This is a genomic window from Stenotrophomonas sp. AS012628 (assembly GCF_010608305.1).
GTDB classification, from domain to species: Bacteria; Pseudomonadota; Gammaproteobacteria; order Xanthomonadales; family Xanthomonadaceae; genus Stenotrophomonas; species Stenotrophomonas geniculata.
The window spans coordinates 1-45,847 of record NZ_VMBJ01000040.1 but is presented as its reverse complement, the minus strand read 5'-3'; the positions used below and the strand labels follow the sequence as shown (position 1 = coordinate 45,847).

Annotated in this window: 47 protein-coding genes and 2 tRNA genes; 22 read left to right on the top strand and 27 right to left on the bottom strand. The window is 67.2% G+C overall.

Features of this window, described 5'->3' with window-relative positions:
- Window positions 1–158 precede the first annotated feature (158 nt).
- Window positions 159–2,051 carry a molecular chaperone HtpG gene (gene htpG / locus G5A07_RS16410; RefSeq protein ID WP_191863622.1) on the top strand — a complete coding sequence of 631 codons (1,893 nt, stop codon included), beginning with the start codon at window positions 159–161 and terminating at the stop codon, window positions 2,049–2,051.
- A 168-nt stretch (window positions 2,052–2,219) separates the two neighbouring features.
- Here the strand turns inward: htpG and G5A07_RS16405 are convergent, their stop codons facing one another.
- Window positions 2,220–2,519, bottom strand: a complete 300-nt coding sequence (locus tag G5A07_RS16405) for a hypothetical protein (RefSeq protein WP_191863621.1) — start codon at window positions 2,517–2,519, stop codon at window positions 2,220–2,222.
- 129 nt (window positions 2,520–2,648) lie between these two features.
- On the opposite strand from G5A07_RS16405, the gene ftsY reads away from it, so the two are divergent.
- The 3 genes from ftsY to G5A07_RS16390 all read left to right on the top strand — a co-directional run bounded on the left by ftsY (window position 2,649) and on the right by G5A07_RS16390 (window position 5,445).
- Window positions 2,649–3,965, top strand: coding sequence for a signal recognition particle-docking protein FtsY (gene ftsY / locus G5A07_RS16400; protein WP_191863620.1), 1,317 nt, complete (start codon window positions 2,649–2,651; stop codon window positions 3,963–3,965).
- An 80-nt stretch (window positions 3,966–4,045) separates the two neighbouring features.
- Window positions 4,046–5,170: an A/G-specific adenine glycosylase gene (gene mutY / locus G5A07_RS16395; protein WP_191863619.1), complete on the top strand. Its 1,125-nt coding sequence runs from the start codon at window positions 4,046–4,048 to the stop codon at window positions 5,168–5,170.
- Window positions 5,171–5,175: 5 nt separating this feature from the next.
- Window positions 5,176–5,445 carry an oxidative damage protection protein gene (locus G5A07_RS16390; RefSeq protein ID WP_019661206.1) on the top strand — a complete coding sequence of 90 codons (270 nt, stop codon included), beginning with the start codon at window positions 5,176–5,178 and terminating at the stop codon, window positions 5,443–5,445.
- 67 nt (window positions 5,446–5,512) lie between these two features.
- On the opposite strand, the gene G5A07_RS16385 is transcribed toward G5A07_RS16390, so the two are convergent.
- The 10 genes from G5A07_RS16385 to G5A07_RS16340 form a co-directional block, all read right to left on the bottom strand.
- Window positions 5,513–5,962 (bottom strand): DUF6491 family protein, encoded by a 450-nt coding sequence (locus tag G5A07_RS16385; RefSeq protein WP_019338334.1) that lies wholly within the window; start codon window positions 5,960–5,962, stop codon window positions 5,513–5,515.
- Between the two features lie 221 nt (window positions 5,963–6,183).
- Window positions 6,184–6,897, bottom strand: coding sequence for a lipoprotein-releasing ABC transporter ATP-binding protein LolD (gene lolD, locus G5A07_RS16380; protein ID WP_005409083.1), 714 nt, complete (start codon window positions 6,895–6,897; stop codon window positions 6,184–6,186).
- The gene (locus tag G5A07_RS16375; RefSeq protein ID WP_053442825.1) at window positions 6,890–8,131 is read right to left on the bottom strand and encodes a lipoprotein-releasing ABC transporter permease subunit; all 1,242 of its coding nucleotides are present in this window, start codon (window positions 8,129–8,131) and stop codon (window positions 6,890–6,892) included. The genes lolD and G5A07_RS16375 overlap by 8 nt, the downstream gene beginning before the upstream one ends.
- A gap of 23 nt (window positions 8,132–8,154) precedes the next feature.
- Window positions 8,155–8,604 (bottom strand): hypothetical protein, encoded by a 450-nt coding sequence (locus G5A07_RS16370; RefSeq protein ID WP_029379940.1) that lies wholly within the window; start codon window positions 8,602–8,604, stop codon window positions 8,155–8,157.
- The gene (locus G5A07_RS16365; RefSeq protein WP_005409080.1) at window positions 8,555–8,803 is read right to left on the bottom strand and encodes a succinate dehydrogenase assembly factor 2; all 249 of its coding nucleotides are present in this window, start codon (window positions 8,801–8,803) and stop codon (window positions 8,555–8,557) included. Before G5A07_RS16365 ends, G5A07_RS16370 begins: the two co-directional genes overlap by 50 nt.
- A 73-nt stretch (window positions 8,804–8,876) precedes the next feature.
- Window positions 8,877–9,662, bottom strand: a complete 786-nt coding sequence (locus G5A07_RS16360) for a succinate dehydrogenase iron-sulfur subunit (protein ID WP_005409079.1) — start codon at window positions 9,660–9,662, stop codon at window positions 8,877–8,879.
- 66 nt (window positions 9,663–9,728) lie between these two features.
- Complete coding sequence (sdhA, locus tag G5A07_RS16355) at window positions 9,729–11,519, bottom strand: succinate dehydrogenase flavoprotein subunit (protein ID WP_171954149.1); 1,791 nt, start codon at window positions 11,517–11,519, stop codon at window positions 9,729–9,731.
- Window positions 11,520–11,550: 31 nt separating this feature from the next.
- Window positions 11,551–11,937 (bottom strand): succinate dehydrogenase, hydrophobic membrane anchor protein, encoded by a 387-nt coding sequence (sdhD, locus tag G5A07_RS16350; protein WP_005409077.1) that lies wholly within the window; start codon window positions 11,935–11,937, stop codon window positions 11,551–11,553.
- Window positions 11,934–12,326 (bottom strand): succinate dehydrogenase, cytochrome b556 subunit, encoded by a 393-nt coding sequence (gene sdhC, locus G5A07_RS16345; protein ID WP_005409076.1) that lies wholly within the window; start codon window positions 12,324–12,326, stop codon window positions 11,934–11,936. Before sdhC ends, sdhD begins: the two co-directional genes overlap by 4 nt.
- A gap of 56 nt (window positions 12,327–12,382) precedes the next feature.
- On the bottom strand, window positions 12,383–12,553 hold the full coding sequence (locus G5A07_RS16340; RefSeq protein WP_005409075.1) for a DUF1674 domain-containing protein: 171 nt from the start codon (window positions 12,551–12,553) through the stop codon (window positions 12,383–12,385).
- 39 nt (window positions 12,554–12,592) lie between these two features.
- Between G5A07_RS16340 and G5A07_RS16335 the strand changes: the two genes are divergently transcribed.
- Complete coding sequence (locus G5A07_RS16335; RefSeq protein WP_191863618.1) at window positions 12,593–13,468, top strand: folate-binding protein YgfZ; 876 nt, start codon at window positions 12,593–12,595, stop codon at window positions 13,466–13,468.
- A gap of 103 nt (window positions 13,469–13,571) precedes the next feature.
- On the opposite strand, the gene ugpC is transcribed toward G5A07_RS16335, so the two are convergent.
- Complete coding sequence (gene ugpC / locus G5A07_RS16330) at window positions 13,572–14,654, bottom strand: sn-glycerol-3-phosphate ABC transporter ATP-binding protein UgpC (RefSeq protein ID WP_010484335.1); 1,083 nt, start codon at window positions 14,652–14,654, stop codon at window positions 13,572–13,574.
- Window positions 14,655–15,006: 352 nt separating this feature from the next.
- Between ugpC and zwf the strand changes: the two genes are divergently transcribed.
- From zwf to eda, 5 genes are all read left to right on the top strand, one after another.
- Window positions 15,007–16,443, top strand: coding sequence for a glucose-6-phosphate dehydrogenase (gene zwf / locus G5A07_RS16325; RefSeq protein WP_010484333.1), 1,437 nt, complete (start codon window positions 15,007–15,009; stop codon window positions 16,441–16,443).
- Entirely contained in the window at window positions 16,440–17,447 is a 1,008-nt protein-coding gene (gene glk / locus G5A07_RS16320) for a glucokinase (protein ID WP_010484331.1), read from the top strand. The genes zwf and glk overlap by 4 nt, the downstream gene beginning before the upstream one ends.
- Window positions 17,444–18,166: a 6-phosphogluconolactonase gene (pgl, locus tag G5A07_RS16315; protein WP_191863617.1), complete on the top strand. Its 723-nt coding sequence runs from the start codon at window positions 17,444–17,446 to the stop codon at window positions 18,164–18,166. The genes glk and pgl overlap by 4 nt, the downstream gene beginning before the upstream one ends.
- 58 nt (window positions 18,167–18,224) lie before the next feature.
- Window positions 18,225–20,141: a phosphogluconate dehydratase gene (gene edd, locus G5A07_RS16310; RefSeq protein WP_010484327.1), complete on the top strand. Its 1,917-nt coding sequence runs from the start codon at window positions 18,225–18,227 to the stop codon at window positions 20,139–20,141.
- Between the two features lie 205 nt (window positions 20,142–20,346).
- Complete coding sequence (eda, locus tag G5A07_RS16305) at window positions 20,347–21,006, top strand: bifunctional 4-hydroxy-2-oxoglutarate aldolase/2-dehydro-3-deoxy-phosphogluconate aldolase (RefSeq protein ID WP_049429315.1); 660 nt, start codon at window positions 20,347–20,349, stop codon at window positions 21,004–21,006.
- 331 nt (window positions 21,007–21,337) lie between these two features.
- Here eda and G5A07_RS16300 read toward each other — a convergent pair whose 3' ends face one another.
- The 3 genes from G5A07_RS16300 to ispG all read right to left on the bottom strand — a co-directional run bounded on the left by G5A07_RS16300 (window position 21,338) and on the right by ispG (window position 24,182).
- Window positions 21,338–21,985, bottom strand: a complete 648-nt coding sequence (locus G5A07_RS16300; RefSeq protein WP_004153112.1) for a response regulator — start codon at window positions 21,983–21,985, stop codon at window positions 21,338–21,340.
- 201 nt (window positions 21,986–22,186) lie between these two features.
- Window positions 22,187–22,936 (bottom strand): phosphatase PAP2 family protein, encoded by a 750-nt coding sequence (locus G5A07_RS16295; protein WP_010484323.1) that lies wholly within the window; start codon window positions 22,934–22,936, stop codon window positions 22,187–22,189.
- The gene (ispG, locus tag G5A07_RS16290) at window positions 22,917–24,182 is read right to left on the bottom strand and encodes a flavodoxin-dependent (E)-4-hydroxy-3-methylbut-2-enyl-diphosphate synthase (protein ID WP_191863616.1); all 1,266 of its coding nucleotides are present in this window, start codon (window positions 24,180–24,182) and stop codon (window positions 22,917–22,919) included. Before ispG ends, G5A07_RS16295 begins: the two co-directional genes overlap by 20 nt.
- A 114-nt stretch (window positions 24,183–24,296) precedes the next feature.
- On the opposite strand from ispG, the gene G5A07_RS16285 reads away from it, so the two are divergent.
- Both G5A07_RS16285 and G5A07_RS16280 read left to right on the top strand, forming a co-directional pair.
- Entirely contained in the window at window positions 24,297–25,523 is a 1,227-nt protein-coding gene (locus tag G5A07_RS16285; protein ID WP_191863615.1) for an ATP-binding protein, read from the top strand.
- Entirely contained in the window at window positions 25,520–26,089 is a 570-nt protein-coding gene (locus G5A07_RS16280) for a response regulator transcription factor (RefSeq protein WP_012510702.1), read from the top strand. Before G5A07_RS16285 ends, G5A07_RS16280 begins: the two co-directional genes overlap by 4 nt.
- Window positions 26,090–26,110: 21 nt before the next feature.
- Here G5A07_RS16280 and G5A07_RS16275 read toward each other — a convergent pair whose 3' ends face one another.
- The 9 genes from G5A07_RS16275 to pcnB all read right to left on the bottom strand — a co-directional run bounded on the left by G5A07_RS16275 (window position 26,111) and on the right by pcnB (window position 35,702).
- Window positions 26,111–29,008 carry a type 2 lanthipeptide synthetase LanM family protein gene (locus tag G5A07_RS16275; RefSeq protein ID WP_191863614.1) on the bottom strand — a complete coding sequence of 966 codons (2,898 nt, stop codon included), beginning with the start codon at window positions 29,006–29,008 and terminating at the stop codon, window positions 26,111–26,113.
- 80 nt (window positions 29,009–29,088) lie between these two features.
- The gene (locus G5A07_RS16270; RefSeq protein WP_049483047.1) at window positions 29,089–29,295 is read right to left on the bottom strand and encodes a DUF6229 family protein; all 207 of its coding nucleotides are present in this window, start codon (window positions 29,293–29,295) and stop codon (window positions 29,089–29,091) included.
- A 315-nt stretch (window positions 29,296–29,610) separates the two neighbouring features.
- The gene (pgi, locus tag G5A07_RS16265) at window positions 29,611–31,125 is read right to left on the bottom strand and encodes a glucose-6-phosphate isomerase (RefSeq protein WP_049453344.1); all 1,515 of its coding nucleotides are present in this window, start codon (window positions 31,123–31,125) and stop codon (window positions 29,611–29,613) included.
- Entirely contained in the window at window positions 31,122–31,502 is a 381-nt protein-coding gene (panD, locus tag G5A07_RS16260) for an aspartate 1-decarboxylase (protein ID WP_005409061.1), read from the bottom strand. The genes pgi and panD overlap by 4 nt, the downstream gene beginning before the upstream one ends.
- Before the next feature lie 87 nt (window positions 31,503–31,589).
- Complete coding sequence (locus G5A07_RS16255; protein ID WP_191863613.1) at window positions 31,590–32,087, bottom strand: hypothetical protein; 498 nt, start codon at window positions 32,085–32,087, stop codon at window positions 31,590–31,592.
- Between the two features lie 66 nt (window positions 32,088–32,153).
- A complete protein-coding gene (panC, locus tag G5A07_RS16250; protein ID WP_043402539.1) occupies window positions 32,154–32,993 on the bottom strand; it encodes a pantoate--beta-alanine ligase in 840 nt (279 codons plus the stop codon).
- Window positions 32,990–33,805, bottom strand: a complete 816-nt coding sequence (gene panB, locus G5A07_RS16245) for a 3-methyl-2-oxobutanoate hydroxymethyltransferase (protein WP_019338322.1) — start codon at window positions 33,803–33,805, stop codon at window positions 32,990–32,992. The genes panC and panB overlap by 4 nt, the downstream gene beginning before the upstream one ends.
- A gap of 34 nt (window positions 33,806–33,839) precedes the next feature.
- Entirely contained in the window at window positions 33,840–34,325 is a 486-nt protein-coding gene (folK, locus tag G5A07_RS16240; protein ID WP_019338321.1) for a 2-amino-4-hydroxy-6-hydroxymethyldihydropteridine diphosphokinase, read from the bottom strand.
- Between the two features lie 3 nt (window positions 34,326–34,328).
- Window positions 34,329–35,702: a polynucleotide adenylyltransferase PcnB gene (pcnB, locus tag G5A07_RS16235; RefSeq protein WP_029550838.1), complete on the bottom strand. Its 1,374-nt coding sequence runs from the start codon at window positions 35,700–35,702 to the stop codon at window positions 34,329–34,331.
- 52 nt (window positions 35,703–35,754) lie between these two features.
- On the opposite strand from pcnB, the gene G5A07_RS16230 reads away from it, so the two are divergent.
- Window positions 35,755–35,829: transfer RNA gene (locus G5A07_RS16230), tRNA-Glu, on the top strand.
- A gap of 449 nt (window positions 35,830–36,278) precedes the next feature.
- Here G5A07_RS16230 and G5A07_RS16225 read toward each other — a convergent pair.
- Window positions 36,279–37,703, bottom strand: a complete 1,425-nt coding sequence (locus G5A07_RS16225; protein WP_019338319.1) for a sugar porter family MFS transporter — start codon at window positions 37,701–37,703, stop codon at window positions 36,279–36,281.
- A 192-nt stretch (window positions 37,704–37,895) separates the two neighbouring features.
- Here G5A07_RS16225 and fdxA point away from each other — a divergent pair, with 192 nt between their 5' ends.
- The gene (fdxA, locus tag G5A07_RS16220) at window positions 37,896–38,219 is read left to right on the top strand and encodes a ferredoxin FdxA (protein WP_004153066.1); all 324 of its coding nucleotides are present in this window, start codon (window positions 37,896–37,898) and stop codon (window positions 38,217–38,219) included.
- Window positions 38,220–38,415: 196 nt separating this feature from the next.
- On the opposite strand, the gene G5A07_RS16215 is transcribed toward fdxA, so the two are convergent.
- The gene (locus tag G5A07_RS16215; RefSeq protein WP_010484296.1) at window positions 38,416–38,931 is read right to left on the bottom strand and encodes a hypothetical protein; all 516 of its coding nucleotides are present in this window, start codon (window positions 38,929–38,931) and stop codon (window positions 38,416–38,418) included.
- A 32-nt stretch (window positions 38,932–38,963) separates the two neighbouring features.
- Window positions 38,964–39,857 carry a 4-hydroxy-tetrahydrodipicolinate synthase gene (dapA, locus tag G5A07_RS16210; RefSeq protein ID WP_043403360.1) on the bottom strand — a complete coding sequence of 298 codons (894 nt, stop codon included), beginning with the start codon at window positions 39,855–39,857 and terminating at the stop codon, window positions 38,964–38,966.
- 164 nt (window positions 39,858–40,021) lie between these two features.
- Between dapA and G5A07_RS16205 the strand changes: the two genes are divergently transcribed.
- From G5A07_RS16205 to G5A07_RS16170, 8 genes are all read left to right on the top strand, one after another.
- A complete protein-coding gene (locus tag G5A07_RS16205; protein ID WP_005409051.1) occupies window positions 40,022–40,582 on the top strand; it encodes a glycine cleavage system protein R in 561 nt (186 codons plus the stop codon).
- 92 nt (window positions 40,583–40,674) lie between these two features.
- Complete coding sequence (locus G5A07_RS16200) at window positions 40,675–41,154, top strand: peroxiredoxin (protein ID WP_191863612.1); 480 nt, start codon at window positions 40,675–40,677, stop codon at window positions 41,152–41,154.
- 84 nt (window positions 41,155–41,238) lie between these two features.
- The gene (locus G5A07_RS16195; protein ID WP_014036782.1) at window positions 41,239–42,639 is read left to right on the top strand and encodes a PhoH family protein; all 1,401 of its coding nucleotides are present in this window, start codon (window positions 41,239–41,241) and stop codon (window positions 42,637–42,639) included.
- Window positions 42,636–43,142 carry a hypothetical protein gene (locus G5A07_RS16190; RefSeq protein WP_019338317.1) on the top strand — a complete coding sequence of 169 codons (507 nt, stop codon included), beginning with the start codon at window positions 42,636–42,638 and terminating at the stop codon, window positions 43,140–43,142. The genes G5A07_RS16195 and G5A07_RS16190 overlap by 4 nt, the downstream gene beginning before the upstream one ends.
- Before the next feature lie 12 nt (window positions 43,143–43,154).
- On the top strand, window positions 43,155–43,823 hold the full coding sequence (locus G5A07_RS16185) for a YoaK family protein (RefSeq protein WP_010484284.1): 669 nt from the start codon (window positions 43,155–43,157) through the stop codon (window positions 43,821–43,823).
- 127 nt (window positions 43,824–43,950) lie between these two features.
- Window positions 43,951–44,760 carry a bifunctional hydroxymethylpyrimidine kinase/phosphomethylpyrimidine kinase gene (thiD, locus tag G5A07_RS16180; RefSeq protein ID WP_010484282.1) on the top strand — a complete coding sequence of 270 codons (810 nt, stop codon included), beginning with the start codon at window positions 43,951–43,953 and terminating at the stop codon, window positions 44,758–44,760.
- Complete coding sequence (locus tag G5A07_RS16175; RefSeq protein WP_171954140.1) at window positions 44,757–45,683, top strand: alpha/beta fold hydrolase; 927 nt, start codon at window positions 44,757–44,759, stop codon at window positions 45,681–45,683. The genes thiD and G5A07_RS16175 overlap by 4 nt, the downstream gene beginning before the upstream one ends.
- Window positions 45,674–45,750 (top strand) — tRNA-Arg (locus tag G5A07_RS16170). The genes G5A07_RS16175 and G5A07_RS16170 overlap by 10 nt, the downstream gene beginning before the upstream one ends.
- Window positions 45,751–45,847 lie beyond the last annotated feature (97 nt).

Here is a 45,847-nt window from a genome sequence, read left to right as displayed (position 1 = left end):
TCCCACGGATAGCCCGCTGTTGCTGTTGCTGTTGCTTCGGCCTCTGCAGGTGCAGGGCTGCAAGCCCTGCCGACCAACCCCTTGATTTCGGGACAATCAGCCATACCCCTTGGCGAGGCCGCACGCGCTGGCGCGGCATTGCACATGGAGCCCTATCGATGACCGACACCATCCAGACCGAAACCCTTGGCTTCCAGACCGAAGTCAAGCAGCTGCTGCAGCTGATGATCCACTCGCTGTACTCCAACAAGGAAATCTTCCTCCGCGAGCTGGTCTCCAACGCCGCCGACGCCGCCGACAAGCTGCGCTTCGAGGCCCTGACCCAGCCGGCCCTGCTGGAAGGCGACAGCGAACTGCGCGTGCGCGTCAGCTTCGATCCGACCGCCCACACCATCACCATCGAAGACAACGGCATCGGCATGAGCCGCGCCGAAGCCATCGCCCACCTGGGCACCATCGCCAAGTCGGGCACCGGCGACTTCCTGCGCCAGCTGTCCGGCGACCAGAAGAAGGATTCGCAGCTGATCGGCCAGTTCGGCGTCGGCTTCTACAGCGCCTTCATCGTCGCCGACGAAGTCGAAGTGACCTCGCGCCGCGCCGGCCTGGCCGCAGCCGAAGGCGTGCGCTGGACCTCGCGTGGCGAAGGCGATTTCGAGGTCGCCACCATCGACAAGGCCGAGCGCGGCACCCGCATCGTCCTGCACCTGAAGGATGGCGAGCACGACTTCGCCGATGGCTGGCGCCTGCGCAGCATCCTCAAGAAGTACTCGGACCACATCGGCCTGCCGATCCAGATGCTGAAGGAAGGTGGCGAAGAAGGCGCTGCGGTCGAATGGGAGACCGTCAACCGCGCCAGCGCGCTGTGGACCCGCCCGCGCACCGAAATCAGCGACGCCGAATACACCGAGTTCTACAAGCATGTGGCGCACGACCATAGCGACCCGCTGGCGTGGAGCCACAACAAGGTCGAAGGCAAGCTGGAGTACACCTCGCTGCTGTACGTGCCCGGCCGCGCGCCGTTCGACCTGTACCACCGCGACGCGCCCAAGGGCCTGAAGCTGTACGTGCAGCGCGTGTTCGTGATGGACCAGGCCGAGCAGTTCCTGCCGCTGTACCTGCGCTTCATCAAGGGCGTGGTCGATTCCAACGACCTGTCGCTGAACGTCTCGCGCGAAATCCTGCAGTCCGGCCCGGTCATCGATTCGATGAAGGCGGCGCTGACCAAGCGCTCGCTGGACATGCTGGAGAAGCTGGCCGCCGACAAGCCGGAGCAGTACGCCACGTTCTGGAAGGAATTCGGCCAGGTGCTGAAGGAAGGCCCGGCCGAGGACTACAACAACCGCGAGAAGGTGGCCGGCCTGCTGCGCTTCGCCTCCACCCGCGGCGAGGCCGATGCGCAGACCGTGTCGCTGGCCGACTACATCGGCCGCATGACCGAAGGCCAGGACAAGATCTATTACCTGACCGGCGAGAGCTACAGCCAGGTGCGCAACAGCCCACACCTTGAAGTGTTCCGCAAGAAGGGCGTGGAAGTACTGCTGCTGACCGACCGCATCGACGAGTGGCTGATGGGCTACCTGACCGATTTCGACGGCAAGGGCTTCGTCGACATCGCCCGTGGCGACCTCGACCTGGGCGCGCTGGAAACCGAAGCGGACAAGCAGGAGCAGGAAGCGGCAGCGAAGGACAAGCAGGGCCTGGTCGAGCGCCTGAAGACGGTGCTGGGCGATGACGTGGCCGAAGTGCGCGTGTCGCACCGCCTGACCGATTCGCCGGCGGTGCTGGCCATCGGCGAACAGGACCTGGGCCTGCAGATGCGCCAGATCCTGGAAGCCAGTGGGCAGAAGGTGCCGGACAGCAAGCCGGTACTGGAGATCAACCCGGGTCATCCGCTGATCGCCAAGCTGGATGCCGAAGCCGACGGCGCACGTTTCGACGACCTGGGCCGGGTGCTGTTCGACCAGGCCGCACTGGCCGCCGGCGACAGCCTGAAGGACCCGGGCGCCTATGTGGCGCGCCTGAACAAGCTGCTGCTGGAGCTGTCGGCCTGATCGAGGCGGTGGTCGCCGGGCATGGCCCGGCGGTGCCTTGGTAGAGGCCCACCTTGGTTGGCGCCCCAATAGCGTGCCAACCAAGGTTGGCACCTACCAGGGCGGGTCAAGCATGCCAACCAGGGGTGGCAGCCACCAGGGGCGGCGGTTCGCGCCTGCCGAGGGGGTTCAGGCTTCGCGATCCAGCAGCGAGCCCAGCATCTGGTCCTGGCGGCGGATCACCGTGGCATTGGCGGCGAAGGCCACCACCTCGGCTTTCGCTGCCAGAAGATCACCCAGCGGCGCGGCGGAATCGGTGCCGGTGGGAATCACCGAGGCCTGCACCCCACCCTGCTCGGCGGCACTGCGCTGCAACTGGAGGCGCCGGGCATCGGGGGTCGCCAGGTTGGCCACGTTGTGCGCGGCCACCTGCACGCCCTGCTGGGCCGCACGCATCCCGCCGAGGGCGATTCCCATCACGTTGTTCATGGCGGTCTCCGGGCCGCACTGCGCAGCCCTCCGGACCGGTTAACGGCCGGCAGGCCGCGACCTTGAGTCCACATCGGCCCGACAGGCCCGAGTGGTAGCATATCCCTCTGATTTCAGCGCCTTTTGCCAATGCTCAGTTTTTTCCGCCGCAAGAAGCCCCAGGATGCCCCCGCAGCGGAGGCACCCAAGACCCAGCACTACTCGGCTGAAGAGCTGGCGGCGGCGTTCCCGTCGGCCGCACCGGTCGAGGACAAAGAGCCTGCACCGGTAGCCGTACCGGCCGCGCCTGCGCCGGTCGAGCCGCCGCCGGTAGCCGTCGTTCCGGTCGCTGTCGAGCCTACCCCTGTGGTTCCGGCTCCGGTCGTTCCCGCTCCGAGCGCTCCGCAACCGGCTGCCCGGATCGACGTCGCCCCGGTGGCGGCCCCGGCCATCGAACCGGCACCCGCACCACTGCCTGAGCCCACCCCGGCACCGGTCACCGACGACCTGCCTGCCGCCGCCTCGGTTGACGCCGTTCCGGCGCCTGCCGGCAAGCCCGGCTGGCGCGAGCGCCTGCGCAACAGCGTCATCGCGCGCAGCTTCGGTGGCCTGTTCTCGCGCAATCCCAAGCTCGACGACGACCTGCTCGACGAGCTGGAAACTGCATTGATCACCGCAGATGTCGGCGTAGGTGCCACCACCGATCTGGTCGAGGGCCTGCGCAAGCGCATGAAGTCGCGCGAGTTCGCCGACGCCAATGCACTGCTGGCCGCGCTGCGCGCCGAGCTGATCGCGATCCTGCAGCCGGTGGCCAAGCCGCTGGTGATCGACCGCACTGCCAAGCCCTTCGTGGTGCTGACCGTCGGCGTCAACGGCGTCGGCAAGACCACCACCATCGGCAAGCTGGCCAAGCGCTTCAAGGACGAAGGCCACAGCCTGATGCTGGCCGCCGGTGACACCTTCCGCGCCGCCGCCGTGGCCCAGTTGCAGGCCTGGGGCGAGCGCAATGGCGTGGCCGTGGTCGCCCAGGGGCAGAACGCCGATGCCGCTTCGGTGGCGTTCGACGCACTGCAGGCCGGCAAGGCCCGCGGCACCTCGGTGCTGATCGCCGATACCGCCGGCCGCCTGCATACCCAGTCCGGCCTGATGAACGAGCTGGGCAAGATCCGCCGCGTGCTCGGCAAGATCGACCCCACCGCACCGCACGAAGTGCTGATGGTGATCGACGGCACCACCGGCCAGAACGCGCTGTCGCAGCTGCGCCAGTTCAATGCCGCAGTGAACGTGACCGGCCTGGTGGTGACCAAGCTGGACGGCACCGCCAAGGGCGGCGTGGTGTTCGCGCTGGCCCGCGAGTTCGGCATTCCGATCCGCTTTGCCGGCATCGGCGAGCGCCCGGAAGACCTGCGCGTGTTCGACCCGGAAGCCTTCGTCGACGCCCTGCTGCCCGAAGCGCTGGGCGCCTGATACACCGCGCAGCCACCGCAATCTGGTGCAGCCACCCATGGGGTGGCTCTACCAGGTGGCTGCCCTCCTCGGGAACACCAATGCCCCGCCAGCCGCACGCCAGCGCCGAGACTGCAGAACGGGACGACTTCGTCGCCCGCCTGCTGCACTGGTTCGACGACCACGGCCGCCACGACTTGCCCTGGCAACATCCGCGCAGCCCCTACCGGGTCTGGTTGTCGGAAATCATGCTGCAGCAGACCCAGGTGGCCACGGTCATCCCGTACTTCCAGCGGTTCCTGCAGCACTTCCCGACCCTGCCCGACCTCGCCGCCGCCAGCAACGACGCGGTGATGGCGCAGTGGGCCGGGCTCGGCTACTACGCCCGTGCACGCAACCTGCATGCCGCTGCAAAGCGCTGCGTGGAACTGCACGACGGCGACCTGCCGCGCGATTTCGATGCACTGCACGCCCTGCCCGGCATCGGCCGCAGCACTGCCGGCGCGATCCTCAGCCAGGCCTGGAACGACCCGTTCGCGATCCTCGATGGCAACGTCAAGCGCGTGCTCAGCCGCTACCACGGCGTCGAGGGCTTCCCCGGCCTGCCAGCCATCGAGAAGCAGATGTGGGCCATCGCCGAGGCGCACGTGGCGCAGGTGCCGGCCGGGCGCATGGCCGACTACACCCAGGCACAGATGGATCTGGGCGCGACCGTATGCAGCCGCGCCAAACCGGCCTGCGTGATCTGTCCGCTGCAGGACGCGTGCGTGGCGCGCCGCGAAGGCCGCACTGCTGAACTACCCACGCCCAAGCCCAGCAAGACCCTGCCCGAGCGCGAAGCAGTGGCCCTGCTGCTGCGCGACGCCCAGCAGCGCGTGCTGCTGCAGAAGCGGCCGGACACCGGCATCTGGGCGCAGCTGTGGACGCTGCCGCAGGCCGACGCCGGCAGTGTGCTGCAGGACTGGTTCGATGCGCATGTTGAAGGTTCGCTGGAAGACGCCGAGGAGCTGCCCGTGCTGCAGCACACCTTCAGCCATTACAAGCTGCACCTGCAGGTACTGTCGCGGCAGGTGCACGGCCTGCGCGTGGAAGAACCCACGCTGCGCTGGGTGGCTGCCGACGAACTGCCCGCGCTGGGCCTTCCGGCGCCGATCCGCAAGCTGCTCGATGGCGCCACGATCAAGACGCCGAAACGAACCTCCAAGAAATCCCGCAACCACGAGTGAGTGCCATGCCCCGAACCGTCTTCTGCCAGTACGAACAACGCGATGCCGAGGGTCTGGACTTCGTGCCCTACCCCGGTGAGCTGGGCCAGCGCATCTTCAACAACATCGGCAAGCAGGCCTGGGCCGCGTGGCTGGCGCACCAGACCATGCTGATCAACGAGAACCGGCTGTCACCGCGCACGCCGGAGCATCGCGCGTTCCTTGAAGGCGAACTGGTCAAGTTCCTGTTCGAGAAGGACGCGGAGAAGCCCGCAGGCTTCGTTCCGGAAGCCTGACCTGCCGGTAGCGCCGGGCCATGCCCGGCGTCCAGGCATCCGCCGGGCATGGCCCGGCGCTACCCGTTTATTTCCCGGATTCCTCGCGCTCCTGCACCTGCGCCTGGCGCAGCTCCTGTTCGGAAGCACGCAGCGCCTTCACGTCCAGCTTGCGGATGCTGTTGATGAAGCACGGCATGCGCGGGCCGCCGGTGGGGTCGCGCACCAGCACCTTGTCAAAGCGCGCCGAGACACGGTTCATCTGGCTGGTCAGGCCGATGGCGGTGGCATACGGCAGGTCCTGGCAGGGGCCTCTCAGCTCCAGCAGGTAGGCCTCGCTGGGACGCGTCCACACCGCCAGCGCGCTGTCACCCAGCTCGGTCCAGCCATTGAGGGTGCCGAAGAACTGCATGTCGTTCTGCGGCGCACCGGCGTGGGCACGGTAAAGGTCAAGCTTCTCGGCGCTGCTGAGCCGGCCGGTGGTGGCACAGGCGGCCAGGGCCAGGCAGAGGCCGGCCAGCAGAAGCGGGGTCTTCATGGCGATCTCCTCGGGGAACTGTCGCCATCATGCGCCTGGCCTGGCAATGCCGGCGCGACGGCCGACGGCCCCATTCAGGCGCCGGTCGGCGGTCGACCAAGGTCGACCTCTGCCAAAGCGGGTCCAGAACGTCGGATTCCGGTAGTCGCCAACCTTGGTTGGCGCTTGCCCTGCAGGAGCAGCCGACCAAGGCCGGCTTCTACCAGAGTCCGTCCGACCGCTCAGACGTCGGCGTGGGCCAGTGCGTGCAGGCGCCCTTCGCGCAGTTCCAGCACCCGGTCCAGGCGACGCGCCAGGCTGCGGTCATGGGTTACCAGCACCAGGCTGGTGTGACGTGCACGATTCAGCTCCAGCATCAGCTCGAACACCGTTGCAGCGGTGCGGTCATCCAGGTTGCCGGTCGGCTCGTCACCGAGCACGCAGGCCGGATGATTGACCAGTGCCCGCGCCACCGCAGCACGCTGGCGCTCACCACCGGACAGCTCGCCCGGCTTGTGGTCCAGGCGATGGCCGAGGCCGACCGCTTCCAGCAGCGTGGTGGCCCGGCTGCTCGCTTCTGCGACCGCAGTGCCAGCCAGCAGTACCGGCATCATCACGTTTTCCAGCGCGGTGAACTCCGGCAGCAGGTGATGGAACTGGTAGACGAAGCCCAGCGCCTGGTTGCGCAGCAGGCCGCGCGCGGTGTCCGACAGCGCCGACATGCGCTGGCCGGTCACATAGACCTCGCCGGCGGTGGGAATGTCCAGGCCACCCAGCAGGTGCAGCAGCGTGCTCTTGCCGGCGCCGGAGGCACCGATGATCGCCACCGTCTCGCCGGCGGTCACGGTCAGGTCCAGGCCATCGAACACCGGGGTCTGCATGCGCCCTTCGGCGTAGGTCTTGCCCAGTGCTTCGGCGCGGATCACTTCATCGCCGCGGTTGAAGACCTTATTCATAACGCAGGGCCTCCGCCGGCTGGGTGCGTGCTGCCCGCCAAGCGGGGTACAGGGTGGCCAGGAAGCTCATCAGCAGCGCGACCACGGTGATCGCCACTACGTCGCCGGTCTGCATGTCGGTCGGCAGGCCGGTGATGTAGTACACATCCTCCGGCAGCAGCTTGACGTTGAAGACGCTCTCGATGGCGCCGAGGATGCGCTCCAGGTTGAGGGTCAGGGTAATGCCGCCGATCAGGCCGGCCAGCGTGCCGAAGATACCGATCAGCGAACCCTGCACCATGAACACCTGCATCACCCCGCCAGGAGTCAGGCCAAGGGTGCGCAGGATGGCGATGTCGGCCTGCTTGTCGGTCACCAGCATGACCTGCGAGGACACCAGGTTGAAGGCACCCATGGCGATGATCAGCGACAGCAGGATGCCCATCACCACCTTCTCCATGCGCAGCGAGTGGTAGAGGTTGGCGTTCTGCTGGGTCCAGTCACTCACGCGGTAAGCACCGCCGAGGCTCTGCGCCAGGTCCACGCCCACTTCCAGCGAGCGGTCCATGTCGTGCAGTTTCAGGCGCACGCCGGTGGCACCATCGCTGCGCAGCACGCGCTCCAGGTCCTGCATGTTGGCAAAGCCGACGCCACGATCGACCTCGTTGTAGCCGGCCTCGAAGATGCCGCTGACGGTGAAGCGCTTCATCCGTGGCACCGCGCCGGCAGGCGTGCCCTGCACTTCTGCAAAGGTCACCAGCACCTGGTCGCCGACGTCCACGCCCAGCCAGAGCGCCAGCTCCTTGCCCAGCAGCACGTTGAAGCTGCCCGGCGTGAGGCTGTCATAGCTGCCCTTGGTGATCTTCTTGTCGATCACCGACACCTTCGGCTCCAGCGCCGGATCGATGCCCTGGATGATCGCACCCTGCACGCGCGGACCGCTGATCATCGACTGGATCTCGATGTACGGCGCGGCACCGGCCACGCGCGGATCCTTGTTGGCCACGTCGACCACCCGCATCCAGTCCGGCATCGGCTCGCCGTCACGGCTGATGGTGGTGTGCGCGGTCATCTGCAACAGGCGGCTGCGGATTTCCTTCTGGAAACCGCTCATCACCGCCAGGGTGGTGATCAGCACCGTGACGCCGAGCGCGATGCCCAGGATCGATGCCATCGAGATGAAGGAGATGAAGCCGTTGCGGCGCTTGGCGCGCAGGTAGCGCAGGCCGATGGCCACGGGGATGGGTTTGAACATGCAGGCACGCCGGTCAATTCAGCTTATGGTGCCATCGACCGGGGCCGACGGGAAACGCTGCGTGCGGCGACGGCCAGTCGCAGTTCACGTCGCTGCCCGGAATCGAGCACATCCGGCCAGAACAGCAGGCGCCGTCGGCGCCGATCCTCACGCCACAGCAACAGCAGCCAGGGGCCGCGCACGACCAGTTGTGGCGCATCGACGTCCTGCCCGGCCACCTGCAGCGGCTCGGACGGTACCGGCAGAAGCACCTGCACGCGTGGCCTGCGCTGGCGCCAGGCCAGTTCGGCCAACCCGATGCCCCAGGCCAGCAACACCGCGGGCATCAACAGCCGCGGCGGCAGATCCGATGCGCGCAGCAGCCAGGGTGCGGCCAGCAGCACCGCCAGCTGGGCGGCGGCCTGCAGCCGTGAGGGCCGCCACTCAAGGCTTGAGGGCGAGGATCTTCTGCATGAGGGGGATTGCGTGCGCATGCGGGCAGGCCTCATAACCCATGAACCAGCGCCACAACTTATCGTCCTCGCAGTCGAGCAGGAACAGGAAAACCTCGCGCTCTTCGGTCGGCGCAGTGCTCCATTCGTGGTCGAGGTAGCGCCCGAACAGCTGGTCCAGCTCGCGCATGCCGCGGCGGCAGCGCCAGCGCAGCTTCTTCAGCAGAACGTCTTCTTCCATCGTGCTTCTCCAGACACAGCAAAGCCACGCATGGCGTGGCTCTACTGGGGTCATGCAACTACCCTGCGCCGTATCAGGCGCGGCGTTCCATCATCAGCTTCTTGATCTCGGCGATCGCCAACGCCGGGTTCAGGCCCTTCGGGCAGGTCCGGGCGCAGTTCATGATGGTGTGGCAGCGGTACAGCTTGAACGGATCTTCCAGGTCGTCCAGGCGCGCACCGGTGTCCTCATCGCGCGAATCGATGATCCAGCGGTAGGCCTGCAGCAGGATCGCCGGGCCCAGGTAACGCTCGCCGTTCCACCAGTAGCTCGGGCAGCTGGTCGAGCAGCAGGCGCACAGGATGCACTCGTACAGGCCGTCCAGCTTCTTGCGGTCTTCCGGCGACTGCAGGCGCTCGCGGTCCGGCGGTGCCGGGGTCTGGGTGCGGATCCACGGCTTGATCGAGGCGTACTGCGCGTAGAAGTGGGTCAGGTCCGGAACCAGATCCTTGACCACGTTCATGTGCGGCAGCGGGTAGATCGGCACTTCCTTCTTGCCGCAGTCCGAGATGGCTCGGGTGCAGGCCAGGGTATTGGTGCCGTCGATGTTCATCGCGCACGAACCACAGATACCTTCGCGGCAGGAGCGGCGGAAGGTCAGGGTCGGATCGATCTCGTTCTTGATCTTGATCAGTGCGTCCAGGACCATCGGGCCACAGGCGTCCAGATCGACTTCATAGGTATCGGTGCGCGGGTTGCTGTCGTCGTCCGGACTCCAGCGGTAGATCTTGAAGGTGCGCACGTTCTTGCCGCCGTTCTTGACGGGGAAGTGCTTGCCCTTCGTGATCTTGGAATTCTTGGGGAGTGAAAACTCGGCCATGGCTGCTCTCGTTGGCTCAGGCGGCCCGCGCCCTTGGGCGCGGATTGCATGGTAGGCGGGGTCGGATCAGTACACGCGCGGCTTCGGCGGCACCACGGACACGTCGTCGGTCAACGTGTACATGTGCACCGGACGGTAGTCGAAGCTGCACTTGCCCTTCTCGTCGACGCTGACCAGGGTGTGCTTCTGCCAGTTGACGTCGTCGCGGTCCGGGAAGTCCTCGTGCGCATGCGCGCCGCGGCTTTCCTTGCGCTGTTCGGCCGAGTTGATCGTCGCCACCGCGTTGAGCAGCAGGTTGTTCAGCTCGTAGGTCTCGATCAGGTCCGAGTTCCACACCAGCGAACGGTCGGAGACCTTCACGTCCTGGAACGAATCGAAGATCTTGTCCATCTTCTCGCAGCCTTCCTTCAGCGTCTGGCTGGTGCGGAAGACGGCGGCGTCGGCCTGCATGGTGCGCTGCATGCGATCGCGGATGACCGAGGTCGGGGTATCGCCGTTGGCGTGGCGCAGCTTGTCCAGCAGGCCCAGCGCCTTGTCGCAGGCATCAGACGCCAGCGGCTTGTGCGACGCGCCCGGCTTGATGGTCTCGGCGCAGCGGTTGGCCACCGCACGGCCGAACACCACCAGGTCCAGCAGCGAGTTCGAGCCCAGTCGGTTGGCGCCGTGCACGGAGACGCAGGCCGCTTCACCGATCGCGTACAGGCCCGGCACTACGGCATTGTCGTTGTCGCCGACCTTCTGCACCACTTCGCCGTGGTAGTTGGTCGGGATGCCGCCCATGTTGTAGTGCACGGTCGGGATGACCGGGATCGGCTGCTTGTGCACGTCGACGCCGGCGAAGATGCGGGCGCTTTCGGCGATGCCCGGCAGCTTGTCGTCGATCACGCCCGGGCCGAGGTGGGTCAGGTCGAGCAGGATGTGATCCTTGTGCTCGCCGACGCCGCGGCCTTCGCGGATCTCGATGGTCATCGAACGGCTGACCACGTCGCGCGAGGCCAGATCCTTGTAGTGCGGTGCGTAGCGCTCCATGAAGCGCTCGCCGCTGCTGTTGCGCAGGATGCCACCTTCACCGCGGACACCCTCGGTGATCAGGCAACCGGCGCCGTAGATGCCGGTCGGGTGGAACTGCACGAACTCCATGTCCTGCATGGCGATGCCGGCGCGCATGGCCAGGCCGCCACCGTCGCCGGTGCAGGTGTGCGCCGAGGTGGCGCTGAAGTAGGCACGGCCGTAGCCGCCGGTGGCCAGCACCACGCCCTGGGCGCGGAACAGGTGCAGCGTGCCGTCGGACATGTCCAGGGCCAGCACGCCGCGGCAGGCGCCTTCGTCGTCGAAGATCAGGTCGAGCGCGAAGTACTCGATCATGAAGCGCGCGTCGTGCTTCAGCGACTGCTGGTACAGGGTGTGCAGCATCGCGTGGCCGGTACGGTCGGCCGCCGCGCAGGTACGCTGCGCCGCCGGGCCTTCGCCGTACTTGGTGGTCATGCCACCGAACGGGCGCTGGTAGATCTTGCCTTCGGCGGTGCGCGAGAACGGCACGCCGTAGTGTTCGAGTTCGATGATGGCCGGGATGGCCTCACGGCACATGTATTCGATCGCGTCCTGGTCGCCCAGCCAGTCCGACCCCTTGATGGTGTCGAAGAAGTGGTAGCGCCAGTCGTCCTCGCCCATGTTGCCGAGTGCGGCCGAGATACCGCCCTGGGCGGCAACGGTGTGCGAACGGGTCGGGAAGACCTTGGTCAGGCACACGGTCTGCAGGCCCTTGGCGGCCAGGCCGAACGTGGCGCGCAGGCCGGCGCCGCCGGCGCCGACCACGACCATGTCGTACTTGTGTTCGGTGATCTTGTAAGCGGACATCTAATCTGGATTCCTGTGTTGGTGCCTGGGCTCAGGCAACGCCGAGGGCGATGCGGCCCACCGCAAACACACTGACGATCATGCCGAGCACGGCGACGAACTTCACCGCGGTCTGCAGCACCAGGGCCAGCAGCGATTCGTGGATGTAGTCTTCCAGCACGACCTGCATGCCGAGCTGCGCGTGCCAGAACATGGCGATCAGCAGGCCGATCAGCGGCACTGCGTTCCACGGCTTGGCCACGGCGGCGGCGGCGGTCGCGTAGTCCGAGCCCAGCAGGCCCAGCACGAAGACCAGGAACCAGATGCCCAGCACCACGAGCGCGGCGGCGGTCAGGCGCTGGTGCACGAAGTGCTCGGTGCCGGTCTTGGCCGAGCCAAGGCCGCGCACGTTCTTCAGCGGGGTACGGAACTTGCTCACGCGGCACCTCCGAACATCACATAGGCCCACACCAGCAGGGTGATCACCAGGCTGCCGGTGACCGACAGCCAGCTGCTGCGGATGAAGGCGGGGATGCTGAAGCCGATAGCGAAGTCCTGCACCACGTGGCGGATGCCATTGCACAGGTGATAGGCGAACGACCATGTCCACGCGAACAGGAACACGCGGCCATACCAGGCCCCGGCATGGCCGGTGAAGCAGTTCCAGGACTCGGGCCCCATCATCAGGGCCAGCAGGCCGGCGGCGATGATGAGGGCACCAACAGACAGAAAGACGCCAGTGGCTCGATGCAGGATCGAGGTGGCCATCTGAATCTGCCAGCGATACACCTGAAGGTGCGGGGAAAGTGGGCGTTGTCTGGTCGCCATTCGCTGGGCTCGTTGTCTCGGCTGGGCGGCACACGGCCGCGTTGGCTCAATGCTGATCAGAAATCGATGCAGCGTCCGTTTTTCTCCCAATCGCCATACCGCACCGGATCAAGTCCGCCGCGGCCGCCGAATTCCTCTGCTTTTTCCTGTTCCACGGGCACGGGTGCCGCGGGGACCAGCGGGGCTTCAGATTCGTCGTCGGGAGTGGGGGTTGTTTGGCCTATCATGTTCGGTCTCGCAACGCACAAATTTTAGACCTCGTTCACGTGCCTGACAACCTGCCCCCTGCTTTCGTCGGATATCCGCGCCTGCCCGGCCACCAGTTGCTGAGCCTGCAGGGCACGGATGCGGCCGTTTTCGCCCACGCCCAGTTCAGCGGCGACGTCACTGCCCTGCCCCTGCTGCACTGGCAGTGGAGCGCCTGGCTGAGCGCAAAAGGCCGCACCCTGGCGGTGTTCCAGCTGCTTCGGCTGGCCGACGACCACGTGATGCTGGTGCTGGCCGACGGCGATGCCGATGCGATTGCGTCGCAACTGCAGCGCTTCGTGTTCCGTCGCAAGGTGAAGGTGCAGGTGCGCAGCGATCTGGCGGTGGCCGGCGCCTTCACCGCGCCCGAAGCCGCCAGCGGCGCCGCGATTGCGCACGCCGCTGCGGACGGCTGGGAACTTGACCTGGGCAGCGATGCGCTGCCGCGCAGCCTGCGCATTGGCGCAGCTGATGCCTTTGCCGCCGGCAGCGAAACCGATGAGGCCGCTTTCGCCCTGGCCTGGCGCCAGGCCGACCTGCGCTACGGGTTGCCGCGACTGGAAGAAAGCCAGCGCGAAGTGTGGACCCCCCAGCAGCTGGGCCTGGACCGCCTGAACGGCTACAGCGTGAAGAAGGGCTGCTATCCCGGCCAGGAAATCGTCGCGCGCACCCACTTCCTCGGCAAGGCCAAGCGCGCGGTGCAGCTGCTGCATGCCGCAGCACCGGCGCAGGCCGGCGATGGCGTGCAGCAGGACGGCGCAGCGCTGGGCACGATTGCCAGCGTGGCCGGTGAGCTGGCGCTGGCGGTGCTGCCGCTGGAGGCCAGCGACGCCGAGCTGCAGGTGGGTGGTGCGGTGGCGCAGCGTGTGCCGCTACTGGATGGATTGGCGCGCTGAGGTTCACGCCGGGCACGGCCCGGCGCTACCGCCGCCATGGCGGGTGCGGACCGTTGGTCCGCACTGCAACGAAGCAGCCGAGCGTGGGTTCGGCTCTACAGAGTCAGAGCCGCTCGCCGGTTTCCGGGTTGAAGAAATGCAACCCCTGCGGGTGGATCGCCACGCGGATCTGCTCGCCCACCGCCGGCAGCGCCTGCGGCGCCACGCGCATGGTCAGCGCATGCTGGCCACTGCTGAGGTTGACGAAGATCTCGTTGCCGACCGGCTCAATGCCTTCGATGCGCGCAGTGAACGCATGCGCATCATCGGCGGCCGCCGGCTGCAGGTGCTCCGGCCGCACACCCACCGCGATCGGCTTCTGCAACCACGCTGGATCGATCGTGGCCTGGCCCAGCGGTGCACGCCATTCGCCGTCGACCACGGTCACGCCACCGGCGTCGCCCTGCAGCGTGCCACGCAGCACGTTCATCGCCGGGCTGCCGAGGAAGCCGGCCACGAACAGGTTGGCCGGGCGGTCGTACAGCGCCATCGGCGTATCGATCTGCTGGATGATGCCGTCCTTCAGCACCACGATGCGCTGGCCCAAGGTCATCGCTTCAACCTGGTCGTGCGTCACGTAGATCATGGTGGTGCCCAGCTTGCGGTGCAGCTGCGCGATTTCGGTGCGCACGCTATGGCGCAGCTTGGCATCCAGATTGGACAGCGGTTCGTCGAGCAGGAACACCGCCGGCTCGCGCACCAGTGCACGGCCCAGCGCAACACGCTGGCGCTGGCCACCGGACATCGCCTTGGGCAGCTTGTCCATCATCTCGGTCAGGCCCAGCGTCTGCGCCGCCTCGGCGATGCGCTTGTCGATGGTCGCCTTGTCATGCCCGCGCAGCTTCAGGCCGAAGGCCAGGTTCTCGGCCACGGTCATGTGCGGGTACAGCGCGTAGCTCTGGAAGACCATGGCGATGTCGCGGTCCTTCGGCGCCACGTCGTTGACCACGCGATCACCGATGGTCAGCGTGCCGCCGCTGATTTCTTCAAGGCCAGCCACCATCCGCAGCAGGGTCGACTTGCCACAGCCGGACGGACCGACCAGCACCATCAGCTCGCCATCGGCGACCTCGAAGCTGGCGTCCTTCACCGCGACCTGGCCGTTGTCATAGACCTTGCGCACACCCTGCAACTGCACTTTTGCCATATCACCTATCCGGTCCGCCCGAAGCCGGGCTGTCTTTTGGGACTGCCTCGGCCCTCCCGATGGCAGTGATGATTGCGCGCTTGCCGCATGACGGCGAGCACTGCAATCGAATACAGTTGCCCATTCTGCCATGTAAACGTTTTCACGTGGCACTATCCGATGATCGGTGCGCACCGATCTGCGTCGGCGGTTGAACGAAGCTTCCGCCGCGGCAGTGGTTTCGAATGGAACGGTCTTCCGCCACCCCGGAGATCGCCCCTGACGAACCTCGGACAGGCAGTTGCGCGGATGTCCCCCGAACCCAGCCATGAAGCGATTGACAACGATGTCACCCGGATCTGAAACTCGAGCGATGCACGACACCCTCTTCCTGTTCGGTGCCACAGGTGATCTGGCCCAGCGCTACCTGTTCCCTTCGCTGCTTCGCCTGCTTGGCGACGGCCTGCTGCCGGAGGACTTCCGCATCCGTGCGCTGGCCCTGTCCGGGCATGACACCGAAGCCTTCCATGACATCCTGCGGCCGCGCCTGCAGCAGGCCATGCCGATGGCCACGCAGGACGACATCAGCGCCCTGCTGCGCCGCATCGACTACCGTTCGGTGGACCTGCGCGACGTCGACTCGGTTGCCGCCGCGGTCTCCGACCTGGTGCACCGCAAGTGCGTCAGCTACCTGGCCATCCCGCCGGGCCTGTACATCTCCACCTGCGAAGGCCTGGCCAAGGGCGGCGCACTTGCCGCACCGGCACGCCTGATGCTGGAGAAGCCGATCGGCAGCGACAGCGAGAGCGCCGAGGAAATCATTAGCACCATCGGCCAGTGGATCGACGAGGACCGCGTGTTCCGCCTCGACCACTACCTGGGCAAGGCGGCAGTGCAGAACCTGATCGCGCTGCGCTTCGGCAATACGCTGCTGGAGGCAGTGTGGAACCGCAACTACATCGAATCGGTGCACATCCTGGTGGCCGAGAGCGAAGGCGTGGATGGCCGCGACGCCTACTACGCCCGCTCCGGCGCGCTGCGCGACATGGTGCAGAGCCACATCCTGCAGCTGCTGTGCATGGTGGCGATGGAACCGCCGGCGTCGCTGGAAGCCGACCGCATCCGCGACGAGAAGGTCAAGGTGCTGCGCGCCCTGCGTCCGCTTGATGCCAAGCACGCCGCGCGTGACAGCATCCGCGGCCGCTACACCGCCGGCACCATCAACGGCCAGCCGGCACAGGCCTACCAGCCGCCGGAAGGCAGCGACGTGGAGACCTTCGCCGGTGTCACCGCGCACATCGACAACTGGCGCTGGAGCGGCGTGCCGTTCCACCTGGTCACCGGCAAGCGCCTGCCCGAGCGCACCACCCGCGTGGTGGTCACGCTGAAGCCGGTCACCCACTGGCTGTTCGAGCGCCCGCAGCGCGCGCAGGCCGCACCAAACCGCCTGGTGTTCCAGCTGCAGCCGCAGGAAAACATCGAACTGGGCCTGATGAGCAGCCTGGCCGGCCCGGAATGGGGCGCGCTGGAACTGCACCCGCTGGAGCTGGAGCTGTCGGTGCCGACCGGCCTGCACCGCCGCATCGCGTACGAGCGCCTGTTCCTGGATGCGTTCAACGGCAACCACACGCTGTTCGTGCGCGATGACGAAGTGCGCGCCGCCTGGGCGTGGATCGACAGCGTGGCCGATGCCTGGAAGGACGCCAAGCTGCCGCTGGAGCCCTACCCCGCCGGCCAATGGGGCCCGAGCAATGCGGGCGAGTTCCTGCCGCAGGGCGTGGACGCGCCGGACAGCGGAGCCTCGGCATGAGTGCCAGCTCGCAGCCGGTGCTGGTCGCCGACATCGGCGGCACCAACGCCCGCTTCGCCCTGGCCGACACCTCGCAGGACGCACCGCTGCAGAAGGACAGCATCCGCGAGTACGCGGTGGCGGAGTTCCCATCGCTGGGTGATGCCGCGCGCCACCATCTGGAACAGATCGGCGCCACCGCCAGCCGCGGCGTGTTCGCAGTGGCCGGTCGCGTTGATGGTGACGAAGCGCGCATCACCAACCATCCGTGGGTGATCTCGCGCAGCCGCACCGCAGCGATGCTCGGGTTCGACGAACTGCACCTGATCAACGATTTCGCCGCACAGGCGATGGCGATTTCACTGCTGCAGCCCGATGACGTGGTCCAGGTCGGTGGTGCCGCCTGGGTGCCGGGCAAGCCGGGCCAGCCGCGCAACTACGCGGTGATCGGCCCGGGTACCGGCCTGGGTGTCGGTGGCCTGATCCTGCGCCACGGACGCTGCTATCCGCTGGAAACCGAAGGCGGCCATGTCAGCTTCCCGCCGGGAACTCCGGAGGAGATCCGCATCCTGGAAATCCTGTCCGAGCAGTTCGGCCGCGTCTCCAACGAGCGACTGATCTGCGGCCCGGGCCTGGTCAACATCCATCGCGCGGTGTGCGAGATGGCCGGTATCGATCCCGGCCAGCTGCAGCCGGTGGACGTGACCGCCCGTGCCCTGCATGGCGATCCGCAGGCAATGCGCACCGTGGACGTGTTCTGCGCGGTGTTCGGCGCCATTGCCGGCGACCTGGTACTGACCCAGGGTGCCTGGGATGGCGTGTTCCTGACCGGCGGTCTGACTCCGAAGATGCTCGATTCGCTGCAGCACTCTGGTTTCCGCCAGCGCTTCGAACACAAGGGGCGGTTCTCTTCGATCATGGCGCGCGTTCCCTCGTTGGCCGTGATGCATCCCCACGCCGGATTGCTGGGCGCCGCCGCCTATGCAGCCGACGCCGAACGTGACGCACCTGGAGTTGCCGCATGAGTCCCACCTTCCACGACGACCGCATCGAGTTCATCAGCCACGGCGATGCCGACGGCTGGATCGAGGCAGTGGCCGCCGATATGGCGCAGACCCTCAACCACGACATCAACGAAGTGGGCCGCGCCCGCATCCTGTTGTCCGGCGGCACCACGCCGGCGCCGGTCTACCAGGCGCTGGCCGAGTTGGACGTGCACTGGGACCGGGTGGAAGTGAGCCTGGCCGACGAGCGCTGGCTGTCGCCGCAGGATCGCGACAGCAACGCCTGGCTGGTGCGCGAGCACCTGCTCAAGCGCGCCGAAGGTGCGCATTTCGATCCGCTGGTACGGATCGGAAAGCCGCTGCCGGAATGCGTTTACACCGCCAACCTGCAGGCCCAGCACAGCCAGCCGCCGAGCCTGGTGGCACTGGGCATGGGCAACGACGGCCACACCGCCTCGCTGTTCCCGGGCTCGAAGGACCTGGCCCGCGCACTGGAAAGCACCCTGCCCTACGCGGCACTGGACGCCACCGGCTGCCCGGGCGCGAACCAGTGGCCGCTGCGCATCACGCTGACCCCGCACGGGCTGGGCCAGTGCCGCCAGCGCCTGCTGCTGCTGCGCGGCAAGCAGAAGCTGCAGGTGCTGCGCCAGGCGCTGGACAGCAACGACGCCCAGCAGTACCCGATCCTCAATGCAATCAACCTGGACGGCGCGCGCCTGCGCGTGCACTGGGCTGATTGATGTCGGCGGCGGCGCCGCGCCGCCGCTTGCCTCTCGCCACCACGAACGCCGGTAGCCAATGAGCCTCCATCCGCAACTGCAAGCCATCACTGAGCGTGTCATCCGCCGCAGCGCCGCCTCGCGTGCCGCCTATCTGGCCGCGATCGATGCCTCCCTGCGTGAGGGCCCGTTCCGCAGCCGCCTGAGCTGCGGCAACCTCGCCCACGGATTCGCCGCCTGCGGCGGCACCGACAAGAGCCGCCTGCGCGGTGGCGTGACGCCGAACCTGGGCATCATCACCGCGTACAACGACATGCTGTCGGCGCACCAGCCGTTCGAGACCTATCCCGAGCAGATCCGCGAGATCGCCCGCGAGCTGGGCGCCACCGCACAGGTGGCCGGCGGCGTGCCGGCGATGTGCGACGGCGTCACCCAGGGCCGAGGCGGCATGGAACTGTCGCTGTTCTCGCGCGATGTGATCGCACAGGCGACCGCCATCGGGCTCAGCCACGACATGTTCGACACCACCGTCTACCTCGGTGTGTGCGACAAGATCGTGCCGGGCCTGCTGATCGGTGCACTGGCCTTCGGCCACCTGCCGGCGGTGTTCGTGCCGGCCGGCCCGATGACCCCGGGCATTCCGAACAAGCAGAAGGCCGAAGTGCGCGAACGCTACGCCGCCGGCGAAGCGACCCGCGAAGAGCTTCTGGAAGCCGAGTCCGCGTCGTACCATGGCGCTGGCACCTGCACCTTCTACGGCACCGCCAATTCCAACCAGGTGCTGCTGGAAGCGATGGGCGTGCAGCTGCCGGGTGCGTCGTTCGTCAACCCGGGCACGCCGCTGCGTGATGCACTGACCCGCGAAGCCACCGAACGTGCGCTGGACATCACCGCGCTGGGCGATGACTTCCGTCCGCTGGGCCGGATCATCGACGAGCGCGCGATCATCAACGCGGTCATCGCGCTGATGGCAACCGGTGGGTCGACCAATCACACCATCCATTGGATCGCCGTGGCACGCGCCGCCGGCATCGTGCTGACCTGGGACGACTTCGACGAGCTGTCGCAGCTGATCCCGCTGCTGGCCCGCGTCTATCCGAACGGCGACGCCGACGTGAACCGCTTCGCTGCGGCCGGCGGCCCGGCGTTCGTGTTCGGCGAGCTGATCAAGGCGGGCCTGATGCACGGCGACCTCGTGAGCGTCGCGCGTGGCGGCATGGCCGACTATGCGCGCGAGCCGCAGCTGCGCGACGGCCAGCTGGTCTATCTGCCGGGCCTGGAACGCAGCGCCGATGACGAAGTAGTGCGCGGTGTCGACAACCCGTTCGAACACCAAGGCGGCCTGCGCCTGCTGCGCGGCAACCTGGGCAAGTCGCTGATCAAGCTGTCGGCGGTGAAGCCGCAGTACCGCACGATCGAAGCACCGGCGGTGGTGGTGGATGCACCACAGGTTTTGAACAAGCTGCACGCCGGTGGCCTGCTGCCGCAGGATTTTGTGGCGGTGGTGCGATACCAGGGCCCGCGTGCGAACGGCATGCCCGAACTGCATTCGCTGGCGCCGCTGCTGGGCCTGCTGCAGAACCAGGGCCGGCGTGTGGCACTGGTCACCGACGGCCGCCTGTCCGGCGCCTCGGGCAAGATTCCGGCGGCGATCCACGTGACGCCAGAAGCGGCGCGCGGTGGCCCGCTGGCCAAAGTGCGCGAAGGCGACATGATCCGCCTGGATGGCGAGGCCGGCACGCTGGAAGTGCTGGTGGATGCGGCGGAATGGGCAGCACGTCCGCTGGCGCCGAACACCGCGCCGGCCGCGCATGACCTGGGCCGCAATCTGTTTGCGATCAACCGTCGCATGGTGGGTCCGGCCGACCAGGGGGCGATTTCGATTTCGTGTGGACCGGCGGCGGCCGATGGTGGGCCGTGGGATTACGACGCGGAGTACGAGCTGGGGCATGATGCCGCGGCGGCGGCGGCACCGCATGAGGCGAAGGACGCCTGAAGCGAAAAGCCGCGGCAGGCTTCCCGGCCTGGGCAGTAGAGCGCCCTGGCCCGGACACGCCGTAAACCCATCCATGGGGGCTCGATCGCGGCATCCATGCCGCTCACGGTCCCGGCCAGGGCGCTCTACTGCCCTTGGACAATTCCCGGCGCGTCATCTGCGCTGCGGCCACTGAATCAAGAAGAGCAAAGGCAAGGGCAAAAGCATGGGTATCGAACAACATCAGGTGAAGGCGGCGGAGCTGTTGCATGCGGCGGGCATCCTGCCGGTGGTGACGATTCATACGCTGGACCAGGCGCGGGCGGTCAGTGCGGCGCTGCTGGAAGGTGGCCTGCCGGCCATCGAGCTGACGCTGCGGACACCGGTGGCGATGGAAGCGCTGGCGATGCTCAAGCGCGAGCTGCCGGATGTGGTGGTGGGCGCGGGCACGGTGCTGACCGTGGAGCAGATGCAGCAGTCGATCGATGCGGGCGCGGACTTCCTGGTGACGCCTGGTACGCCGCCGGCGCTGGCCGATGCATTGGCCGCTGCGCCGCTACCGGTGGTGCCGGGTGCGGCCACGCCGACCGAGCTTCTGTCGCTCTATGCGCGCGGCTTCCGCGTGTGCAAGCTGTTCCCGGCCACGGCCGTGGGTGGCCTGGCGATGATCAAGGGCCTGGCCGGCCCGGTCGCCGACCTGAAGCTGTGCCCGACCGGCGGCATCACCGAAAACACCGCCGCCGAGTACCTCGAACAGAAGAACGTGGTCTGCATCGGCGGTTCGTGGATGGTGCCGGGCAACTGGATCGCCGACGGCGAATGGGACAAGGTGCGCGCCAGCGCCGCCGACGCGGCGAAGATCATCAAGCGCGTCCGCGGCCACTGAGCCCGACGCAGCTGTAGAGCCGAGCCCACGCTTGGCTCCACGCCAGCGGAATGGAAAGCAGCCGAGCATGGGCTCGGCTCTACAGGGCCAGCATCCAGAGCGCGCGCAGCGCGCGACCCGCTTCCTGCTCTTCCTTCTTCATTCCGCGGTGGACGCGCACGGAACCTGTCCGTGGCCCTGCGGAGGGATTGCGCAGGGGCGTAAGCGCCATGGATGGCGCGCCCGAGCCTCCAGGGATGGATTCACGGCGTCCCCTGCGCAATCCCTCCGCAGGGCCAATCCCACGAATCCTGCCGCACACCGCGAGGGGCTCAGCCGTTGGCCGAATCCCTTACAGCGGCCGTGCCGGATCCACCAGCCCGTATTGGCTGGCCATCCGCGCCAACGCGATGTTGTCGTGGATCCCCATCTTCTCGAACAACCGCGCCTTATGCGTGTTCACCGTCTTCGCGCTCAGGCTCAGACGGCGGGCGATGTCTTCCTGGCGCAGGCCCTGGGTCAGCAGCAACGCCACTTCCAGCTCGCGCGGCGACAGGCTGTCGAACGGCGAACCGTTGCCTTCCACCGTCGATAGCGCCAGGTTCTGCGCGATGCTGGTACCCAGGTAGCGACGGCCACCGGCCACGTCGCGCACCGCGCGCAGCAGTTCCTGCGCATCGCAGCCCTTGCCGATGTAGCCGGCAGCACCAGCTTCGAGCAGCCGCTTCGGCAGCGGGCCATCTTCCAGCACCGACACGATCACCACGCGGGTATTGCGGTGGCTGCGCACGATGCGCTCGGTCACTTCCATGCCGCTCACACCCGGCAGATGCAGGTCGCACAGCACTACGTCCGGCAGCAGCTGGCGGACCTCGCGCAGCGCGTCCTCGCCGGTCTCGGCTTCGCCCACCACCTCGATGTCGGTTTCCCCCGACAGAATCATCTTCATACCGGTGCGGACCAGTGCGTGGTCATCCACCAGGTAGACTCGAATCGTCATTCACGTACCTCTTCGAATGCGGCCATTGCAGGTCAAGCTAGGTGGGGTGCCGATACCCCTGCAAGCGCGTTCGGAATGCGACCCCGGCAATCTGCCCTGCGCATCACAGTACCGCGCGTTGTGCTTGCCCCCTGTCTTGCAGAACCTGCTGCAACGAAACAACTGATCTATCACGTAGATGTCCCTCAAGGGCCATCCACGTCAATCCCCCTGTGATGATGCTTCGCTGGCCTTCGCTGGCGGCGGGCCGTGACGTCGCCAAGGGTGCCGGCGACTGAACATGACCAGATAGCACCCTACCACCCAAACCAGCGCGGCACACCATCCGGCCAGGATATCGGAGGGGTAATGCACCCCCAGATAGACCCGGGACACGCTGACCAGCAGGCTGAATGCCGGCGCCAGCAGCAGCACCGGCCAGCGCCAGCGGGTGTTCCAGGCCAGCAGTACCAGGGTCACCGCCAGGGTCATCGAGCCCATCGCGTGGCCGCTGGGGAAGCTGAACGTCGATTCCGGCGCGATCGATTCCCACAGGCTGGGGCGCTGGCGCTGGAAGAAGTGCTTGCTGCCCATGTTCAGCAGCGCCGAGCCGACGAAGCTGACCGCCACGAAGGTGGCCTCGCGCCAACGCCGGTAGCCCAGGAGCGCGCCGATGATCAGCACGTCGGCCGGGATCAGGAACCATTCGTAGCCCAGTTTGGAGATGAGCACGAAGAAGCGGTCCAGCAGCGGCGAATGCAGGCCATGCATCTGCCACAGCAGCGGCGCGTCGAAATGGAACGATTCAAACTCGTGCACCTCGTCAGCCAGGGCGACGAAGCCGGCCAGCGGCAGCAACACACCGCCGAACAGCAGGACCAGGCGCCAGGCGTTGCGCGCCATCCAGTGGCGGAAGCCGGAGGCGGACTCCGGTGCAGCGAGGATCGCAGGCTTATCCGGCGCTTCGGACATACGTGTGTTCGACGTAATCGTCGATCAGGGCGACGAACTCCTGGGCGATGTTGTCGCCACGCAGGGTCACCTTCTTCTCGCCATCGACGAACACCGGCGCTGCAGGCGTTTCACCCGTGCCCGGCAACGAGATACCGATGTTGGCATGGCGCGACTCACCCGGCCCGTTGACGATGCAGCCCATCACCGCCAGGGTCATGTTCTCTGCACCCGGGTGCTGGATCTTCCACAGCGGCATCTTCTCGCGCACGTGGTTCTGCACCACCTTGGCCAGCTCCTGGAAGAACTCGGAGGTGGTGCGGCCGCAGCCCGGGCAGGCCGTGACCAGTGGCGTGAAGGCACGCTGGCCGGTGGTCTGCAGCAGTTCCTGGGCGACGATCACTTCCTGCGTGCGCGACTGGCCCGGTTCCGGGGTCAGCGAGATGCGGATCGTGTCTCCGATGCCTTCCTGCAGCAGCACGCTCAGCGCCGCGGACGAGGCGACGATGCCCTTGCTGCCGATGCCGGCCTCGGTCAGGCCCAGGTGCAGGGCGAAATCCGAGCGCTGGGCCAGGTCGCGGTACACCGCGATCAGCTCCTGCACGCCGCTGACCTTGGCCGACAGCACGATGCGGTCGCGCGGCAAGCCGAGTTCCACCGCCTGCTCGGCCGAATCCAGCGCCGAGCGGATCAGCGCCTCGCGCAGCACACGGCCGGCGTCCCAGGGCTGTTCGCGCAGGTTGTTCTCGTCCATCAGCTTCGCCGCCAGGACCTGGTCCAGCGAGCCCCAGTTGGCGCCGATGCGCACCGGCTTGTTGTAGCGGATCGCGAACTCGATCAGCTGGGCGAACTGCAGGTCCTTTTTCTTGCCGAAGCCGACGTTGCCCGGGTTGATGCGGTACTTGGCCAGCGCTTCAGCACACGCCGGCTCGGCGGTCAGCAGCTGGTGGCCGTTGTAGTGGAAGTCACCGATCAGCGGCACGTCGATGCCCATCATCGCCAGCTTGTCGACGATGCGCGGGATCGCCGCAGCGGCTTCAACGGTGTTGACGGTCAAACGCACCATTTCCGAACCCGCACGCCACAGCTCGGCCACCTGCTTCACGCTGGAGGCCACGTCGGACGTGTCGGTGTTGGTCATCGACTGCACCACCACCGGCTTGCCTCCACCTACGGTGACCCCGCCGATCTGCACGGCGTGGGTCTGGCGGCGGGGCCAGGAGGTGGCATCGGAGGGGGGAGTCGGGCGGGTGACGGCGTCGTGCATGGGCGCATTCTACCGCCCGCTCCCGCATTCCGGGTGACTCGCATTCAGCCGGCGGCACGGCTGCGGCCGATTGTCGCAGGCACGGTCACGCGTGAACGCATACGATGAGCGTGAATGACCGGTCCCGACGCCCCGTTTCTCCGAACCCTGTGCAGCCTGCGCTGGCTTGCCGTAGGTGGCCAGGCCGCCACCATCCTGGTCGCCACCTGGGTGCTGGGCCTGCCGTTGCCGCAGCTGCCGCTGTGGGCCGGCGTAGCCGTGCTGACCCTGTTCAACATCTACACCCAGCTGCGCCCGGAAGCAGCCGACACCGCGCCACTGACCGCATTCGGCCACATCCTGGTGGACGTGATCATCCTGACCTGGATGGTGGGCTGGAGCGGCGGCATGGCCAACCCGTTCAGTTCGCTGTTCCTGATCCTGATCGCGCTGGCCGCGTTCGCCCTGCCCCTGCGCTGGGCGCTGGCGGTCGCGCTGGCCTGCCTGCTCGGCTACGCCGCCAGCGGCATCTTCGGCCAGTCGCTGCCGGATGGCTATTTCCGCGCGCAGGACCTCAACCGCTGGGGCGTGGTCGCCAATTTCCTGATTTCCGCTGCGGTCGTACTGACCTTCTCCACCCGCCTGGCACTGGCGCTGCGCCAGCGCGAACTGGAACTGTCGGCCCTGCGCGAACGCTTCGCCCGCAACGAGGGCATTGTCGCCCTGGCCACCCATGCCGCCTCGGTGGCACATGAACTGAACACGCCGCTGGCGACCATGACCCTGCTCGCCGATGACGTCGCCGAGCGCAGCGAAGAGCCCGAAGTCCGCGAAGACATGGAAACCCTGCGCGAGCTGCTGGTGCAGTGCCGTGAGCGCGTGCTGGCGCTGGCCGCACCGGCCTCGGCGGACGGCCCGGGCCGGGCGGTATCCACGGCCCAGCAGGTGCTGGAACAGTGGCGACTGGTGCGTCCGACCATCGATCTGCACCGCAACGACGATGCACCGCTGCGGCTGCCGCTGGATCCCGGCGTGGGCCATCTGCTGATGGTCCTGCTCAACAATGCCGCCGATGCCGGCGAACAGGCCGGCCGGCCGCGCGTGGACCTGGACCTGCGCATCGAAGGCAACGATCTGATCGGCGAGGTGCGCGACTACGGCCACGGCTTCGACGCCCGCGCCGCGGTGCTGCCGGGCAAGCTGTTCGGCAGCAGCAAAAGCGAGGGCATGGGCGTCGGCCTGGCCCTGTCCCATGCCACCATCGAACGCCTCGACGGCGAGATGTGGATGCGCCCGGCCCAGGGGGCCGGCAGCCGCGTCGGCTTCCGCCTGCCGCTGACCCCACGCGAGGACACCCCATGAGCCTTCACCACTCCACCCTGGGCCTGCTGGTCGACGACGACGAGCTGTACCTGCGTACCCTGCAGCGCAGCCTGGCCCGCAAGGGGCTGGAAACCCAGACCGCGCAGGACGCCGCAAGTGCACTGGCACTGGCCCGCCAGCATCCGCCGGCGTTCGCGCTGATCGACCTGAAGCTGGGCAGCGATTCCGGCCTGGCACTGATCCAACCACTGCGCGCGCTGCGCGCGGACATGCGCATCCTGCTGGTGACCGGCTACGCCAGCATCGCCACCGCGGTGGAAGCAATCAAGCTCGGGGCCGACGACTACCTGCCGAAGCCGGCCACGGTACCGATGATCCTGCGCGCCCTCGGCGAGGAAGATGACGGCCCGGCCGACGATGGCGAAATGGAAGTGCCGGACGCGATGACGCCGATCAGCCGCCTGCAGTGGGAACACATCCAGCAGGCGATGCACGAGACCGGTGGCAACGTATCGGCGGCCGCACGCCTGCTCGGCATGCACCGGCGTTCGCTGCAGCGCAAGCTGGCCAAGCGACCGAGCCCGGAACGCGATCCCAGCCGGTGATCGCTGCCGGTCCCCGCCGGCTCAGGCCTCCGCCAGTGCCGGCCGGTCCTGCATCGCGCTGGGACGCGGCCCCATCGCATTGGCCCGCGCCGCCATGGTCTCCTGCAGCAGCGGCGAGGGCAGCACGCAGGCTGGGTGCATGCGCAGGAAGCCGTAGACCGCGCCTGCCAGCCCGATCATCAGCCCCGGCGTAAACGCCGCACGGGTCAGGCCACCGACCATGCCCTGGTGCTCCTCGATTGAAGAAACGATCTCGATAGCCGCCTCATCCTGCGGATAGGGACATCCCTCCGGATCCAGCGCAGCCGCCAGCACCAGCAGCTCCCGGGTGGACACATCGCCGTGGCACAGGGTGTGGCTGAACCCCCATTTGCCGCGCGCGTCGGCCACAGCCCGCCGCATGTCACGCAACTGCGCCGGATCGCCGGTACGGGCGTACAGATCCGCAGCGGCCAGACCGATGCCGACACTGCCATGACACCAGGTCGGGAAGTTCTTCTGCCCGTCCTGGAGATGGATGTCGCGCCAGTGCCCGGTATGCGGTTCGAACAGCGCTGCCTGGAACGCAAACGCACCTTCGGCAAGCTGCCGCCAGTCAGCACGCTCCGCCGCGCTGCCGGCCTCCGAGCGCGCCAGCCGCGCCAATGCCCACCCCATGCCCATCGCGCCATGGCCAAAGCCACCGATCGGCTCCCGGAACTGCGGCGTCGGCCATCGGGCGCCCTCGGCATCGACGATCGCCGCATCCTGCATGCGGCGCCCCGCTGCAGCCGCCAATGCCAGCCACCGCGTATTGCCGGTGGCCTCGGCGAGCGCCAGCAACGGCAGGATCATGCCCGACACGCCATCAATGAGTTCGAATTTCACCGGCCCCCGGAAGCCGCGGCGTTCCGCCGCGTCCGCGCAGTGCTCGGCCAACGCCAGCAAGGCTGGCCGCTGCAGCAGATCGTGCAGTGCCAGCAGTGTCCAGATCTGGGAACCCGTACCGACGAATCCGCCATCAATCTCGGCGGGATGCCGTTCGCACATGGTCTGGAACACCGCGATGGCGCCCTCGATGGCCGGATCCAGCCCCGCCACGGCGTCGGCGCGCCCCTGCTCCACTTCGCGACGGTAGGCGGCCAGCGCGAAAGCGATGCCTCCCAGCCCGAAGTACAGGTCAGGCTGCACGGGCTGAACCGTCCACCCGGTACGCGTCACCTCGGGCGTGATCCAGGTCATCGAACCGTCTTCACCATGCACGGCAAGCCGCAGAAGATTCTCCACCGCACGTGCCGCCAGCGTACGTCGGCGCTGATCCAGATCGTCCGCGCGCGGTTGCCGCGCCGCGTAGCTGTAGCCCGACCGGGCCTCGGCGCGGGCCAGCGCATGCTGGTTCAGATCGGTGGCCACCAGCGTACTGCGGATGGTCACGTCTTCCAGATCGATGCGCATCGCGCGCCAGTTGTCGGCGATGGCGCGGATACGGGCCGCATCCAGCTGCGAGGTGAAAATCGGAATATCGCCGTGGCGCAGGTCATCCACTTCGCCGCGGACGGTGTCCAGGTCCGATGGCGCAGCCGGCGACACCGCCGCATTGCGCACCAGCAGATCAATCGCGCGTTCCACCGCCTGGGCTTCGTTGTGCAGCGAGGCTGGATGCCAGAGCATCCGCCCGAGCTCTGCATAGGCCATTGTCGGCCGCCGCACGTCGCGCACCTGACAGCCTTCGAAGCCGGCCAGCAACGGCATCAGTTCGCCCCTGGCATCCAGCGCACGCAGGCGCCCGCTGGCATCGACGAAACCCTCGCTGATGTGGTCCCAGTACAACGAAACATCCGGCTGCGGGCTTGGATGGTTCTGTGCGATGGCGACCTCTGCCTCGACCAGGCCCAGCCGCGCCGGCGCCGTCCCGTCTTCGATGATCACCGGCACCTGCACGCACGGCTGCTCGCCCGGCAGTGCGCCGGCGGCGGACAGGTCCACGCCTTCCATGCCGAGGCCGGTGGTGCGGAACGGCACGATACCGGTCCGCAGCACCGAATTGCGCATCAGCTTGACGGCCGTGTCGTAGGCATCGCCCAGACCGGAGGGTTCGACGTCGATGACCTGCGAGAACACGCTTTCGGCGTCGACCACCACCGGCACCGGCCCGACCGCGATCAGGTTCTCCAGGTGGATGTCGGTCCCGCCCACCAGGCGCAGGATGGCCAGCCAGTGGCCGAGACCGCGGTAATAGGCCCGCAGCTCCTCGTCACCGGAACAATAGCGGTGCGCGGCAAATGCGGCCCAGCCGTGGCTGCCACGATCCACCACGTGCGGCACGCGTACCCGGCCAGGGCCCTCGCCGAAGACGGCGGCAAGCAGGCCATCAAGCGTGGCATCGATACGCAGCGAGCGCGGCTTGTACATCAGCGTACCGCCGTCGAACTGCAACCGCGCCACGGTCCGTCCGCCACCGTGCAGGTCACCGCGCCCCAGCGACACGGCACGCAGCGATCCTGCCGGACTGCCGAGCAGGTCCGTCAGCAGCGCACGATCACGGCCGATGCGCGCGGCCAGCTCCACCACGGCCGCACATTGTCCTTCGAGCATGCGCGACAGCCGCGGCAGCAGCACCGGGTAGCGTCGCTGCAGATGCTCATGGAAGCCCTCGCCGGTGGCGAGGGCCACGAATTCGTCCAGCGCACCGGCGCCATCAAGCGGGCCGATGTCACCACCGCGCGCGGCCGCATGCAGTTCCAGCAACAGCACGCGGTTGAGCTTGAGCTGGGCATGTTCACGAAGCGCCGCATCGCCCTGCTCATGCAGGAGCGCGCGCTCGTCCGGCCGCAGATCGATGGCGGGGTCATGCAGGCCAGCCGCCAACGCGGCGCACGCCTCGGCAAGGAAATGTTCGGTGATGCGCGCAAACGCGGCCGCAGCCGGAGAAGCGGTCATTACGCCCCCTGCAAAGTGTCCAGAGTCTGTTCCAGTCGCCGGCACGCAGCGCAAGCCGCTGCGTGCCGGCTTGGGCTACATCAACAGCACAGGCAGTGATTGACCACCGACATCGTGGTGGTGCATTCGGTACCGCCACCCGTGATCAGGGTGTCGGAGGCCGACGTGAGCGCGGACTCGGTGGCCCCAGCGCCATAGATGAACAGCGAACCCGCAGGGTTGGCGCACCCATCCACATCGTCCGCGCCGTTGAGCCAGCCGGACACAACATCGTCATTCAGATCCATTCGCAATCTCCTGTCATTCACAACATGAGGCGTTGAGAACGTGGATCGATTCCACGTTCCTTCGGATACGGCCAGTCCCTGGCATCAACATCATGCTGCGAGCGATACTGGATGACAGGTACAGCCGCCCGTGCACACTGCATTGGCACGCAATGCACAGTCAAGCTGCGCTGCGGCAGGCACGCGGAAGCGCGGCATGTGCAGCACGGAAACAGGACGGAATGAGTGGCCGCGCAGCCTTCATGCGCGACCGGATCGAAGGCAACCGGCGAGACATGGGATGGTCGGCTGGCGCCGGCGCATCCGCACCCCGTATCAGCCCTTCAGCCGCGCAAGAATCTCGCGGGTCATCGGATCGGCAACCGCCACATCCTCGCCCTGCAGCGCCGGCAGCAGGCCACTGGCCAGCTGCTTGCCCAGTTCAACGCCGAACTGGTCGAAGGCGTTGATGTTCCAGATCACCGACTGCACGTACACGGCGTGCTCGTACATGGCGATCAGCGCACCCAGCGCCTGCGGGGTCAGCGCGTCGAGCAGGATCAGCGTGCTCGGGCGGCCGCCCGGATAATCGCGGTGCGGGTCGTCGCTGCTCTGGCCGTTGGCCAGCGCCTCGGTCTGTGCCAGCAGGTTGGCCAGCAGCGCCTGATGATTGATCGTGTAGGGATCATCGTTGTGCACGCAGCCGATGAAATCGGCCGGCACGATGCTGGTGCCCTGGTGCAGCGCCTGGAAGAAACTGTGCTGCACGTCGGTGCCCGCCCCGCCCCACCACACCGGCACGGTGTCGGTGGTGACCGGCTGCCCATCACGCTGCACGCGCTTGCCCAGGCTTTCCATCACCAGCTGCTGCAGGTAGGCCGGCAGCAACGCCAGGCGCTGGTCGTAGGTCATCACCGCGTGCGTGGCATGGCCCAGCACGTTGCGGTTCCAGATGTCGGTCAGGCCGTGCAGCACCGGCAGGTTGCGCTCCAGCGGCGCATCCAGTGCATGCGCGTCCATCTGCGCGGCACCTTCCAGCAGTTGTTCGAAACGCTCGAAACCGATGGCCAGTGCAATCGGGAAACCGACGGCCGACCACAGCGAATAACGGCCACCGACCCAATCCCACATCGGCAGCACGCGATCGGCGGCGATGGCGAAGGCCTTGGCCGCACGCTCGGGGTTGGCGCTGACCGCGTACAGGCGCTCGCTGCCCCCCAGCCAGTCGTGCAGGATCTGCCCGTTGAGCAGGGTTTCCTGGGTACCGAAGGTCTTGGAAATGAGGATGCCGGCGGTCCTGGCCGGATCCAGCGTGGCCAGCGTGCGCTGCATGGCGGCGCCGTCCACGTTCGACACGAAATGCACGCGCAGGCGCGCGCCGCTGACCGGGCGCAGCGCATCGGCGACCAGGCGCGGACCGAGATCGGAACCGCCGATGCCGACGCTGACCACGTCGGTGACGCCGCTGTCTTCCAGCGCGCGCACCAGCACGCCCATGCGCTGGCGGATCGTGCGCGCGGTGGCATAGGCCTCGGCGGCAACCGGCGCATCGACCACATCGCCACGCAGCGCGGTGTGCAGCGCGGCGCGACCTTCGGTCAGATTGACCTGCTCGCCACGGAACAGGCGGGTGATGGCACCGCCGACATCACGCTCGGCGGCCAAAGCCAGCAATGCCTGCAGCGCCGCGGCATCGTATTTCTGCCGGGCGAAGTTGACGTACAACGGACCGACCCGCAGCGCCAGATCCTGCACGCGGCCGGGTTCGGCGGCGAGCAGGCTGGGGATGCTTGCGCCCTTCAGGCGCTGGGCATGGGAATGCAGCGAGTCGAATCCGTTGTTCGTTGTCATGCGGCCTGGGTCGGGATCGTGTCGTTGGTGTGGGTGATCTGGTTCTTGCCATCAACGTACACCAGCTTCGGCTTGAAGCTGTCAGCTTCCTGCTCGGTCATGCTGGCGAACGCGGCGATGATGATGATGTCACCGACCTGCACGTGGCGCGCGGCGCCACCGTTGAGCGAGACAACGCCGCTGCCGGCTTCGGCGCGGATGGCATAGGTCGAGAAGCGCGCACCGTTGGTCACGTCCCAGATGTGCACCTGTTCGAACTCGCGGATGCCGGTGGCAGCCAGCAGGTTGTCATCGATGGCGATCGAGCCTTCGTAGTTCAGCTCGGAATGGGTGACGGTGGCGCGGTGGATCTTGGTCTTGAGCAGGGACAGGTGCATGGGGGCGCTGCAACGGCAAAGGAAAGAGCGGATTCTAGCACCCGCTTGACCATCGTCAGGGGGCTGCAGCAGGACGCTGAAGGCTGTTCAGGTGCCCTCCCCCGGCGGCGGCGGCGCTGCGTGCCCGGAACTGCCTTCCAGAGACAACCGGAACACCGTATGGAAGGCCAGCCCGGCGACCAGCCCGAAGCCTCCCGCGGCCAGCACCTGCAAGGCATAGCTGATCACATCGAAGGTATCGACGTAGCGCAGGCGCTGCAGCCAGGGCCCCTGGTTTTCTCCCGGCCAGGCGCAGGTGGCCATGGCCAGCGCGCCCAGCCCGAAGCCGACCAGCACGAAGCCGGCCCGGCGCAGGGGCTGCTGAGACTGCAGGATCAGCGCCATCGGCAGCAACACCGCGATGGCATTGCAGACGGCCAGTACGAACATCAGCCCACCACCGGTGAGCGCAGGCATCGGCGTACGCCTGAATTCGAGCGCGAACAACAGGCCGCCAAACAGCTGGGCCGGCAACATGCCTGCCGCCAGCACCGCCAGGATCGAGGCCTGGGCGAGGCGGCCGGTATCAGTGCTGGCGGCTTTCATTTCCGGTCTCCCGTCCGTGGGAAGTGCAGAGGCGCCCGTTGCGGGCGCCCCCAAGCCGCGTGCGGCTCAGAACTCCAGGTTGTCAATCAGGCGCGTCGTGCCCAGGCGCGCGGCGATCAGCGCCACGCGGCCACCGCCGTCGAAGGTCGGCTCGGCCAGCTCGGGCGTGCGCAGCACGGCGTAGTCGACCTGGAAACCGGCCGCCTGCAGCGCCGCCGTGGCGTCGGCCTCGATCTGCACCCGCGTGTGCCCGGCCACGTAGCCTTCGCGCATGCCCAGCAGCGTGCGGTGAATGGTCGTCGCAACCGGTCGCTGTTCGGCGTTGAGGTACTGGTTGCGCGAACTCTTGGCCAGGCCATCCTCGTCGCGCACGATCTCGGCACCGACGATCTGGATCGGGAACGACAGCTCGGCCACCATCTGCCTGATCACGGCCAGCTGCTGGTAATCCTTGCGGCCGAACACGGCCACATCCGGCTGCACCTGCAGGAACAGGCGCGCCACCACCGTGCACACGCCGTCGAAGTGGCCCGGGCGGCTGGCGCCTTCCAGCACTTCACTGACACCCGGCGCGTGCATCTGCGTGGTCTTGTCCACGCCCAGCGGATACATCGCCTCGACGCTGGGCAGCCACACCGCATCGCAGCCGGCCTGCTCCAGCCCGGCCACGTCAGCCTCGGGCGTGCGCGGGTAGCGGCTGAAGTCCTCGTTCGGCCCGAACTGGGTCGGGTTGACGAAGATACTCGTCACCACCTTGTCGGCGTACTGGCGGGCCAGGGTCACCAGCGAATGGTGGCCACCATGCAGGTTGCCCATGGTCGGCACCAGCGCCACGCGCAGGCCCTCGCGCTTCCACTGGGCGATCTGCTCGCGCAGCGCGCCGAGCTCGTTGAAGGTCTGGATCATTGGGCGTAGGCGTGCTGTTCGTCGGGGAAGCTGCCGTCGCGCACGGCGTCGGCATAGGCGCGGGTGGCACCGGCCACCGAACCGCCTTCGGCAAGGAAATCCTTGACGAACTTGGGACGGCGATGGCCACTGTCCAGGCCGAGGAAATCGTGCAGCACCAGCACCTGGCCGTCGCACTGCGGGCCGGCACCGATGCCGATGGTCGGAACATCCACCGCCGCGGTCACTTCGGCGGCGACCGGGGTCGGCACGCATTCGAGCACCATGATGCTGGCGCCGGCAGCGGCCACGGCCCGGGCATCTTCCACCAGCTGGCGCGCGGCATCGCCACGGCCCTGGATCTTGAAGCCGCCCAGGCGCAGCACCGACTGCGGGGTCAGGCCCAGGTGCGAGCAGACCGGAATCTCACGCTCGACCAGGTAGCGGATGATGTCGACCTTGAAGCCGGCACCTTCGATCTTGACCATCTCGGCACCGGCCTGCAGCAGCTGCAGCGAAGCATCCAGCGCGCGCTCCGGGGTGGCATCGGCACCGAACGGCAGGTCGGCCACCAGCAGCGCACGCTGCAGCACACGGGCTACGGCGCGGGTGTGGTAGACCATGTCGGCCACGGTCACCGGCAGGGTCGAATCATGGCCCTGCACGACCATGCCCAGCGAATCGCCGATCAGGATCAGGTCGACGCCATTGGCATCGAAGGTACGGGCAAAGCCGGCGTCGTAGGCGGTCAACATGACCAGCTTCTGGCCATTGCGCTTGGCCTCGGCCAGGGCGGGAACGGTCCAGGGCTTGCTGTCTGCGTGGGTGCTCATGTGCTGATAACCGGGGGAGATAACCCGGGCATTATCACCCTATCGGCGCGATCCCGCAGGCATCCACCCGCATCACTGCATCCTGCACGCGGCCATGGCCGGGAATGGCCAGATCCGGCGCGATTTCGGCCAGCGGCACCAGCACGAAGGCACGCTCGTGCATGTAGGGATGCGGTACCTGCAGGCCGGGATGGTCGAGCACCTGCGCGCCATACAGCAGCAGGTCCAGGTCCAGTGCGCGCGGCCCCCAGTGCACCGCCGGATCGCGCACGCGGCCAAAGCCCCGCTCCAGCGCCAGCATCGCCTGCAGCAGCTCATCGGCCGGCAATGTGGTTTCGACCGAGGCCACCGCGTTGACGAACGGCGGCTGGTCTTCATTGCCCCACGCCGGCGTGGCGTACAGCCTCGAGGCCTGTCGCAGGCGCGTTCCTGGCAGGCCGTCCAGCGCGGCAATCGCCGCGCCCACGGTCGCGGCCGCGTCGCCAAGGTTGGCGCCGAGGCCGATCCAGGCCAAGGTCATCGCTTACTCGCCCGCCGCAGCAGCACCGGGACGTCGACGCCGACGGCGGCGCTTGCGCGGTGCCCCGCTCTCGTCATCGCCGTCTTCACTGTGCATCGCATCCAGCGACGACTCCAGCTCGCGACCGGACTGCGCCTGTGCTTCGCGCCAGAACTCGACATCCACTGCATGCTCGGACGAAGCGACCTGGCGCAGGCTGAGGAAATCGAACGCGGCGCGGAAGCGCGGGTGGGTCAGGGTACGGAACACGCGCTTGCGCTGGCGCGAACTGAAGCGCGACTGCAGCAGCCAGATTTCCTGCATCGGCAGCGAAAAGCGGCGCGGCAATGCGATGGTGCTCAGCTGCTGCACGGTCACACGGTCGGCAGCACGGCGCTGTGCCTCCTCCGGTGCCACGCCCTGCTTGAGCAGGGTCGCCTGCGCGCGGCAGAACGCCGGCCACAGCAGCAGCGCGAACAGGAACGCCGGCGAGACCGGCTCGTCGTTGGCCACGCGCGCATCGGTGTTGGCCAGGCCCTCGACCAGCATGCGGCGCAGCGCACCGGTGCGGTTGGACTTCAATGCTTTGGCGCTTTCCGGGAACAGCACGTCGAGCAGGCCGTAACGCTCAAGGCCTTCGAAGCTGGCCACGCCGTGCCCGGACAGGAACAGCTTGAGCACCTCCTCGAACAGGCGCGCCGGTGCGGCTTCGTTGAGCAGGCCAGCCAGGTGCGGGATCGGCGCGGCGGTGCCCTCTTCGATCTGGAAGCCGAGCTTGGCCGCCAGGCGCACCGCACGCAGCATGCGCACCGGGTCTTCGCGATAACGCTGCTCGGGGTCGCCGATCAGTTTCATCAGGCGCGCCTGGACGTCTTCGAAGCCGCCGGTGTAATCACGCACCGAGAAGTCCTCGATGGCGTAGTACAGGGCGTTGCAGGTGAAGTCACGGCGGATGGCGTCGTCTTCGATGGTGCCGTACACGTTGTCGCGCACGAGCATGCCGTTTTCCATCTCGCGGTCGCCGCTGCCGTCATCGCTGTTGGCACGGAAGGTGGCGACTTCGATGATCTCGCGGCCGAACACGACGTGGGCGAGGCGGAACCGACGACCGATCAGGCGGCAGTTGCGGAACAGCTGCTTGACCTGTTCGGGCGTGGCATCGGTGGCCACGTCGAAATCCTTGGGTTGGCCATTGACCAGCAGGTCGCGCACCGCGCCGCCGACAAGGTAGGCGCCGAAGCCGGCATCGCGCAGGCGATAAAGCACGCGCAGGGCGTTCGGGCTGATGTCCTTGCGGGAGATCGTGTGCTGGTCGCGCGGGATGACGCGCAGGCTGAACGGTGATGTAGCAGAGGAAATGATGTTGGCGCTTCCGGTTGAAGTTTCGGGATTGCCCAATGGCATCGAGGTGCATATACTAGCGCTCCTGCCTCGGCAGCGACACAGTTACGCTCCCTTCGTCTAGTGGTTAGGACGTGGCCCTCTCAAGGCTAAAACAGGGGTTCGAGTCCCCTAGGGAGCGCCAGTCGCCGCAGCAGGAACCGAAAAAGCCCGCCTTGTGCGGGCTTTTCTGTTTTCCGGGGTTTGCAATGGCATCGATCGGCTTGGTCGCTTTGGCGCCTGCCTGCAATCGGCTTGAGCCGGTGGGGTCACCCAGGGCAGGACACGCCGCGAACCCATCCATGGGGGCTCGATGGCGCCATCCTTGGCGCCAACGGTCCTGCCCTGGGTGACCCCACCGACTCTGGACGGTTTCCCGCGAGCTGCGGCAACAACCGACCAGCACTTCGCCGCATCCGCACGCACCATGAAACTGTCAGGAGGGGGCGGGCCGCCCTCTCCAGGACCGTTGGCGCCATGGATGGCGCCATCGAGCACCATGGATGGGCTTTTGCGTGTCCTGGAGAGGGCGGCCTGCCCCCTCACACTCTGGACAGGCAGGCGCCAACGGAATGCAACCGAAGCCAGTCGCCGTCAGCCTTCCATCTGCTCCAGCTCCTTGCCCTTGGTCTCGCGCACGTAGCGGACCACGAAGAAGATCGAGAGGATGGCCGCCACCGTATAGATGCCGTAGGCGCCGGCCAGGCCGATGCCGGCCAGCAGCATCGGGAAGGTCACGGTGATCGCGAAGTTCGAGGTCCATTGCGCGGCGCCGGCCACCGCCAGCGCCGGACCACGGATCTGATTGGGGAACATCTCGCCCAGCATCACCCACATCACCGGGCCCCAGGACATGTTGAAGAACACCACGTAGACGTTGGCTGCCACCAGCGCCAGTCGGCCCATGCCGTCGGACAACTGCAGGCGACCGTCGGCCAGGCTGCCACTGGCGAAGGCAACCACCATCAGCACCAGCGCCACCGACATGCCGACCGAACCGATCCACAGCAGCGGCTTGCGCCCGATGCGGTCGATCAACAGCACCGTCAGCAGACAGGCGCCGATGCTCAGCGCGCCGGACAGCACGTTGATCAGCAGCGCATCGCTTTCCGAGAAGCCCACCGCCTGCCACAGCACCGCGCCGTAGTAGAACACCACGTTGATGCCGACCAGCTGCTGGAACATGGCCAGGCCGATGCCCACCCAGAGGATCGGGCGCAGCTTGCCGCTGACCGTGTCGCGCAGGTCGGCAAAGCGCGGCTTGTGCTGGTCCTGCGCCAGGCTGGCTTTGATCTCGGCCTGCTTGGCCGCCGCAGCGGCCTCGCCGTACAGCCGCGACAGTACCGCCCTCGCCTGCTGCTGACGCCCCTTCACGACCAGAAAGCGCGGACTTTCCGGAATCACCAGCAACAACAGCAGGAACAGCCCCGACGGCAGCGCTTGCATCCAGAACATCCAGCGCCAGGCCTCATGGCCCAGCCATAGCGGCTCGGTCGACGCCCCAGCGGCACGGGCCAGCAGGTAATTGCTGAGGAAGGCGGCGAACAGGCCGCAGATGATCGCCATCTGCTGCACCGTGGCCAAACGCCCGCGATAGCGCGCCGAAGCCACCTCGGCAATGTAGGCCGGCGACATCACACTGGCCGCGCCCACCGCGAAGCCGCCGAGCACGCGTGCGGCAATGAACAACCAGGAGGCGTGTGCGGCACCGGCACCCAGCGCCGAAACCAGGAACATCAGCGCCGAGGCGATCAGCACGCCACGACGGCCCAGGCGATCACCCAGCCAGCCGGCCAGGAAGGCACCGATCGCGCAGCCCAGCAGCATCGAGGCGACCTCGAAACCGAGCGCCGCCTCACTGGAGTTGAAAGCCTGGCGCAGGCCATCGACCGTGCCATTGATGACACCACTGTCGAAGCCGAACAGGAATCCACCCAGGGTGGCCACGCAGCTGATCAGGACGATGAATGCAGTGTTCTCACCGCCATGGGAGGCGATGTTGGGCTGGGCTGGGGACATGGACGATCCTGCTGGGAAGGGGTCCGGCCATCCGACGCAGCCGGCTGACCCGCAGCGTCGCACAGGCCTCGCCCTGCCGCCAATGACCGCCACGGCCGCGCCTGCCAGACGCCCGATTTCCGCCCCGCACCGACACCGGGGGCCAACCTGTTCTAGAATTGGCGGGTTCAGGAATCGATCCACCCCCAGCCCATGCCCTTTGTCGTCACCGAAAACTGCATCAAGTGCAAACACACCGATTGCGTGGAAGTGTGCCCCGTGGATTGCTTCCACGAAGGCCCCAACTTCCTGGTGATCGACCCGGATGAGTGCATCGACTGCACCCTCTGCGAACCGGAATGCCCGGTCAACGCGATCTTCCCGGAGGACGATGTTCCTGCCGGCCAGGAAAGTTTCGTGGCCCTCAACGCCGAGCTGGCGAAGGAGTGGCCGGTGCTGACCGTGCGCAAGGACCCGCCCGCCGATGCTGGCGAATGGGACGGCAAGCCGGACAAGCTGAAGCTGCTGGAGCGCTGAGAAGCGCCCACGGCGGCAACGAAAAGGGCGCCCACGGGCGCCCTTTTCTGTTTTCTGCTAAACGCCAACCGCAAGATCCGGTATGCCAACCTTGCGATCCGGTAGGTGCCAACCTTGGTTGGCACAGAAGCGCCGACCAAGGTCGGCCTCCACCAGAGCGGGTGCGGACCAAGGCCCGCCCCCACCCGACCAGCCCTTACTGCGCCAGCTTCGCCTTCAGCGCAGCGATCAGCTTCACCGGCGCTTCGGCGGTGGCCGGCAGGCCACGCGGGTCGACCGCGGAGATGTAGGCGCCAGCATCGACGGCGACCACGCGGACCAGGAAGTTGCTGCCTTCGTAGGCCACGTCATACGAGCCCAGCAGCTGCGCGCGGCTGGCAATGGTCACACCTTCCACGCCTTCCAGCGCGGTGCCGACCTTGGCGAAAGCCTCGTCCTTGCCACCGGCGATGGTGAAACCGGTGTTGCCCACGGCCGGGGCCGCAGCCGCAGGCGCGGCCGGCTTGGTCGCCGATGCCAGCGTCGGCACCTTGTTGTCACCGGTGGTGGTCGGCAGGTTCAGGTCCGGCGGCACTTCCAGCGGACGCATTTCCGGGGCCAGGGCGTAGTCGCCCTTGACGCCACGCTTGAAGCAGCCGGTGGTACCGGCGGCGACAGCCACGGCAAGCAGGGCGTAGGACAACACGCGGACGGTGGAAACGGATTGACGCATGTGAATCTCCTGGGTCAGACCAAGACGGAAGGTCAGTGGCTGGAAAGGGCTTCGAGGGCGGCGATGTCGCCGGCAAGATGGTCGGCGGCCGGATGATGCGCTGCCGACAGCGGCAGCAGCGGCAGGCGCAGGTCGTGACCGATGCCGATGCGGCGCAGCAGCGCCTTGACCGGGATCGGGTTGGGTTCGACGCCACAGAAATCATGGAACGGCTGCAGGCGCGCATCCCAGGACTCGGTAGCTTCGTGGTCGTGCGCGGCGGCCAGCTCGCACATCCGGCGATAGGCGCCCGGCAGAACGTTGGAACCGACCGAGATCAGGCCATCGATGCCGGCCCGGATCGAACGCGCGGCGGTACCGTCGTCGCCACTGAGCACCGCGAACTTCGGGCTGCGCAGGGCCAGCAGCGCCTGCACCCGGCCGGTGTCACCCACCGCTTCCTTGATGCCAACGATATTGGGATGGCTGGCCAGCTCGGCCACGGTCTCCGGCTGCATGTCGCAGCCGGTACGGCCGGGCACGTTGTACAGCACGACCGGCAGCCCGCCCTGGTCGGCCACCGCGCGGTAGTGCGCGATCAGGCCGGCCTGGGTCGGCCGCACGTAAGGCGGGGTGACCACCAGCGCATGGCTGGCGCCGAGCGCGGCGGCACGGCGGGTCTGTTCGATGGTCTTGGCGGTGCCCGAAAGGCCGGTACCGGCCATGACCGGGATGCGGCCGCCGATGCGCTCGACCGCGCTGGCCAGCAGCAGGTCGTACTCGGCATCGGTGAGGGTTGCCGCTTCACCGGTCGAGCCGGCTACGACAACGCCATGGACGCCACCTTCCAGTTGCAGGTGCAGCAGGCGCTGCCAACCGTCGGGATCGAGGGCGCCGTCGGCCCGGAACGGGGTCGCCAGCGCGGTGATGAGGCCGGAAAGGGACAAGGACGTGCTGCTCTTGGCTGGGAAGGGAAAACGCCCGCCATGAAAGGCCGGGGGCGACTTGAATGTTACTTGCGGCGCGAAAGCACGGGCAAGTATGCTGGACACCGGTGGATCCCCGCCTCTGGCGGGCATTCAGACTAACGCATGCATTACCCGGAATCGCCTTGACCGACACCACCCCGCGCCCCGCGCCGAGCGAAAACCACCTCCTGATCAACGCCTATACGACGCATCCGGAGTCCCCCCTGCTGTCCGTCACCCGCCGCATCGCCGACAGCGGCTGCAATCTGGTGGACGCACGCCTGGCCACGGTCGGCCGCGATGTCTCGGTCACCGCCCTGGCCACCGGCTCGTGGGACTCGGTGGCCAAGCTGGAAGCGATGCTGACCCGGCTCGAGCGCGAGGAAGGCCTGAAGCTGGTCTGGTACCGCACCGCCGCCAAGCAGGCGCAGTCCAACCTGCTGCCGTACATCGTCGAGGTGATCGCCGCCGACAAGCCGGGCATCCTGTTCCAGCTGGCCGATTTCTTCGACCGCCAGGGCATCACCATCGAGAACCTGCAGAGCACGCGCTACCGCGCCATGCAGACCGGTGCGGAAATGTTCAGCGCGCAGGTCACCATCGGCGTGCCGGCCAACATGCACATCGCCGCGCTGCGCGACGATTTCCTCGAGTTCTGCGACCACCTGAACCTGGACGCGATCATGGACCCGATGAAATTCTGATCGGAAGTGCGGATTTTTCGCGCGCCTCTCACGGGCGCGTGGCGTTTCATGCAATTGTCGTAGAAAGAACCCAGGCTCGACAGAAGGACCTCATGAACAACGGCGATACCCTGGACAGCACCACCCTCTCCCTGCCGCTGGCGCTGTCCGGTGGCGAACAGGCCACTCTCGGCGACTACGCCGGCCACTGGCTGGTGCTGTACTTCTATCCCAAGGACAGCACCCCCGGCTGCACCACCGAAGGCATCGACTTCAACGCGCTGCTGCCGAAGTTCAAGAAGGCCGGTGCGGTCGTGCTCGGTGTCTCGCGCGACTCGGTGAAGTCGCACGACAACTTCTGTGCCAAGCAGGGCTTCAGCTTCCCGCTGGTCAGCGATGGCGACGAAGCGCTGTGCACCGCCTTCGACGTGATCAAGATGAAGAACATGTACGGCAAGCAGGTACGTGGCATCGAGCGCAGCACCTTCCTGATTTCCCCCGACAGCCGCATCGTGCAGTCCTGGCGCAAGGTCAAGGTTGCCGGCCATGCCGATGCTGTTCTCGCCGAACTGAAGGCCTCCCAGTCCAAGTGAGTCCCACTGCCTACTGTGTCTGCCATCACCCTGCCCCGCAGCAGGCCGTGGTGGTTTTTCCCTGTCCGTAACCAGGAATCGACGATGACCCGAGGCAAGCGCATCTACGTGCTGGATACCAACGTGCTGATGCACGATCCCACCGCGCTGTTCAAATTCGAGGAGCACGACGTCTACCTGCCCATGCAGGTGATCGAGGAGCTGGACAACGGCAAGAAGGGCACCTCCGAAGCGAGCCGCAACGCCCGCCAGGTGAGCCGCTTCCTCAACGAACTGGTGCAGGCATCGGGCCTGGACAACCTGGCCGACGGCATTCCGCTGCAGCGGCCCAATGGCCTGCAGCTGCGCGGCAAGCAGAGCGCGGGCAAGCTGCGCTTCCAGACCAGCCATTTCGATGCCGGCAAGAGCTTCGGCAAGGTCATTCCGGACAACGCCATCCTCGGCGCGATCCTGGCCCTGAAGGAAGAGACGCCGGATCTGCCGGTGGTGTTCGTTTCCAAGGACATCAACCTGCGGATCAAGGCCGCCATCGCCGGCATCGTGTCCGAGGACTACGAGAACGACCGCGCGCTGGACGATTTCAGCCTGCTTTACACCGGCGCCACCGAGCTGCCGGAAGACTTCTGGAAGCGCCACGGCGACGACCTGCGCAGCTGGAGCGACAAGGGCCGTACCCATTACGAAATCCTCGCGCAGGACGGCGAGGAATGGTACCCGAACCAGTACGTCTACCTGCCCGGCGAAGACGAGGTCGAACTGCGCGTCAGCCGCGTGGTCGGCGATGGCAAGGTGGTGCTGTCGCTGGTCGATGATTTCCGCCACGGCAGCCACGCCGTGTGGGGCATCAGTGCGCGCAACCGCGAGCAGAATTTCGCACTGAACGCACTGATGGACCCGGAGATCGACTTCGTCACCCTGCTGGGTACCGCCGGTACCGGCAAGACCCTGCTGGCGCTGGCCGCCGGCCTGGCCCAGACCATGGACCAGCAGCGCTACCGCGAGATCATCATGACCCGCGCCACGGTCAGCGTCGGCGAGGACATCGGCTTCCTGCCCGGCACCGAAGAAGAAAAGATGACGCCGTGGATGGGCGCGCTGACCGACAACCTGGAAGTGCTCACGCACAACCAGGAAGGCGGCACCTGGGGCCGCCAGGCCACCAACGACCTGCTGGCCAGCCGCATCAAGATCCGCTCGATGAACTTCATGCGCGGCCGCACCTTCCTGTCGCGCTACCTGATCCTGGACGAGGCGCAGAACCTCACCCCGAAGCAGATGAAGACGCTGATCACCCGTGCCGGCCCCGGCACCAAGATCGTCTGCCTGGGCAACGTCGAGCAGATCGACACCCCGTACCTGACCGAAACCACTTCGGGCCTGACCTACGCGGTGGATCGCTTCAAGAACTGGCCGCATAGTGCACACATCACCTTGCGCCGTGGCGAGCGTTCGCGCCTGGCCGATTACGCTTCGGAGGTGTTGTGAACCGCGGCACCCGCCTGCTGCTGCCCGCGGCTGCGATCACGCTCGCAGCCGTGCTCGGCGCCTGCACCACCACGCGCGGCCCGGCCAGCGTGCCGACCGCCGAACGTACCGGCCAGTCCTGGGTGGTCACCCGCCCGATCATCGCCGCGCAGGTGCTCGACACCTGCTCGCGACCCAGCCCCGGCCGCGAGGCCGGGCGGGTCAGCGGCTACTGGGCGCCCAGCCGGCAGCAGGTCGACCAGCTGGAAGCGCGGCTGTCATCGCTGGAGGCACAGGTACCGAAGGTGCTGGACTTCGACCGCCAGTACGTCGGCATCGAAAGCGCCGGCAAGCGGCTGATCTATATCAACGCCTTCCACCTGCCCGACGACAGCGGCATCAATCCGGCACGGGAAGCGATCCGCGTCTGTGACGGCGGCACGCAGTTCTGGGGCGCGGTGTTCGACCCGGCCAACAACACCTTCAGCGAGCTGCAGTTCAACGGCGGCTTCGGCGGGCCCTGAGGGGCCCCGCCGATGGGAATTCGCCTGCCCACCTGGGTCTGGATCGGCGCGGTCGCGCTGTCGTGCGTGGCCGGCATGGTGAATGTCGTCGGCTTCCTCGGTTTCGAACACCAGGCCGTCAGCCACATGACCGGCAGCACCAGCCAGTTGGGCATGGCGCTGGCCCAGGGTGACTGGCGCGCGGTCGGCCACCTGTGGGGACTGCTGATCGCGTTCTCGCTGGGCGCGATGCTCAGCGGCCTGTTGATCCAGGACAGCACCCTGCAGCTGGGCCGTCGCTACGGCGTGGCCCTGGCACTGGAATCGGCGCTGCTGCTGGTGGCCATTCCGCTGTTCGAACAGCACCAGATCTGGGGCGCACTGGCCGCCGCCATGGCCTGCGGCCTGCAGAACGCGATGGCCACCACCTTCAGTGGCGCGGTGGTACGCACCACCCACCTCAGCGGCATGTTCACCGACCTCGGCATCGGCCTGGGCCACCTGCTGCGTGGGCTGCCGCTGCAGGTACGACGCCTGACCCTCAGCGGCCTGATCATCAGCGGCTTCCTCGCCGGCGGCATCATCGGCGCCTGGCTGTTCATGCGCTGGCAGTACGACGCCCTGCTCGCCCCCGCCCTGCTGACCGGCCTGACCGGGCTGGGCTATGTGCTGTACCAGCAGTGGGCGCGCTGGCGGCACTGAGGGTCGCGCTCTGGGGGTCAGATCCCTTTTCCTGCGGAAATGGGATCTGACCCCGCCTAGCGGATGAAAGGCATCCACGCATGGCGTGGATCTACCTTCCCCTGCAGGACCACGGCACAATCGCCTGATGAGCCCGACCACTCCCGTTTCCGCCCTAACCATCGCCGGCTCCGACTCCGGCGGCGGCGCCGGCATCCAGGCCGACCTGAAGGCCTTCGCCGCGCATCGTGTGCACGGCCTTTCGGCGATCGCCGCGCTGACCGCACAGAACACCCGCGGCGTGACCGCCGTGCACGTGCCACCAATCGACTTCCTGCGCGCGCAGCTGGACGCCTGCTTCGACGACTTCGACATCCACGCGGTGAAGCTCGGCATGCTGGCCAACGCCGAAGTGATCCATGCCGTCGCCGACGCACTGGAGAAGCATCGTCCGCCCCACGTGGTGCTGGACCCGGTGATGGTCGCCACCAGCGGCGCACGCCTGCTGGAAGACAGCGCATTGCAGGCCATGCGTGAGCGCCTGATCCCGCTGGCCACGCTGATCACCCCCAATACGCCGGAAGCAGAACTGCTGGTCGGCCGGAAGATCAGCAACGGCGAAGACGCAGAACAGGCCGCCTCAGCCCTGCTCGACCTCGGTGCGGGCGCAGTGCTGCTCAAGGGCGGTCACCTGCAGGAAGGCAATCGCGTGATCGACCGCTATTTCGACGGCGTCAGCAGCGAAGAATTCATCCATGCGCGCCTGCCACTGGACGCGCACGGTACCGGCTGCACGTTGGCTTCGGCCATTGCTGCGCAGCTGTGCAATGGCCTGAGCCTGGCCAATGCCTGCGAAGCCGGCATCGACTACGTTGCACGTGGGCTGCAGCAAGGCTATGCGCCGGGCCGCAGCGAAGTGCTGGTGCTCGACCATTTCGGCGCGGCACCGCACGCATGAGCCTGACGCCACGCATCCTCGCCGTGCAGTGCAACGACGGCCATCGCTACGAAGTGATCGCCTGCGTGCCTGCACATTCCGTCGCGCGCCTGCTGTGGCTGCCGGCACTGGGCGTGGCCGCGCGCCACTACCTGCCACTGGCATTGGCGCTGGCGGCGAAGGGCGTGGCGGTCTACCTGCACGAGTGGCGCGGCAACGGCAGCAGTTCACTGCGCCCGTCGCGCACGCAGGACTGGGGCTATCGCGAGGTACTCGAACAGGATCTGCCAACCAGCCAGGCGGTCCTGGCCACAGCGGATGACGACGCCAGCGCCCTGCCCTGGATCATCGGTGGACACAGTCTCGGTGGGCAGCTGGCTTGCGTGCATGCCGGCCGCAACCCGCACTACTTCAACCGGCTATGGCTGGCCGCCAGTGGCTCACCGTTCTGGCGCGGGTTCCCGCCACCGCGTGGCTGGCTGCTGCCACTGGTCTACCGCTTCCTGCCGTGGATCGCGCGGCGCCAGGGCGTGCTGCATGGTCGTCGCCTCGGCTTTGGTGGCACCGAAGCGCGCGGGCTGATTGCCGACTGGGCGCGCGTGGGCCTGAACAACCACTACGCCGCGTCCGGCATGGACGAAGACCTCGATGCGCAGATGGCGCGCGTGCATGGCAGCGCACAGGCGGTGCTGATGGAGCACGACTGGTTGGCCCCCACCGGATCGATGCAGACGCTGCTGGCGAAGCTGCCGAATGTGGACGCGCAGCTGCGCGTGCTGTCCGCGCAGGAACTGGGCACGCGCGCCGATCATTTCGCGTGGCTGAAGGCGCCGGACGCCGTGGCTGACAGCTTTTTCATTCAGTTGGATGAAAATTTTCACAAAACTGTTGACGGTTCGCGCCGACATCCGCATAATTCCGCTCCTGTCGCAGGGCGCCCGTAGCTCAGTTGGATAGAGTACCTGGCTACGAACCAGGCGGTCGGGAGTTCGAATCTCTCCGGGCGCACCATTACACCGAAACAGCAGGCCTCGCCCTGCTGTTTTTTTATGTGTGTTTTTCGGCAGGGCTGCGCCCTGCACCTGCAGAGGCTTCAAGCCAAGGCAAC

Excerpts from the sequence above, each read along its gene's own strand:
- ugpC (WP_010484335.1), bottom strand. The coding sequence starts at position 14,654 with ATGGCAAAAGTGCAGTTGCAGGGTGTGCGCAAGGTCTATGACAACGGC.
- pgl (WP_191863617.1), top strand. The coding sequence starts at position 17,444 with ATGAGTCCCACCTTCCACGACGACCGCATCGAGTTCATCAGCCACGGC.
- mutY (WP_191863619.1), top strand. The coding sequence starts at position 4,046 with ATGCCCCGCCAGCCGCACGCCAGCGCCGAGACTGCAGAACGGGACGAC.
- G5A07_RS16270 (WP_049483047.1), bottom strand. The coding sequence starts at position 29,295 with ATGGATCTGAATGACGATGTTGTGTCCGGCTGGCTCAACGGCGCGGAC.
- G5A07_RS16390 (WP_019661206.1), top strand. The coding sequence starts at position 5,176 with ATGCCCCGAACCGTCTTCTGCCAGTACGAACAACGCGATGCCGAGGGT.
- G5A07_RS16175 (WP_171954140.1), top strand. The coding sequence starts at position 44,757 with ATGAGCCTGACGCCACGCATCCTCGCCGTGCAGTGCAACGACGGCCAT.
- G5A07_RS16255 (WP_191863613.1), bottom strand. The coding sequence starts at position 32,087 with ATGAAAGCCGCCAGCACTGATACCGGCCGCCTCGCCCAGGCCTCGATC.
- G5A07_RS16300 (WP_004153112.1), bottom strand. The coding sequence starts at position 21,985 with ATGACGATTCGAGTCTACCTGGTGGATGACCACGCACTGGTCCGCACC.
- pgi (WP_049453344.1), bottom strand. The coding sequence starts at position 31,125 with ATGACAACGAACAACGGATTCGACTCGCTGCATTCCCATGCCCAGCGC.
- G5A07_RS16275 (WP_191863614.1), bottom strand. The coding sequence starts at position 29,008 with ATGACCGCTTCTCCGGCTGCGGCCGCGTTTGCGCGCATCACCGAACAT.
- panC (WP_043402539.1), bottom strand. The coding sequence starts at position 32,993 with ATGATCCAGACCTTCAACGAGCTCGGCGCGCTGCGCGAGCAGATCGCC.
- ftsY (WP_191863620.1), top strand. The coding sequence starts at position 2,649 with ATGCTCAGTTTTTTCCGCCGCAAGAAGCCCCAGGATGCCCCCGCAGCG.
- G5A07_RS16370 (WP_029379940.1), bottom strand. The coding sequence starts at position 8,604 with ATGCGCACGCAATCCCCCTCATGCAGAAGATCCTCGCCCTCAAGCCTT.
- G5A07_RS16405 (WP_191863621.1), bottom strand. The coding sequence starts at position 2,519 with ATGAACAACGTGATGGGAATCGCCCTCGGCGGGATGCGTGCGGCCCAG.
- htpG (WP_191863622.1), top strand. The coding sequence starts at position 159 with ATGACCGACACCATCCAGACCGAAACCCTTGGCTTCCAGACCGAAGTC.
- G5A07_RS16195 (WP_014036782.1), top strand. The coding sequence starts at position 41,239 with ATGACCCGAGGCAAGCGCATCTACGTGCTGGATACCAACGTGCTGATG.
- zwf (WP_010484333.1), top strand. The coding sequence starts at position 15,007 with ATGCACGACACCCTCTTCCTGTTCGGTGCCACAGGTGATCTGGCCCAG.
- eda (WP_049429315.1), top strand. The coding sequence starts at position 20,347 with ATGGGTATCGAACAACATCAGGTGAAGGCGGCGGAGCTGTTGCATGCG.
- G5A07_RS16215 (WP_010484296.1), bottom strand. The coding sequence starts at position 38,931 with ATGCGTCAATCCGTTTCCACCGTCCGCGTGTTGTCCTACGCCCTGCTT.
- ispG (WP_191863616.1), bottom strand. The coding sequence starts at position 24,182 with ATGCACGACGCCGTCACCCGCCCGACTCCCCCCTCCGATGCCACCTCC.
- panD (WP_005409061.1), bottom strand. The coding sequence starts at position 31,502 with ATGCACCTGTCCCTGCTCAAGACCAAGATCCACCGCGCCACCGTCACC.
- G5A07_RS16200 (WP_191863612.1), top strand. The coding sequence starts at position 40,675 with ATGAACAACGGCGATACCCTGGACAGCACCACCCTCTCCCTGCCGCTG.
- sdhC (WP_005409076.1), bottom strand. The coding sequence starts at position 12,326 with ATGGCGACCAGACAACGCCCACTTTCCCCGCACCTTCAGGTGTATCGC.
- G5A07_RS16340 (WP_005409075.1), bottom strand. The coding sequence starts at position 12,553 with ATGATAGGCCAAACAACCCCCACTCCCGACGACGAATCTGAAGCCCCG.
- glk (WP_010484331.1), top strand. The coding sequence starts at position 16,440 with ATGAGTGCCAGCTCGCAGCCGGTGCTGGTCGCCGACATCGGCGGCACC.
- G5A07_RS16295 (WP_010484323.1), bottom strand. The coding sequence starts at position 22,936 with ATGTCCGAAGCGCCGGATAAGCCTGCGATCCTCGCTGCACCGGAGTCC.
- fdxA (WP_004153066.1), top strand. The coding sequence starts at position 37,896 with ATGCCCTTTGTCGTCACCGAAAACTGCATCAAGTGCAAACACACCGAT.
- G5A07_RS16375 (WP_053442825.1), bottom strand. The coding sequence starts at position 8,131 with ATGTTCAAACCCATCCCCGTGGCCATCGGCCTGCGCTACCTGCGCGCC.
- edd (WP_010484327.1), top strand. The coding sequence starts at position 18,225 with ATGAGCCTCCATCCGCAACTGCAAGCCATCACTGAGCGTGTCATCCGC.
- lolD (WP_005409083.1), bottom strand. The coding sequence starts at position 6,897 with ATGAATAAGGTCTTCAACCGCGGCGATGAAGTGATCCGCGCCGAAGCA.
- folK (WP_019338321.1), bottom strand. The coding sequence starts at position 34,325 with ATGACCTTGGCCTGGATCGGCCTCGGCGCCAACCTTGGCGACGCGGCC.
- G5A07_RS16225 (WP_019338319.1), bottom strand. The coding sequence starts at position 37,703 with ATGTCCCCAGCCCAGCCCAACATCGCCTCCCATGGCGGTGAGAACACT.
- G5A07_RS16385 (WP_019338334.1), bottom strand. The coding sequence starts at position 5,962 with ATGAAGACCCCGCTTCTGCTGGCCGGCCTCTGCCTGGCCCTGGCCGCC.
- thiD (WP_010484282.1), top strand. The coding sequence starts at position 43,951 with ATGAGCCCGACCACTCCCGTTTCCGCCCTAACCATCGCCGGCTCCGAC.
- G5A07_RS16360 (WP_005409079.1), bottom strand. The coding sequence starts at position 9,662 with ATGGCCGAGTTTTCACTCCCCAAGAATTCCAAGATCACGAAGGGCAAG.
- G5A07_RS16185 (WP_010484284.1), top strand. The coding sequence starts at position 43,155 with ATGGGAATTCGCCTGCCCACCTGGGTCTGGATCGGCGCGGTCGCGCTG.
- G5A07_RS16285 (WP_191863615.1), top strand. The coding sequence starts at position 24,297 with ATGACCGGTCCCGACGCCCCGTTTCTCCGAACCCTGTGCAGCCTGCGC.
- G5A07_RS16280 (WP_012510702.1), top strand. The coding sequence starts at position 25,520 with ATGAGCCTTCACCACTCCACCCTGGGCCTGCTGGTCGACGACGACGAG.
- panB (WP_019338322.1), bottom strand. The coding sequence starts at position 33,805 with ATGAGCACCCACGCAGACAGCAAGCCCTGGACCGTTCCCGCCCTGGCC.
- sdhA (WP_171954149.1), bottom strand. The coding sequence starts at position 11,519 with ATGTCCGCTTACAAGATCACCGAACACAAGTACGACATGGTCGTGGTC.
- G5A07_RS16365 (WP_005409080.1), bottom strand. The coding sequence starts at position 8,803 with ATGGAAGAAGACGTTCTGCTGAAGAAGCTGCGCTGGCGCTGCCGCCGC.